At 67.4% G+C, this 42,312-nt stretch carries 42 protein-coding genes and 1 tRNA gene; 23 read left to right on the forward strand and 20 right to left on the reverse strand.

Features of this window, described 5'->3' with window-relative positions; genetic code table 11:
* Positions 1-440: 440 nt before the first annotated feature.
* The gene (locus NM2_RS41660; protein WP_067681860.1) at positions 441-1,445 is read right to left on the reverse strand and encodes a 4-hydroxy-3-methylbut-2-enyl diphosphate reductase; all 1,005 of its coding nucleotides are present in this window, start codon (positions 1,443-1,445) and stop codon (positions 441-443) included.
* A 202-nt stretch (positions 1,446-1,647) separates the two neighbouring features.
* On the opposite strand from NM2_RS41660, the gene NM2_RS41665 reads away from it, so the two are divergent.
* The 5 genes from NM2_RS41665 to NM2_RS41680 all read left to right on the forward strand — a co-directional run bounded on the left by NM2_RS41665 (position 1,648) and on the right by NM2_RS41680 (position 4,883).
* A complete protein-coding gene (locus NM2_RS41665) occupies positions 1,648-2,283 on the forward strand; it encodes a lipid droplet-associated protein (RefSeq protein ID WP_067681864.1) in 636 nt (211 codons plus the stop codon).
* Complete coding sequence (locus tag NM2_RS52755) at positions 2,280-2,414, forward strand: hypothetical protein (protein WP_281182831.1); 135 nt, start codon at positions 2,280-2,282, stop codon at positions 2,412-2,414. Before NM2_RS41665 ends, NM2_RS52755 begins: the two co-directional genes overlap by 4 nt.
* Before the next feature lie 101 nt (positions 2,415-2,515).
* Positions 2,516-3,736 carry an exodeoxyribonuclease VII large subunit gene (xseA, locus tag NM2_RS41670; RefSeq protein WP_067681927.1) on the forward strand — a complete coding sequence of 407 codons (1,221 nt, stop codon included), beginning with the start codon at positions 2,516-2,518 and terminating at the stop codon, positions 3,734-3,736.
* Complete coding sequence (locus NM2_RS41675) at positions 3,723-3,950, forward strand: exodeoxyribonuclease VII small subunit (RefSeq protein WP_067681867.1); 228 nt, start codon at positions 3,723-3,725, stop codon at positions 3,948-3,950. Before xseA ends, NM2_RS41675 begins: the two co-directional genes overlap by 14 nt.
* A 159-nt stretch (positions 3,951-4,109) precedes the next feature.
* Positions 4,110-4,883 carry a PaaI family thioesterase gene (locus tag NM2_RS41680; protein ID WP_067681869.1) on the forward strand — a complete coding sequence of 258 codons (774 nt, stop codon included), beginning with the start codon at positions 4,110-4,112 and terminating at the stop codon, positions 4,881-4,883.
* Between the two features lie 9 nt (positions 4,884-4,892).
* Here the strand turns inward: NM2_RS41680 and NM2_RS41685 are convergent, their stop codons facing one another.
* Both NM2_RS41685 and NM2_RS41690 read right to left on the reverse strand, forming a co-directional pair.
* Entirely contained in the window at positions 4,893-5,771 is an 879-nt protein-coding gene (locus NM2_RS41685; RefSeq protein ID WP_067681872.1) for an aminoglycoside phosphotransferase family protein, read from the reverse strand.
* A 96-nt stretch (positions 5,772-5,867) separates the two neighbouring features.
* Positions 5,868-6,434 (reverse strand): DUF4245 domain-containing protein, encoded by a 567-nt coding sequence (locus NM2_RS41690; RefSeq protein WP_084532091.1) that lies wholly within the window; start codon positions 6,432-6,434, stop codon positions 5,868-5,870.
* A gap of 229 nt (positions 6,435-6,663) precedes the next feature.
* On the opposite strand from NM2_RS41690, the gene glpX reads away from it, so the two are divergent.
* Together glpX and NM2_RS41700 are read left to right on the forward strand one after the other, a co-directional pair.
* Positions 6,664-7,707, forward strand: coding sequence for a class II fructose-bisphosphatase (glpX, locus tag NM2_RS41695; protein WP_067681875.1), 1,044 nt, complete (start codon positions 6,664-6,666; stop codon positions 7,705-7,707).
* A 265-nt stretch (positions 7,708-7,972) separates the two neighbouring features.
* Positions 7,973-9,376, forward strand: a complete 1,404-nt coding sequence (locus tag NM2_RS41700; RefSeq protein ID WP_067681878.1) for a class II fumarate hydratase — start codon at positions 7,973-7,975, stop codon at positions 9,374-9,376.
* A gap of 14 nt (positions 9,377-9,390) precedes the next feature.
* Here the strand turns inward: NM2_RS41700 and NM2_RS41705 are convergent, their stop codons facing one another.
* On the reverse strand, positions 9,391-10,581 hold the full coding sequence (locus tag NM2_RS41705) for an FAD-dependent monooxygenase (RefSeq protein ID WP_067681881.1): 1,191 nt from the start codon (positions 10,579-10,581) through the stop codon (positions 9,391-9,393).
* Between the two features lie 98 nt (positions 10,582-10,679).
* Between NM2_RS41705 and NM2_RS41710 the strand changes: the two genes are divergently transcribed.
* Complete coding sequence (locus tag NM2_RS41710) at positions 10,680-11,441, forward strand: TetR/AcrR family transcriptional regulator (RefSeq protein WP_067681883.1); 762 nt, start codon at positions 10,680-10,682, stop codon at positions 11,439-11,441.
* Between the two features lie 147 nt (positions 11,442-11,588).
* Positions 11,589-12,029 (forward strand): limonene-1,2-epoxide hydrolase family protein, encoded by a 441-nt coding sequence (locus NM2_RS41715; protein ID WP_067681885.1) that lies wholly within the window; start codon positions 11,589-11,591, stop codon positions 12,027-12,029.
* Between the two features lie 30 nt (positions 12,030-12,059).
* Here the strand turns inward: NM2_RS41715 and NM2_RS41720 are convergent, their stop codons facing one another.
* From NM2_RS41720 to NM2_RS41735, 4 genes are all read right to left on the reverse strand, one after another.
* Complete coding sequence (locus tag NM2_RS41720) at positions 12,060-12,917, reverse strand: acyl-ACP desaturase (protein WP_067681887.1); 858 nt, start codon at positions 12,915-12,917, stop codon at positions 12,060-12,062.
* Between the two features lie 94 nt (positions 12,918-13,011).
* Entirely contained in the window at positions 13,012-13,605 is a 594-nt protein-coding gene (locus NM2_RS41725) for an LGFP repeat-containing protein (RefSeq protein WP_067681932.1), read from the reverse strand.
* Between the two features lie 184 nt (positions 13,606-13,789).
* A complete protein-coding gene (gene phoH2, locus NM2_RS41730) occupies positions 13,790-15,082 on the reverse strand; it encodes an RNA 5'-3' helicase PhoH2 (protein ID WP_067681935.1) in 1,293 nt (430 codons plus the stop codon).
* A gap of 511 nt (positions 15,083-15,593) precedes the next feature.
* A complete protein-coding gene (locus tag NM2_RS41735; protein ID WP_067681891.1) occupies positions 15,594-15,974 on the reverse strand; it encodes a DUF488 domain-containing protein in 381 nt (126 codons plus the stop codon).
* A gap of 68 nt (positions 15,975-16,042) precedes the next feature.
* Here NM2_RS41735 and NM2_RS41740 point away from each other — a divergent pair, with 68 nt between their 5' ends.
* The gene (locus NM2_RS41740) at positions 16,043-16,315 is read left to right on the forward strand and encodes a hypothetical protein (protein WP_067681893.1); all 273 of its coding nucleotides are present in this window, start codon (positions 16,043-16,045) and stop codon (positions 16,313-16,315) included.
* A gap of 93 nt (positions 16,316-16,408) precedes the next feature.
* On the forward strand, positions 16,409-17,407 hold the full coding sequence (locus NM2_RS41745; RefSeq protein WP_067681895.1) for an LLM class F420-dependent oxidoreductase: 999 nt from the start codon (positions 16,409-16,411) through the stop codon (positions 17,405-17,407).
* Positions 17,408-17,535: 128 nt separating this feature from the next.
* On the opposite strand, the gene NM2_RS41750 is transcribed toward NM2_RS41745, so the two are convergent.
* Positions 17,536-18,468, reverse strand: a complete 933-nt coding sequence (locus NM2_RS41750) for a fatty acid desaturase family protein (protein ID WP_067681897.1) — start codon at positions 18,466-18,468, stop codon at positions 17,536-17,538.
* Between the two features lie 361 nt (positions 18,469-18,829).
* On the opposite strand from NM2_RS41750, the gene NM2_RS41755 reads away from it, so the two are divergent.
* Positions 18,830-19,138: a glutaredoxin family protein gene (locus tag NM2_RS41755; RefSeq protein WP_067681898.1), complete on the forward strand. Its 309-nt coding sequence runs from the start codon at positions 18,830-18,832 to the stop codon at positions 19,136-19,138.
* Between the two features lie 3 nt (positions 19,139-19,141).
* On the opposite strand, the gene glyA is transcribed toward NM2_RS41755, so the two are convergent.
* Positions 19,142-20,440, reverse strand: coding sequence for a serine hydroxymethyltransferase (glyA, locus tag NM2_RS41760; protein WP_067681939.1), 1,299 nt, complete (start codon positions 20,438-20,440; stop codon positions 19,142-19,144).
* Positions 20,441-20,784: 344 nt separating this feature from the next.
* On the reverse strand, positions 20,785-21,981 hold the full coding sequence (locus NM2_RS41765; RefSeq protein WP_067681941.1) for a DUF885 domain-containing protein: 1,197 nt from the start codon (positions 21,979-21,981) through the stop codon (positions 20,785-20,787).
* 258 nt (positions 21,982-22,239) lie between these two features.
* Here NM2_RS41765 and coaA point away from each other — a divergent pair, with 258 nt between their 5' ends.
* Positions 22,240-23,172 carry a type I pantothenate kinase gene (gene coaA / locus NM2_RS41770; protein ID WP_067681899.1) on the forward strand — a complete coding sequence of 311 codons (933 nt, stop codon included), beginning with the start codon at positions 22,240-22,242 and terminating at the stop codon, positions 23,170-23,172.
* A 490-nt stretch (positions 23,173-23,662) separates the two neighbouring features.
* Here coaA and NM2_RS41775 read toward each other — a convergent pair whose 3' ends face one another.
* Positions 23,663-24,262 carry a hypothetical protein gene (locus tag NM2_RS41775; protein ID WP_067681901.1) on the reverse strand — a complete coding sequence of 200 codons (600 nt, stop codon included), beginning with the start codon at positions 24,260-24,262 and terminating at the stop codon, positions 23,663-23,665.
* Positions 24,263-24,361: 99 nt separating this feature from the next.
* Complete coding sequence (locus tag NM2_RS41780) at positions 24,362-25,141, reverse strand: isoprenyl transferase (protein WP_067681904.1); 780 nt, start codon at positions 25,139-25,141, stop codon at positions 24,362-24,364.
* A 167-nt stretch (positions 25,142-25,308) separates the two neighbouring features.
* On the opposite strand from NM2_RS41780, the gene trhA reads away from it, so the two are divergent.
* Together trhA and NM2_RS41790 are read left to right on the forward strand one after the other, a co-directional pair.
* Complete coding sequence (gene trhA, locus NM2_RS41785) at positions 25,309-25,977, forward strand: PAQR family membrane homeostasis protein TrhA (RefSeq protein WP_157121764.1); 669 nt, start codon at positions 25,309-25,311, stop codon at positions 25,975-25,977.
* A 156-nt stretch (positions 25,978-26,133) separates the two neighbouring features.
* Complete coding sequence (locus tag NM2_RS41790; RefSeq protein WP_245718498.1) at positions 26,134-27,732, forward strand: adenylate/guanylate cyclase domain-containing protein; 1,599 nt, start codon at positions 26,134-26,136, stop codon at positions 27,730-27,732.
* Positions 27,733-27,884: 152 nt separating this feature from the next.
* Here the strand turns inward: NM2_RS41790 and NM2_RS41795 are convergent, their stop codons facing one another.
* Complete coding sequence (locus NM2_RS41795; RefSeq protein WP_067681910.1) at positions 27,885-28,433, reverse strand: LGFP repeat-containing protein; 549 nt, start codon at positions 28,431-28,433, stop codon at positions 27,885-27,887.
* 391 nt (positions 28,434-28,824) lie between these two features.
* A complete protein-coding gene (locus tag NM2_RS41800) occupies positions 28,825-30,930 on the reverse strand; it encodes a thioredoxin domain-containing protein (RefSeq protein ID WP_067681911.1) in 2,106 nt (701 codons plus the stop codon).
* A 151-nt stretch (positions 30,931-31,081) separates the two neighbouring features.
* Between NM2_RS41800 and NM2_RS41805 the strand changes: the two genes are divergently transcribed.
* From NM2_RS41805 to NM2_RS41815, 5 genes are all read left to right on the forward strand, one after another.
* A complete protein-coding gene (locus NM2_RS41805) occupies positions 31,082-31,729 on the forward strand; it encodes a SanA/YdcF family protein (RefSeq protein ID WP_084532089.1) in 648 nt (215 codons plus the stop codon).
* Between the two features lie 243 nt (positions 31,730-31,972).
* A complete protein-coding gene (locus NM2_RS41810; protein WP_084532090.1) occupies positions 31,973-33,256 on the forward strand; it encodes a PepSY-associated TM helix domain-containing protein in 1,284 nt (427 codons plus the stop codon).
* 62 nt (positions 33,257-33,318) lie between these two features.
* Positions 33,319-33,477 carry a hypothetical protein gene (locus NM2_RS49845; protein WP_157121756.1) on the forward strand — a complete coding sequence of 53 codons (159 nt, stop codon included), beginning with the start codon at positions 33,319-33,321 and terminating at the stop codon, positions 33,475-33,477.
* A 178-nt stretch (positions 33,478-33,655) separates the two neighbouring features.
* Positions 33,656-33,726 (forward strand) — tRNA-OTHER (locus tag NM2_RS49850).
* 507 nt (positions 33,727-34,233) lie between these two features.
* On the forward strand, positions 34,234-35,790 hold the full coding sequence (locus NM2_RS41815) for a TROVE domain-containing protein (RefSeq protein ID WP_174575747.1): 1,557 nt from the start codon (positions 34,234-34,236) through the stop codon (positions 35,788-35,790).
* A gap of 78 nt (positions 35,791-35,868) precedes the next feature.
* Here the strand turns inward: NM2_RS41815 and NM2_RS41820 are convergent, their stop codons facing one another.
* Positions 35,869-36,177, reverse strand: a complete 309-nt coding sequence (locus NM2_RS41820) for a hypothetical protein (protein ID WP_067681918.1) — start codon at positions 36,175-36,177, stop codon at positions 35,869-35,871.
* Positions 36,174-37,055, reverse strand: coding sequence for a mycothiol conjugate amidase Mca (gene mca / locus NM2_RS41825; protein WP_067681944.1), 882 nt, complete (start codon positions 37,053-37,055; stop codon positions 36,174-36,176). The genes NM2_RS41820 and mca overlap by 4 nt, the downstream gene beginning before the upstream one ends.
* A gap of 205 nt (positions 37,056-37,260) precedes the next feature.
* Here mca and NM2_RS49855 point away from each other — a divergent pair, with 205 nt between their 5' ends.
* Together NM2_RS49855 and greA are read left to right on the forward strand one after the other, a co-directional pair.
* Positions 37,261-37,941, forward strand: coding sequence for a DUF4307 domain-containing protein (locus NM2_RS49855; protein WP_157121758.1), 681 nt, complete (start codon positions 37,261-37,263; stop codon positions 37,939-37,941).
* 313 nt (positions 37,942-38,254) lie between these two features.
* Positions 38,255-38,749, forward strand: coding sequence for a transcription elongation factor GreA (gene greA, locus NM2_RS41835; RefSeq protein ID WP_040827691.1), 495 nt, complete (start codon positions 38,255-38,257; stop codon positions 38,747-38,749).
* Positions 38,750-39,044: 295 nt separating this feature from the next.
* On the opposite strand, the gene NM2_RS41840 is transcribed toward greA, so the two are convergent.
* Positions 39,045-40,190, reverse strand: a complete 1,146-nt coding sequence (locus tag NM2_RS41840) for a cystathionine gamma-synthase (protein WP_067681920.1) — start codon at positions 40,188-40,190, stop codon at positions 39,045-39,047.
* Positions 40,191-40,278: 88 nt separating this feature from the next.
* Here NM2_RS41840 and NM2_RS41845 point away from each other — a divergent pair, with 88 nt between their 5' ends.
* Positions 40,279-41,442 (forward strand): acyl-CoA dehydrogenase family protein, encoded by a 1,164-nt coding sequence (locus tag NM2_RS41845; protein WP_067681922.1) that lies wholly within the window; start codon positions 40,279-40,281, stop codon positions 41,440-41,442.
* On the opposite strand, the gene NM2_RS41850 is transcribed toward NM2_RS41845, so the two are convergent.
* Both NM2_RS41850 and NM2_RS41855 read right to left on the reverse strand, forming a co-directional pair.
* On the reverse strand, positions 41,398-41,787 hold the full coding sequence (locus NM2_RS41850) for a hypothetical protein (protein WP_157121760.1): 390 nt from the start codon (positions 41,785-41,787) through the stop codon (positions 41,398-41,400). The genes NM2_RS41845 and NM2_RS41850 overlap by 45 nt on opposite strands.
* 156 nt (positions 41,788-41,943) lie before the next feature.
* A partial coding sequence (locus NM2_RS41855; RefSeq protein WP_157121762.1) for a transglycosylase SLT domain-containing protein occupies positions 41,944-42,312 on the reverse strand: 369 nt, incomplete at its 5' end.

The following is a 42,312-nucleotide window of genomic DNA, read 5'->3' on the forward strand; positions in this document are numbered from 1 at the left end:
CGACGCGCGCAGGAACCGCCGCGCCAACGTTCCGCGGAACCCCAGCCGCAGCGCCGCGCCCGAGGAACCGAGCACGGCGACGTCCCGCCGCACCCGCGCCCGAACGTCCGCTACCGCGAACGCGATTCGGGCCGAATCGAACACTGAGTCGTCAATCCTGACCGCTCGATTTCGGCGACCACCGCCCAGTTCGATTTCCGGCCACGAGCCAACTTCCCCGGCTGCGAGTCTTTCGGACGCGCACCACCCTCGACCGATGGCCGTGCCGTGTCCGGCGACTGCTACCGCGCCGTGCTCGGCCACGCATTCACCTCGCCGACCGCAGCCCTTCGCGACCGACGGCTCTCGCCAGGGCACGATGCGTACAGCCCGCGGTCGTCCGGCGGGCAAACCTTCGCAGAAACCTCGCCAACACGCCGATCGTGCGCGGCGGAAACCGCCTACTGACGCGCGGCGCGCAACTCGCGGGGCAGGGAGAACACCAGGGTCTCGTTCGCGGTGGTGACCGGCTGGACGTCGGCGTAGCCGTATTCGGCCAGCAGATCGAGCACGCCGCGCACCAGGATCTCCGGGACCGAGGCTCCCGAGGTAACGCCGACCGTGCGCACGCCCTCGAACCAGGCCGGGTCCACCTCGCGCGCGAAATCGACCAGATGGGACGCGCGCGCACCCGCATTGAGGGCGACCTCGACCAGACGCTTGGAATTGGAGGAGTTGCGCGAGCCGACCACGATCACCAGATCGCATTCGGGCGCCATCGCCTTCACCGCGATCTGCCGGTTCTGGGTCGCGTAGCAGATGTCGTCGCTGGGCGGATCCTGCAGCTTCGGGAAACGCTGGCGCAGCCGCTGGACGGTCTCCATGGTCTCGTCGACCGACAGGGTGGTCTGGGAGAGCCAGATCACCTTCTCCTCGTCGCGCACGTGCACGCCGTCGACCGCGTCGGGACCGTCGACGAGCTGGACGTGATCGGGCGCCTCGCCCGCGGTGCCCTCGACCTCCTCGTGCCCCTCGTGGCCGATCAGCAGGATGTCGAAATCGTCGCGGGCGAACCGCTTGGCCTCCTGGTGCACCTTGGTGACCAGCGGGCAGGTGGCGTCGATGGTGTGCAGGCTGCGAGCGGCGGCGGCCTCGTGCACCATCGGCGACACGCCGTGCGCGGAGAAGACCACCACCGCGCCCTCGGGCACCTCGGCGGTCTCGTCGACGAAGACCACACCGCGCTCGCGCAGTGTCTCCACCACGTGCCTGTTGTGCACGATCTCCTTGCGCACGTAGATCGGCGCACCGTGCTTGTCGAGGGCGCGCTCGACGGTCTCCACCGCACGATCCACACCGGCGCAGTAGCCGCGTGGCTCGGCGAGCAGGACACGCTTGGCGGCACCGGCCGCGCTCGAACCCGCGGACCGGGCGATTCCGACATTCAAGGGGATTGCCGAGGACATGCTCCCCACCTTACGTGCGCGCACAGGGCGACACGCGCGCGGTCACACCCGGTATCGTGGGATGACGGGCGTGGCGAATTGTGAGTCCCCTCACCCGCTCCCCGCCGCGGCCCGACGACATGACGACGAACCACTGCGACGAGAAATGGCGCGCATGGATCCCCTCCTTTGCTTCACACGGCGAATCGGGCAGGCTAGGACTATGTTTCGACCGCCGTTCTTCGCCCGTGTCGCCGCCGGGGCCGCCGTCTACGCCCTGGAGGAAGCCCGCCGGCTGCCGACGACCGCGATGCATCTGCCGATCACCGCGATCAGCCAGTTGTTGCAGACCACCATGCACGCCCAGCAGTTCGTGACCAGTCTCGCGCTCAAGGGTGACGCTGTGTTCGATCAGCTGACCAATCGTCCGGAGGAGCAGCCCGCCTGGGCCACCTTCGACGAGGACGACGACGATCCCGCCCCGGCCTTCACCGGCGTTCGCGAGGCCGCGCTGAGCCGCTTCGACCTGTATGCCGCGCCCGAGTCCGCCGCGGAGCCCGCGCCCGTCGTGCCCGCCCCGGCCGAGGAGGCCGCCGCGACGGACCCAACGCAGGCCGAAACACCCACCGCGACAACGTCTTCCAGCAACAGGCAGGCCTCCTCCGACGAGGTCGTCGAGCCGGAGGTCGCGAGTCGCTACGACTACCTGAACATGACGCTGGCCCAGTTGCGCGCCCGCCTGCGGATGCTCAGCGTCGAGGAGCTGTCCGCGCTGCTCGAGTACGAGCGCCTGACCCGCGACCGCGCGGCCTTCGTGACGATGCTCACCAACCGGATCGCCACCGTGCAGGCGAAGTGACCGAACTCACCCGCGACACCCACGCACACACGACCGCCGGCCACCGCCGAGCCGAGCATCGGCACGCGGCGATGATCGAGCGCGGGCCCGACGGCGGTCGAGCCCCGAATATCGGTGAGGCGCAACGGTGACCGATCCCGGTACACACACCCCCGCCGATGCGGCGGCCTCCGGCGGGCAGGGTGCTTCGGGTTCGGCCCGGCCCTCGAACTCGGCCGAGAACCCTTGGCCGGTGCGCAGTATCGCGCTGAAGGTCGCACAGTGGATCGACCGGCTCGGCAGCGTCTGGGTGGAGGGTCAGATCACCCAGATGAACCTTCGCCCGGGGACCCGCACGGCCTTTCTGGTGCTGCGCGATCCGGCCGCGGACATGTCCCTGTCGGTGACGTGTGATCCCGCGCTGCTGCGCAATTCGGCAATTCCGCTACAGGAGGGCAGCCGCGTCGTCGTCTACGGCAAGCTGTCCTATTTCACCGGCCGCGGCACATTGTCGTTGCGTATCACCGAGATCCGGCCCGTCGGCATCGGCGAACTGCTGGCCCGCATCGAGCGGCTCAAGGCACTGCTGTCCGCCGAGGGCTTGTTCGACCCACGACTCAAACGGCCGATTCCGTTCCTGCCCGGGACGATCGGCCTGATCACCGGACGCGCCAGCGCCGCCGAACACGACGTGCTGACCGTTGCCCGGAATCGCTGGCCCGCAGTACGTTTCGAGATCCGCAATACCGCGGTCCAGGGACCGACGGCGGTCCCGCAGATCCTGGACGCCTTGGCCGAGCTGGATCGCGATCCGGACGTCGCTGTGATCGTGCTCGCCCGGGGCGGCGGCAGCGTCGAGGATCTGCTGCCCTTCTCCGATGAAACCCTGTGCCGCGCAATCGTTTCCGCGACGACGCCGATCGTCAGCGCGATCGGGCACGAGCCGGACAATCCGCTCTCGGACTACGTCGCGGATCTGCGCGCGGCCACACCCACCGACGCCGCCAAACGCATCGTCCCCGACGCCGCCGCGGAACTGGCGATGATCCGGGAGTGGCGGGAGCGCTCGGCCGCGGCCCTGCGCGGCTGGGTGCAGCGCGAACTGCGCGCCCTGGACCAGCTGCGCTCGCGTCCGGTACTGGCCGATCCGCTGCGTCAGCTCGACCAGCGCTACGAGGAGGCCGAGCGGTTGCGCACCGCGGCCCGCCGCGCGGTCGAGCACACCCTCACCGCCGAGTCCACCGCGACCCGGCATCTGCGCGACAAACTCACGGCCGTCGGCCCGGCCGCCACCCTCGCCCGCGGATATGCTGTGGTGCAACGCGTTTCAGGTAAGGAACGGCACGTCATCCACGAGGTGGCCGATTCGCCGCCGGGCACCCAGTTGCGCATCCGGGTCGCCGACGGCGCGATCAGCGCGGCGGCACTGGCCAGTCAGACCATCACGAAGGAGCCCCGTCATGACCGAGAGTGACCTCGCCGAGATCGCGGGTTTCGGCTACGAGCGCGCCCGCGACGAACTGGTCAACGTGGTGAAGATGCTCGAGCAGGGCGGTATGGACCTGGACGATTCGCTGGCCCTGTGGGAGCGCGGCGAGGCCCTCGCCACGCGCTGTGAGGAGCATCTGGCCGGTGCCCGCAAACGGGTCGAGGACGCGCTGTCCCGCCGCGAGCCCGAGACGGAATAGGGCCTTCCGGACGGAACGCTCGGCGCGGATACGAACACCTCCGAGTGCAGAACGTCACTCTCGAATTCGAAAATGCCACTTGCACAACGTGCTCGAAGTGGGGTTCTCTGAAAGGATGCCGAGCGGCGCCACCCGCTCCGCCGAGCAGGAGGAGATGCCGTGACCACCGTCGACAGCCAGTTGGACAGACGTCGGCACATCCTGCTCGAGCTGGGTTTCGCCACCCGGCGCGTCGGCGACGAGTTGCACGGCTCGGCGACGATCACCCCGCAGATGCACGTCCCGGGCACCACCCACCTGCGCACCTCCGTCCTGGCCATCTGGCTGGACACCATGGGCGGGCTGCTGGCCTCGCTGGTCCTGCACCCGCGCGTGCCGGTGACGCTGGAACTGGACGTCAACCTGTTCCGGCCCCCGCCGGGCACCGGTGAGGTGCGCGCGGTCGGCCGGACCGTCAAGGCGGGCCGCTCGGTCTTCGTCGCGGAGATCGAGTTCACCGTCGACGACGTGCCGATCGGCTTCGGCGCGACTTCCTTCATGGCCTCGCCGAATCCGGACGTCCAACTGCCGCGCAGGCTCAGCATCGACATGCCTCCCAGCGGCACGCGACTCGCCGTCCCGTTGGCCGAGCGGGCCCGCTGCGAACGCCGCGGTCCGGGCGTCGCGGTACTCCCCCGCACCGAGGACGGGCTCAATGCCGCGGGCACCGTCAACGGCGGGCTGATCGCCCTTGCCGCGGAGGAGGCGGCATTGTCCCTCGGTCCTTCGAACGGGCTGAGTTTCCTCGGCCTGCGCTATCTGCAGGCCGCGCGGGTCGGCCCGGTGGTGGCCACCGCGACCGCGCAGCACGGGCTGGGCCGGGTGGAACTGCGCGACTCCGGCAACGACAACCGGATCACCACCCTCGCCACCATCAGGACGTTCGACCGCTAGCCCACCGGCTCACCTCAGCAGCCCGACGAGCCGGTCGTGCACGATCCGCCACAGGCCCGGCGCGAGATCCGCGTCGGCGAGCATCTCCATCGTGCAGATCACCTGCAACGACCGAATACGTTCCGCCAGAGCCGGTTCGGCGGGATCGATGCCCGCGCCGCGGAGGAATTCGGGCCAGGATCGGGCCAGCGCCGCACGGCCCGCGAAGCCGACCGACCAGGCCCAGCGCGCCGGGTCGTACAGCGGATCCGCGACGCGTACCGATTCGAAATCCAGCAGCCCGGTGATCGCCCCGTCCTCGACGAGGATGTTCACCGGCGCGTAGTCGCCGTGCGCCAGAACCGCTGGGCGGCCGTCGAACAGCGCGGGCAGATCCACCAGCACCTGCTCCAGCGCGGCGCTCTGCGCCCCCGACAGCGCGGGAGCCAGGCATTCGGCCCAGGCGTCGGCGCGGGCGGCCAGATATCGGGGCCGGGCCCACATATCGTCGAGTTCCACATCCACACAGGGCAATTCGGAGAAATCGGCGAGCATCGCGCCCATGGCCCGGGCCAGCGCCGGGAAATGCGGTCCGTCCATTGCGGTTTCGGCGCTCGGCGCACCGGGCAACATATCGAACGCGATCCAGGGCGGTTGTGCGGCGATATCGGCCGCGCGAATGCCCGGAATGGCAATTCCCTTGGCGGCGGCGGGATCTCGCAACGCGTTCATGATCCGCATCCGGCGGTCGGCCTCACCGCCTCGCCGATATCGCTGCACGACGACGCCGGAGCCGTCGGCGACGGTCACCAGACTGGTGTTGTCACCGACTCCCCATTCGGCATGCGTCGCCTCCATGATCGGCCGATCCAGTACCCGCTCGAGCCAAGCCAAGTCCGCGCGATCCACCCGGCCAACGTTAGCCGAAAAACAGCGAGAGTCGTTGACGGTTACCCGGATCCGCTCTCACCGAATCCGATCAAGATCACAAATGCGCAGGTCGAATCAGGAACGCAGCGGCTGCGCGGCATCAATCGCACCGGCCAGAGTCATATATGCCGACTGGTTGCCCGCACCCTTGATCAGCACCCGGTCGGCGCCGAAATCGGTGATCCACGCGGGTTCGTTGCCCTGGACGTGGAAGACCGTCCAGGTCCGCTCGCCCACCTTCTGCGTGCCCGAAGGACTGCGCGTCTGCAGAATGTGGTCGGCCAGTGCGGATTCGGACGCGTTGGACTGGGTCAGTTGCATATACGTGCCCTCCGGCGTGATGTAGCCGACGGTGCTGAGCGTCCCGCCGCCTTCGCCGGTGACGGTGTCGCGGCTGCCGGAGTTGGCGGTCCACCGGTCCGGCAGGCTCGGCTGCCGGATCGGGAACGGCAGCGTGTGCGCGTCGTCCCGCAGGGCCGAGGTGACGTCGAAGTGCGGAATATTGCCGGTCGCCGGTTTGCCGGGCGAGAAACTGCACTGCTGGGCGAGGGCCGCGAAAACCACGCAGATCAGCAGCAACGGAATCAACGACCAGAGCAGGTCGCGATAGTCGTTGAGGATCCGGGGTTTCTGATTCGCCACGTCCCCCAGTATGCCGCGCCGCATTTTCCGCACTTCGTTCCGGAGGGCCTCGCCGACCTGGGCGGCTCGTCCCCGCACCCGGCGAACGGACGGAAACGAGGCCGACATCACAGCGCGCGGACCAGCATCGAACTCGCGATTACGGAAGTGGAACGGGTGTACCCGATCGGATGTTCGGACCGTTCTGCGACAATTCAAGCAGCAGTAAACCAACGAGGAGGCACCGCAGATGACGGCACCCACACCCGCAACCAGCCGCCATGAGGCCCCGGACCGCAACCTCGCGCTCGAGTTGGTCCGGGTGACCGAGGCCGGTGCGATGGCCGCGGGCCGCTGGGTCGGCCGCGGCGACAAGGAGGGCGGCGACGGTGCCGCGGTGGACGCGATGCGCCAGCTCGTGGCCACGGTGTCGATGAGCGGAATCGTCGTGATCGGCGAGGGCGAGAAGGACGAAGCGCCCATGCTGTACAACGGCGAGGCGGTCGGTGACGGCACCGGCCCCGAGGTCGATTTCGCGGTCGACCCGATCGACGGCACCACCCTGATGTCGAAGGGCTCGCCGGGTGCGATCGCGGTCCTCGCGGTGGCCGAGCGCGGCGCGATGTTTGACCCGTCGGCCGTGTTCTACATGGAGAAGATCGCCGTCGGTCCGGATGCGGCCGATGTGATCGATCTGTCCGCGCCGATCGCGGAGAACCTGCGGCGGGTCGCCAAGACCAAGAAGTCCTCGGTCTCGGACCTGACCGTGTGCATCCTGGATCGGCCCCGGCACGCGCAGCAGATCCAGGAGGTGCGCGACGCGGGTGCGCGGATCCGGCTGATCTCCGACGGTGACGTCGCCGGGGCGATCGCGACCGCGCGTCCCGATTCCGGAACCGACATGCTGATCGGCGTCGGCGGCACCCCCGAGGGCATCATCGCGGCGGCCGCCCTGCGCTGCATGGGCGGTGCGCTACAGGGCAGGCTCGCCCCGAAGGACGACGAGGAGCGCCAGAAGGCACTCGATGCCGGGCACGACCTGGATCGGATCCTGTCCACCGAGGATCTGGTCTCCGGCGAGAACGTGTTCTTCTGCGCCACCGGCGTCACCGACGGCGACCTGCTGCGCGGCGTGCGCTACTTCTCCGGCGGTGCGTCGACGCAGTCCATCGTGATGCGTTCGAAGTCGGGGACGGTGCGAATGATCGACGCCTACCACCGGCTGACGAAGCTGCGGGAGTATTCGTCGGTGAACTTCGTGGGCGACGAACACGCTGTCCCCCCTATGCCGTAGTTTCGGTCTCCGAGCCGCGCCGGAAACTTCGGGGTTGGCGTTACCGGCCTGACTGTTCCAGCGCACAGCGACCCTTCGCCGCTGAGCACGTTCCGGATCCGGGCTCTGATGCCGGGTCGTTTTCCGGCGCGGCGTGATTGTTGGTCCGGTCCGTGGTGGGCCGCGCCGGACACGTAGGTTAGGCGGGGTATTCCCCTGCTGACGTGTGCGAAAGACCTCAGGCGTGGCGGACCACTATGAGTTTGCGCGGGCCTAGGCTCGGATTATGACTGAGCAGACGGAGTATCGCGTCGAGCACGACACGATGGGTGAGGTTCGGGTTCCGATCGACGCGCTGTGGCGGGCGCAGACGCAGCGGGCCGTGGAGAACTTCCCGATCAGTGGGCGGGGACTCGAGCGGGCGCAGATTCGGGCGTTGGGGCTGCTCAAGGCGGCCTGTGCGGCGGTGAATCGGGATCTGGGGTTGCTGGAGTCCGGTAAGGCCGAGGCGATCATCGCGGCGGCGAACGAGATCGCCGACGGCGCGCACGACGACCAGTTCCCGATCGACGTGTTCCAGACCGGCTCGGGCACCAGCTCCAATATGAACGCCAACGAGGTGATCGCCAGCCTGGCCGCGGTGCGCGGAGTGACCGTGCACCCCAACGACGACGTCAACATGTCGCAGTCCTCGAACGACACGTTCCCGACCGCCACACATCTGGCCGCGACCGAGGCCGTGGTGCGCGATCTGGTGCCGGCTTTGGATCACCTGCGAATTCGCTTGCTGGACAAGGCGAACGAGTGGCGCACGGTGGTGAAGTCCGGCCGCACCCATCTGATGGATGCGGTGCCGGTAACCCTCGGACAGGAGTTCAGCGGGTACACCCGGCAGGTCGAGTCCGGTATCGATCGACTGACCGCGACGCTGGTCCGACTGGGTGAGCTGCCCATCGGCGGCACCGCGGTCGGCACCGGACTCAACGCGCCCGACGGCTTCGGGACGAAAGTCGTTGCCGAACTTCGCCGTTCGACCGGACTGGACCAATTGTCGGAGGCCGTCAATCATTTCGAGGCCCAAGCCGCCCGTGACGGACTGGTGGAGGTCTCCGGCGCGCTGCGCACCGTGGCGATCTCGTTGACCAAGATCGCCAACGACATCCGCTGGATGGGTTCGGGCCCGCTGACCGGCCTGGCCGAGATCCGGCTGCCGGACCTGCAGCCCGGGTCCTCCATCATGCCGGGAAAGGTGAATCCCGTTCTGCCGGAGGCTGTTACGCAGGTTGCGGCGCAGGTGATCGGTAACGACGCCGCGATCGCCTGGGGTGGCGGTAACGGCGCGTTCGAGCTGAACGTCTACATCCCGATGATGGCGCGCAACGTCCTGGAATCGATTCGCCTGCTGGCCAACGTATCCCGCCTGTTCGCGGACAAGTGCATCGACGGGCTGGTCGCCGATACCGAGCACCTGCGCCGACTGGCCGAATCCTCCCCGTCGATCGTCACCCCGCTGAATTCGGTGATCGGTTACGAGGAGGCGGCCGCGGTGGCGAAACAGGCGCTGAAGGAACAGAAAACCATCCGCCAGACGGTCATCGACCGCGGATTGATCGGCGACGATCTCTCTCTCGAGGAGCTCGACCGGCGTCTGGACGTGCTGTCCATGGCGAAGGTGCAGGATCCCGAATAACTGTGGTGCCCGATTCACCCGGCCACACCGACCATGGCCGGGTAATCCACCAGATCGATGTCCTTGGCGGCGTTGTCGCCGAATCTCGTCATGAGCCCGAAGGTGCGCGAGCCGACGAACCAGTTGCGCATCGCGATACCGCGCGCGGTCCGCGGCGCGAGGAACCGCCCGGCGTTGGAGCTGCCCGCGATCTTGGCGTAGCGACGCATGATCTCGTCGTAGCGGGCGAACGCGCTCGCGTATTCGCCTCCGGCGGTGGCCAATTCACCGGCCAGGACATAGGCCCCGACGACCGCGAGCCCGGTTCCGAAGCCGCCCAACGTATTTCCGTAGGCCGAATCGCCGATCAGCGCGACCCGCCCCTTGGTGTAGCGACCCTTCAGCCGGACCTGGCTGATCGAGTCCAGGTAGAACGCGTCGAGCCCGGGCAGTTCGGCCAGCATCGAGGGAACGGGCCCGCCGAGTCCGGCGAACTGCTCCGCGACGAGCCGCTGCTGTGCGGCCACGTCGTCGCGGGCGATATCGAGCACCGGCGAGGCGAAGATGTAGTGGTGCGCCGCCTTCGCACCGCCGCGCACGGCCAGCCTGCCCGGCGCGCTGTAGGCCGACGCACGCCCGCGCACGCGCGGGCCCTCCGCCTCCTGCCCCCATCCGGGCGCACCGGCGATGCAGTAGTAATAGCCCAGGTGGTGGACGTAATCGGACTCCGGCCCGAAGGCCAGGCGGCGCACCCGCGAGTGAATTCCGTCCGCGCCGAAGACCAGGTCGAAGGTGCGCGCGGGCGCGTGCTCGAATTCGACGCGGACGCCCTCGGCGGTGTCGGTGAGCGCGCTGATCGAATCGCCGAAGACGTATTCGCACGTGTCGGCGGTCTGCTCGTACAGGATGCGGGCCAGGTCGCCGCGCAGGAGCTCCACATCGCCACCGGTGAAATCGCCTGATATCACGGCCAATTCGCGACCGGCGTCGTCGGCGAAGACCATATCGGTCTTACCGGTCTGCTGCCGGACGATCTCCTCCCACACGCCCATGCGCTCGAGCACCGCGCGATGCGTGGGCCCCTTGAAGTCGATGGCCTGCCCGCCGGGGCGCGGTTCCGGGGCGCGCTCGACCACGGTGACCTCGAAGCCGTAGCGGTGCAGCCAGTAGGCCAGGGCGGGCCCGGCGATGCTGGCGCCGGAGATGAGAACGGTCTGATTACGCATGGTGAACTCCAGTTTTCCTCAACTGTGTCTGTCGGACGCAGATTAGCGTACGGTGGACACAGTTTCCGAGTCAAGACCCGATCGGTAAGGATGGTGGGATGACCGCACCGACCGCTATCGAACTGCTGTGGGGCACCCGGCAGCGGCCCAAGCGCGGGCCCAAGCCCTCGCTCTCGCTGGACCGGATCGTCACCGAGGCGATCGCGCTCGCGGATTCCGAAGGGCCGGTGAACCTTTCGATGCAGCGCCTGGCCGAACGACTCGGCTGCGCGAAGATGGCGCTGTACCGCTACGTTCCGGGCAAGGCCGAGCTGACCGCGCTGATGCTGGACGCCGCGATGGGAGACCTACCGGATCCCGTTGCGGCGACGAAGGATTCGACCGAGGAGCCGTGGCGTGCGCAGCTGCGCGCCTGGTGCGTGACGAGCTACGAGCGATTCTGCGAACACACCTGGATGCTCGGCATGCTGGTCGCCCCGAGGCCGTTGGGCCCCAACGAGATCGACTGGTTCGAGGCCGGTCTCGCACCGCTGGCCGACAGCGGCTTGACCGGCCCCGAGCGCCTGGACACCCTCGTACTGCTCTCCGGACAGGCACAGACTCTCGCCCACACTGCCCTGAGCGGTCAAACCGGCGACCTGGAGGGCAAGATGGCCGATCAGCTGACCCGCACCCTCGCCGATCGGGCCGACCGCTACCCGCACACCATCGCGGCCTTCAGCGACCCCGGCCCGCCCGAGGCCCGCGACAACGCCCTGCACTTCGGTATCGACCGCATCCTCGATGGCCTGGCGGCTCTCATCGAGACCCGCCGGACGAGCCCGTCCCCCACCGAATCCACCGGGAAAGCCGCGCCCTGACGCCAGGCCGCGCGCCGAGCACGCGCCTGGATACTCACATCGTTCGTCACACGCCCGAGGGCAAAAGGTACGGAAACGACGAACACGGCGGGCCGAACGGACCCCGATTCCGTGGATTCGGACCCCGGTGCGGCATACAGTCGGAGCATGTCCGACAAACCCGAGCTACGGCAGGATGCGATCACCACGGTTCGCGAATTCTTCGCGGCGTTGGAGATGAGCGCGGTGGACGAGGCGCTCGAGCTGCTCGACCCCGATATCGTCTGGAAGAACACCTCACTGCCCGATGTGCGCGGCATCAGCCGCGTCGGCGGTCTGCTGCGCGGCCTGTCGCGCGATTCCTTCGGCTTCCGCGTCGATATGAACCACATCGCCATGGAAGCCGACGGCCGCCCGGTCTCCGAGGGCGATACGGTCCTCACCGAACGCACCGACTATCTGCGCGCGGGCCGGGTGGAGATCGGCTTCTGGGTGTGCGGCACCTTCGAACTCGTGGACGGCCGCATCACCCTCTGGCACGACCACTTCAGCTGGGAGGACTTCCTGCGCGGCACGGTCTCCGGCCTCTGGAAAGCAGTGCGGGGCTGACCGCCTCCGCGCGCGCCCAGACGCGGGTGGTCACGGATGCAGGTGAGCCAGGGCGCTGCGGGCCTTCTCCCCCTCTTCGCCGAGATCGGTGCGGGTGAAGACCGCCCAGCGGGTCAGTAGCGGGGTGAAGACCAGTTCGGGCGCACGGGCCGGGTCGTAGATTCCGGCCTCGGCCAGGACCGCGGTGCTGGAGCGGCCGTCGGCGAGGGCAACCTCGGGGACGGCGAAGGCGGCGACCTGGTCGGCGATCGCGCGCACGGTCTGATCCGGGGCCACGTTCAGCGCGGCGGCGACGAGCTGGGCGAAGAATTCGGACTGGAGTTCGTCGTCGGCCGCGATGCGGTCGGACATCGCGGTGATGATCGGATTCTCTCCCAGCGCCGCGGTGTTGCGATGCCGGATCGCGGCGGCGCGCTCCTCGAATGCGCAGGCGGCCAGCATATCCGGCAGATGCAGGGCGGGACGACGGAATCCCGTGGTCATATGCGACATCCGCATCCGCTCGAGTTCGACCGGATCCACCGCACGGGTGACCACCAGGTAGTTCCGGAGCATGATCCCGTGCCGATTCTCCTCGGCGGTCCACCGGCCGACCCAGCGCCACCACGGGCCGGTGCGCAGATACTTACCGACCTCGCGATGGTACGAGGGGAGGTTGTCGGCGATCAGCACGCCGACGGTCAGCGCCACCTTCGCGACCTCGCCCAGTTCGGATTGACCGGGCTCCCAGTCGGTTCCGCCGAGAAACGCGAAATTGCGGCCCTCGTCCCAGGGCACGTAGTCCTGCGGCTGCCAGTCGTCGGCGGCGGCAAGGTGTCGCCGCAGGTTTTCCTCCACCTCCGGCGCGAGCGATTCCAGCAGCTCACGATCGGTCAAGAAAGTTTGCACGCGGTCAACCTACCTATTCGAGGACCGAAACGGGCATTTACCGTACAACAGCCCGGGAACCTCGTCCCCGGGCTGTTACACAGCACGATGCGAACTACTTCATCGTCACCGAGGTCTGGTTGTTCACCCAGGTGATGCTGCCGCCGGTGAAGTCGCTCTGCTTACCGTTGGCGATGTCCTTCTCATCGCTGGTCGGATAGCCGAGCTTGCCGTTGAGGCCGCCGTTGCTGTCCCACGCCTTGCGGATCTCACCCCAGACCACGTGCGCGTCGGTCTGTTCGCTCCAGCAGATCGCGCCACCGGTGAACTCCTGGCAGGAACCGCCGTTCGGGCCGTTCACCGAGTTGCCGGTCGGCGCGCCGAGTGTGCCCGCGGGACCGCCCATCTCGTTGTACTTGGCCAGCAGGTGCCCGGAGACGGCGATCTCGCCAGCGGGCGTTTGAATCTTGGTCTCCTCCGCGGCCCCGTTCGCGCCGGACTTGTTCGCACCGGATTCGTTGGCACCGGACTTGTTCGCGCCGGATTCGTTCGCGCCGGATTCGTTCGCGCCGTTGGCAGCCGAGGCGTTGGCGGTGGTGGTGCTGCTGGAGCTGTTGTTGTCATTGCTGCTGCAGGCGGCGGTGAACAGCAGCGCCGCCGCGGCAAGTGTCATGGTCGTCGCGGCCGAACGTCGAGCGAAGTGGTGCATATCCATCCTCTCGAGAGAGGTTGCCGACGGCCCGCGCAGAACGGACCACCGGCAACCCGAAGCCGGTGTCCTGCTACGAATCAGCGAACCACTAATGTTTCAACTGAGTCGCGCCGAACAGGTATCTTGGCGCAATATACCTGCCGACCCCTCGAGATTTCCGGATACTGCAAATCCTCCGCAATCAGGCGTGCGGGCCGTACTCCTCCAACATCTCCGTGACCAGCGCGGCGATCGGCGACCGCTCGCTGCGCGTGAGCGTGACATGCGCGAACAGCGGATGCCCCTTGAGTTTCTCGATCACCGCCGCGACGCCGTCGTGCCGGCCGACCCGCAGATTGTCGCGCTGGGCGACATCGTGCGTGAGCACCACCCGCGACCCGCTGCCCAACCGGCTCAGCACCGTCAGCAGCACATTGCGCTCGAGCGACTGCGCCTCGTCGACGATCACGAACGAATCGTGCAGGGACCGGCCGCGAATATGCGTCAGCGGCAACACCTCCAGCATGCCGCGGGCCAGCACCTCCTCCATCACCTCGGGGCTGGCCAGCCCGTCGAGGGTGTCGAACACCGCCTGCGCCCAGGGGCCCATCTTCTCGCTCTCGGATCCGGGCAGATAACCCAGTTCCTGGCCGCCGACCGCGTAGAGCGGGCGGAAGACCACCACCTTGCGCTGAGATCGCCGTTCCAGCACCGCTTCCAGACCGGCGGTCAGCGCCAGCGCGGATTTACCCGTGCCCGCCTTGCCACCCAGCGAGATGATGCCGACGCTCTCGTCCAACAGCAGATCCAGCGCAACCCGCTGTTCCGCCGAGCGCCCGTGCAGCCCGAACGCCTCCCGGTCGCCGCGCACCAATTGCACCCGTTTGTCCGGCGTCACCCGTGCCAGCGCACTGCCGTTCGTACCCAGCAGACGAATTCCGGTGTGGCAGGGCAGATCCCGGGCCTCGTCCAGATCGATCGAGGAATCGGCGTAGAGCCGGTCCACGACGTCGGCGGCGACCTCGAGTTCGGTCATCCCGGTCCAGCCGGAGGTGATGACGTCCTGCGCGTGGTATTCGTCGGCCTGCAGACCCACCGCACCGGCCTTGACCCGCAACGGAATATCCTTCGACACCAGCACCACCGTGCGGCCCTCGGCGGCGAGATTGAGCGCGCAGGCCAGGATGCGGGAATCGTTGGTGTCGGTGCGGAATCCGACCGGTAACACCTCCGGATCGGTGTGATTGAGCTCCACGTGCAGCGTGCCGCCCAGGGACCCGATCGGAACCGGCTCGTCGAGCCGTCCGTATTCGATTCGCAGATCGTCCAGCAGCCGAAGCGCTTCCCGCGCGAACCAGCCGAGTTCGTGGTGGTGGCGTTTGGCTTCGAGTTCGCTGATCACCACCAGCGGCAGGACGACCTGGTGCTCGCCGAAGCGGGACACGGCCCAGGGGTCCGACAGCAGTACGGAGGTGTCGATCACGAAGGTTTTCAGTCCGGATTTTTCACCGGACCCGGAGGTGTGGGCTCCCTTTCCGGAGCCTCCGCTCACATCGGAGCGGGCATTCGAGGAAGCGATGACGGAGCGTGCATCAGTCACGGTGGGCTCCTTTGTTGCCCGGGCTACACCCGCCCGGACCTATCTCGCTGGACCGGTCCGCCCCGGGGTCATGCGACCCGAGGGCCGGGTGCCGGCCCCTTCGCACTGAGCTGCTCAGCCACGATCAGGACCTCCCGTACGAACCACACCTACGCGGTCCGCACATCCGACGTTACTGCGGTTTCGCCGATCCGGCTTGCCGGTTCGGCAAGCGTGTTGGTGAAGTTCCCGTTAACGTGCGGCTGGACCGGGGATGCAAGCGCGATGCCCCGGTGTGATATGTATCTCAGCGAGTCATTCGCGCATTCGGCTGCCGGATCACGAAAGATCCGCTGCTCGAGCGGTTTCGGACGTTGCACAGGCGGCTCGGCAGCCCTCGGACTCGAGAATCCGGCATCCCGGACGATCATGCAGATTCCTCGCCGAATTGTTCCAGCAGAACCGGAATGTGGCTGTGCGCAGGGTCTTTCACCGCGGTCACCAGAGTGACCGGACCGGACGCCCGCAGCTCGCGCAGATGCTCGATCGCCTGCCGATGTTCCTCGTCGTGCAGTTCGTCCCGATATCTGCTGGCGAACTCCGCCGCGCGATGCTGCGGGTCGGCGTGGAACCAGCGACGTAGATCGTTCGTCGGAGTGATCGCCTTCAACCACTCATCGATGTGTGCCTGCTGTTTGCTGATGCCGCGTGGCCAGAGTCGGTCGACGAGTACGCGGCGGCCATCGTACGGGTCGGGTGCGTCGTAGACACGTTTCACGGCGAAGCTCGCCGACGGTTGCTGTGCCATACCTCCATCGCAGCACGAATTACCGCGACGCGCGAGACCCGCACGGTCCGAGCCGATAGAGTCGTCGTATGGCCGATGCTGCGGAACTGGAGAAGCTCTCGTCGAAGGAGCTGCACGATCGTGCCGTCAAGTACGCCGTGCGCCACGGTGACGTGCGTTTCCTGTGGCGGCTGCTCGAACAGATCCCCGCGGCCGAGGCCGCCACGGGCAATGTCGACGAGAGCGCCGCCGACATCAAATACATCCTGCCGATGCTGGATGATTACGCGCACGCCGGAGACGGGGAGATCGCGGAGATCCTGCGGCCGTTGTACCTGGAGTACCTCAGCAAACACGGCTGAGAAGGACGGCTACGGGAAGCGTGATTCGCCGACAGCGAAACAGGCTCCGGTGACGTTGACTTGGAGTGCACTCCAAGTCATAGCGTTTCACCCATGACGAACGCACAGACGCAGGGTTCCGGGCCGAACGGTAAGCGGCGGATTCGGCTCGGGTTTCAGATGCCGCACTTCTCTCATGCGGCGTCGGCGCGGGAGCTGTTCCCCTCGGTGATCGAGCAAGCTCGGGCAGCGGAGGCGGCGGGGTTCGACGCCGCGTTCGTGATGGACCACTTCTATCAGCTGCCGAATCTCGGGGCGCCCGAGGAGCCGATGCTCGAGGCGTACACCGCGCTGGGCGCACTGGCCACCGCTACCGAGCGAATTCAGTTGTCCACCTTGGTAACCGGGAACACCTACCGGAATCCGGCGATGCTGGCCAAGACCGTCACCACGCTGGACGTGGTCAGCGGCGGGCGCGCGGTGCTCGGCATCGGCGCGGGATGGTACGAGTTCGAGCACATCGGGCTGGGGTACGAATTCGGCACCTTCACCGAGCGTTTCGAGCGTCTGGAGGAGGCGCTGCAGATCATCACGCCGATGCTGCGCGGGGAACATCCCACCTTCGAGGGCAAGTGGTACCACACCCGCGAGGCGCTGAACGAGCCTCGCATTCGCGATGACCTGCCGATCATGCTCGGCGGCAGCGGAGAGAAGAAGACCTTCGGCATGGCGGCCCGCTACGCGGATCACCTCAACATCATCTGCGACCCAACCGAATTGCCGCGCAAGATCGAGGCGCTGCATGCCCGCTGCGAGGAGAACGGCCGCGATCCGAAGACCCTGGAGACCAGCTTCCTGGCCACCGCGGTCATCGACGAGGACGGCGATCGCGCCCGCAAGCTCCAGGACTCGCTTCCGGCCAACCAGTCCGGCGCGGCCATGCGCGACCGCCAGTTCGCCGGTACCCCGGACGACGTCGCCGAGCAGATTCAGCGTCGGGTGCTGGATCACGGCGTGGACGGAATCATCGTCAACATGATCGCCAACGGCCACGAGCCCGGCGTGCTCGAGCTCGCCGGTAAGGCGCTGAGCCCGCTGGTGCACAAGGACTAGCCGATCCCCGCGGATCCCGCCGCCGACGAGCAAGCGCGGCGGCGGGACTCCTGTTCCAGGCTAGAGCGTCGATCAGCCGGTACCGGACGAGGTCGCTCCGATAGCGCGCGACTCACCCGAATCCGGATTCACCCCAGTTCGATGGGCCCGCGGAACTGCCGTGCGGCCGCCGCGGCCCAGCCGAGGTCGTACTCGCCGCCCTCGTCGAGGAACTCCGCCCGCAGTTCGTACCAGCGCAGCCCCGGATGACGGTGGTGCACCCCGTGCAGGTTGAAGCTCAGCGCGGCCTGTTCCAGGACCCGGGGCAGCCGCAGATTCAACGCCTCCAGCGGTGCGTCCAGGTCGGTGCCGTAGTGGTAGGCGTTGTCCGACAGGGAGATGACGAACGCCCGCCCGCCCAGCGCCGCGAGCAGCATCCAGCCGTATCCGCCGTAGGCGAGGAACGCCGCGGCGTACAGCACCACGATCGCGGCCGCGTCGGCACGGAACTGCCGCACCACCTTGGCCTGCGCGATCCGTTCGAAGAGCGGTCCCGCGACCGAATCCGGCGCGTCCACCCGCCGGCCGAGTCCGCGTATCGCCGAGGCCGGGAGCGCGGCCAGCGGCAATGCCGCGACCTCGAGCAGGTAGAGCCCGCCGCACAGCCGCACGTAGTAGCCGGGCGCGGTCCTGGCCCAACTGGACGTCGCGGGGTCGTAGATCTCGGTGCGTTCCCGGGTCCGGCTGTACCGGTGATGCAGCAGATGACCGCTCTTGAGCATCGCGAACGGCGAACCGTACAGCACAGCCAACGCCCGCCCGCACAGATCGTTGACCTCGCGTCTGCGGATCAGGGTGCCGTGTACGGCCTCATGGATCAGCGACCAGAACGGCGTGGTCAGCAGCACCGGAACCAGCAGCGACCAACCCCACGTCGCGTCGCGAGGCAGCAGGATCAACGGCAGCAGGAACATCTGAAACGCCGCGGCCACGACCGCCGCGCCGATCAACCACGAATTGATCGCGCGCACCGGCCGCTCAAGAGACTCGCGGCTCCTACGACCGGTCCCCACATCGGTCATGCCACTGTCCCTGTTCCTGTCGAGCCTGTCCTACCGCCCTAATCGTGCCACTCCCCGCGAGGATCGGACCGGGTGGAACAGCCTGCCTACCAAGAACTCTCGATATCGTCATCCGCTGGTCGGGCGGGATTCACCTCGGCGAACGGCCGGGTCGCCGGGCAATCCCTTCGACCGATCCGGGCCCGGCATCGCGGATCTCGCCGGTGTGGCTTCGGACCGCCACGCGGCACTTCGCTCTCGACGGGCAGGTCCGACCGCGCTGCTCCACGGTGGGCCGTGACTACCGAAACTGGCCCTGGTTCTGATCGAACCGTTCCGCTGCCATCGAATGCCGGCGCGACGACGAATAAACTCACGTCGTATGTCCGACGACATCACCCCGGAACTGGTCATCTATCGCCGCCCCGGCTGCCCCTACTGCGCCCGGCTACGACGAGTGCTCAACCGCCACGGGATCATTCACCGTGAGGTCGACATCTGGGGCGACCCGGAGGCCGCGGCATTCGTACGCTCGGTGGCCGATGGCAACGAGACCGTACCCACGGTGGTGCTGAAAGAAGGCGCATCACAACGGCATTGGGTGAATCCCACGCCGAGAAAACTGGTCGCGACCGTGACCGCCGACGCGCCTGAGCTCACCGGCGGCACACGTCGCTTCGTGCTCTGGTAACGCTCAGCCGAGCAGGCCCCAGTCTTCCAGCCCTTGGTACAGCGGACGGTCCTGAGCCAGCTTGGTGACCCGGGCGCGCAGTGCGTCCAGATCCGCGCCACCGGCGAGGGCGGTGGCGATGATGTCGGAGACCTCGGTGAATTCGGCGTCGCCGAAACCACGGGTGGCCAGGGCGGCGGTGCCGATGCGCAGACCGGAGGTGACCATCGGCGGGCGCGGGTCGAACGGAACGGCGTTGCGGTTCACCGTGATTCCGATCTCGTGCAGCAGATCCTCACCCTGCTGACCGTCCAGCACCGAATTGCGCAGGTCCACCAGCACCAGGTGCACATCGGTGCCGCCGGTCAGCACCGTGATGCCCTTGTCCTTCACATCGGCCGCGGTCAGGCGCTCGGCGAGGATCTTGGCGCCCGAGAGCGTGCGCTCCTGACGCTGCTTGAACTCCTCGGTCCCGGCGATCTTGAACGCGGCGGCCTTGGCGGCGATCACGTGCATCAGCGGGCCGCCCTGCTGACCGGGGAACACCGCGCTGTTCAGCTTCTTGGCGAAGTCCTGCTTGGCCAGGATCACACCCGAACGCGGACCGCCGAGGGTCTTGTGCACAGTGGAGGACACCACGTCGGCGTGCGGCACCGGGGAGGGGTGCAGTCCAGCGGCGACCAGCCCGGCGAAATGCGCCATATCGACCCACAGGTACGCGCCGACCTCGTCGGCGATCTCCCGGAACGCCGCGAAGTCCAGATGCCGCGGATACGCCGACCAGCCCGCCACGATCACCTTCGGCTTCACCGACAGGGCCTGCTCACGCAGCGCCTCCATGTCGACGCGGTGATCCTCCTTGTTCACTCCGTAGGCATGCACCTCGTAGAGCTTGCCGGAGAAGTTCAGCCGCATCCCGTGGGTGAGGTGACCGCCGTGGGCCAGATCCAGACCGAGCAGCTTCTCGCCCGGATTCATCAGCGCCATCAGCACCGCGGCGTTGGCCTGCGCACCCGAATGCGGTTGCACATTGGCGAAATCCGCGCCGAACAGCTCCTTGACCCGCTCGCGCGCCAGGTTCTCCACCACGTCGACGTGCTCGCACCCGCCGTAGTACCGCCGACCGGGATAACCCTCCGCGTACTTGTTGGTCAGCACACTGCCCTGGGCCTGCAGCACCGCGCGCGGCACGAAGTTCTCCGAGGCGATCATCTCGAGGGTGTCGCGCTCCCGGGCGAGTTCGCCCGCCATCGCGGCGGCGAGTTCGGGATCGAGTTCGGCGAGCGACTGGGAATTCACAGATGCGGCGGTCGTCTGGGTCACCAGCACAGTCTAAGTGGCCCGCATAGCACAAAGCGCGTGGGCTCCCCACCTGATTCGACGGAATCAGAGCCTCACTGTGCCATCGATTCCTACGGCACCCGAACCGGGGTGTTCCGAACAGGGATGCGCGAGCCGAGACTGGGACGCGGATAACTCGATCACGGGAAAGGCGCACCCACGATGCAACCGATCTTCGCACCCCTGAGCCCCATCGAAGCCCTGCTGCAGCAGATCTCACTGCTGGTATGCACGCTTTCCGGCGGGCATTGTTCCGTGCCGATGTATTGAGCACAGGCGGATTCGATGATCATCGAATCCTGTGTCTCGTCCGGGTGCCCCCGGCGTCACATGCGGCGGACCGCTCCGGGGGTCAGCGGTTCGTCGAGCAGGCGGCGGAAACGATCGGCGCGGTCGTCCTCGTCGGGGGCGCGGTCGAGCCAGCCGCCGAGCAGGCGGTAGCCCTCGACATAGGTGCTGATGTAGGCCCGCCACAGCGGTGAGGACAGGAAGCGCAGCGACTGCCTGGCGCGATCGGGGGTGGCCAGACTCCAGCGCTCCAGGAAACCGGCGACCTCGTCGGCATCGCGGCCTCGGTCGTGCAGGAGCAGCGCGGCGTCCTGCCGCACGCCCAGCAGTTTCGCCGACGCGTTCGAAAGTCGTTCCGCGCGTTCACCATCGAAGCGCAACCCGAGATCCGCGTAGATCTCCTGAGCCCATCGCCCCCAGCCGGGTCCGACGATCGAACGCAATGCCAGATCGGCCAGCCCCTCGGCCATCAGGCACTGCGGGGTGTTGACCACGAACAGCGTCTGCTCGTCCTGCCCGGCGCCGACCAGTCCGGCCTCCTTGCGGCAGTGCTCGGTGTGATGCCCCGGATACGCCTCGTGCGCGATGAGTGCCGGGAGATGCGCCATATGTTGTTTGAGGTCGGAGTTGATCGCGACCCTGGACCGGTAGTTGCCCAGGTAGTAATTGAATCCGGACCACGGCTTGTCGCCGACGACCTCGTATTCCACCTGCTCGTGATCGGGCAGCGGATAACGCGCCCGGACCAGTTCGCGCAGCGCGCCGGAGAACGCCGCGACGCATTCGCTCAACCGCTCGGGCGGAATCTCGTCGGCCTTGCGATGCGCCCTCACCCGCTCGAACAACGCCCCGTCACCGGCCAGAACCTCGTCCATCTGCCGATGCGCGTCGCGGTAGTCCTGCTCGTCGCCGGGCTCGATATCCACGTCGAAATAGGCGCGCACCTCGTCGATGAAGGAGATCTGCTCACCGGCGAACTTGCGCGCGGAACATTCCAGCGCGCGCAGATGAACGTCGAGGAATTCGGTGCGTCCGGCGGGCAGGCCCGCCTCGGGCAGTTCTTTGCGCAATGCCGCAGCCTGCGTCGCCAACTCGCCCGGCAGCGGTGCGGGCCCCTCCTGCACCTCGCGCCGCAGCGCGGGATCGCCGGTGTAGGCGTCGACGAACCCAGGCTCGAGGCGGTCGAACGCCAGCCCCAGCCGCAGATATTCAGTCACGAGCGGATGCGCATCCATGACAGCCGACCATACCGCGACCGGGCGTTCACGCAGTCCGGGCCGCACGCGGGCATCCGAAACCCCGGGTCCGGGAGACAAATGTCACGCATAGTTACCGACGGGTAACAATACCCCGTGTGCGGGGCGTCCTTGCTCCCGAGGAGAATTCGGCTATGCCAGGGCTGCCCACCGGATCCCGTCACGCCGGGTGCGAGATCCACCGATGCGGCGTCCGGACCGTATGCGGCATGTGCACCGAACCGAGAGCGTGGGTAAATGGCACGGATGAGTGAGCCGAGTCCCTATGTGGAATTCGACCGGAAACAATGGCGCACCCTGCGAAAGTCGACTCCCCTGGTCCTGACCGAAGAGGAACTGTTCGGCCTGCGCGGACTCGGTGAGCAGATCGATCTGGAAGAGGTCGCCGAGGTTTATCTGCCACTGGCCCGATTGATCCACCTGCAGGTCGCCGCCCGCCAGCGATTGTTCGCCGCCACCGCGACCTTTCTCGGCGAGACCCATCCGGATCACCAGGTTCCCTTCGTCATCGGCATCGCCGGTAGCGTCGCGGTCGGCAAATCCACCACCGCGCGCGTGCTGCAGGCGCTGCTGGCCCGCTGGGATCACCACCCCCGGGTCGATCTGGTCACCACCGACGGATTCCTCTATCCGACAGCCGAACTCACGCGTCGGGGAATCATGCACCGCAAGGGTTTTCCGGAAAGTTACGATCGGCGCAAACTGCTGCGTTTCGTCACCGAGGTCAAATCCGGTGCGTCCGAGGTCTGCGCGCCGATCTATTCGCACATCGCCTACGACATCCTGCCCGATCAGTTCCACTGCGTGCGCCAGCCAGACATCCTGATCATGGAGGGGCTCAACGTCCTGCAGACCGGGCCGCGCCTGATGGTCTCGGACCTGTTCGATTTCTCGGTCTACGTCGACGCGCGGATCGAGGATATCGAGAAGTGGTATGTGAATCGCTTTCTGTCCCTGCGCAAGACGGCCTTCGCGGATCCGAATTCACACTTCCACCACTACGCCGGATTCAACGATTCCGAGGCCACGATCGCGGCCCAGGAGATCTGGAACGCGACCAACCGCCCCAATCTCGTGGAGAACATCCTGCCCACCCGCCCCCGCGCGACCCTGGTGCTGCGCAAGGACTCCGACCACAGCATCAACCGAATCCGGTTGCGCAAGTTGTAATTCCGGCCTCGGATGGCGGCTGCACCCAGTTTTCCGGACGGGAACCTGGGACACCTCCATCCGAGGCCGTGCGTCAGCGGCTCGGGTCAGATACCGGTGCGCGGAATTGCGCCGCCCGGACACCATACGCCCGGGTCGGGACTGTGTGAACCAGTCGCAAGACAGTCCTGAAGCAATTGCATTGTCGGACCCAATGGATCGTCGTCCTGCCGAAAATGGGGACGCGGAGCCCCGGGCTTGCAGAACCCATGATCATCACAACCGGGATGGGGGCCGACCATATCCGTTCCCGCCGAGGCCGACGAAGCACCCGTGGCGACGCCCGCAACAATGCCGATACCGATAACTCCGAGACGAACAGCCTTACGCATACGCACCTTTCACGAAACGATAAATCGATAACACGATACGATATTCCCAGCCATGAAAACCTCGCCCCTCGGTAATATCGCTGGCCGCGCAGGGCTTTTCGGCTCGACCGCGGAAGTCGTCAGACTTTCCAGGCGGCGTCGAGTCTGGTGGCTACGTCGATTTCGCGGACTGCGGCGATATGCGGTTTGCGGATCTCGCGGGCGACGTAACGGGCGACGAAGCGGCGGATCTCATGATCGACGCTGGCCAGCAGGCGCAGCAGTTGGCCGCGACGGGTCGCGGTCGCGACGTTGACGCGGACGTCGCTGGGGCGCGGTTCGGCGATATCGATGATCACCCGCAGCGGTTCGGCGGTGCGGACGGTCAGATGGACGTGGACCGCGCCGTCGACGGCGAAACGATGGCGATCCACGGTCAGATCCAGCAGCAGATCGACGTTCAGCGGGATCGCCAGCTCGAAGGTGATCTCTTCGCCAAGGTTCCGCACCAGAGCCGGCTCGCCGAGCTGTACCTGGGCGCTCACCTTGGCCAAACGGCCGGGGCCAACCCCGATCGGACCGAAATCGAAAGCGGCGCCGGTCAATTGCGAGAACGCACCCGTGATTCTCGCCTCCGAGGCGGCGTATTCCAGGAATCGCCGACCGAACTCCTCGTAGCTGATGTACGGCGTCGAAGCCGTCGCCACCTCCACCGCGCCGCGCTGCCCGGACTCACTCATGTACTGGACGGTACGCGAGCACGGCCACGACCACCCCGATGATCATGCAATGCAACAGATTCTGGGCCGAACCGTTGTTCACCGGCCCGAACCCGGTGATCAGACCCCGTAGCGCCGATGTCGCGCGGCGTAGTCACGCAACGCGCGCAGAAAGTCGACCTGCCGGAATTCGGGCCAGTACGCCTCGGTGAACCAGATCTCCGAATAGGCGCTCTGCCACAGCAGGAATCCGGACATGCGCTGCTCACCCGAGGTGCGGATGACCAGATCCGGATCGGGCTGTCCGGAGGTGTACAGATGCTGGCCGATGGCGTTGACGGTGATCGACTGAACCAGATCCTCCCCCGTCTCCCCCGCCGTCATCTCCTGCCGGACCAGCGACCGCACCGCATCGGCGATCTCCTGGCGGCCGCCGTAGCCGATCGCGACGTTGACGTGCACGCCGGTGCGGCCGTGGCTCTCGTCGGCGGCCTTGCGCATCCGGCGCGCGACCTCCTCCGGCAGCCCACCGAGCGAGCCGACGATCTTCACGCTCCAGTTCTGCTCCGGCGCGGAGAGCTCCTCGACGACGTCGGTGATCACCTCGAACAGGATCTCCAGCTCGTCCGGATCGCGGTTGAGGTTCTCGGTGGACAGCAGATAGACCGTCACCATCTCGATGCCAACGGCCTCGCACCAGCCGACGAGTTCGGCGATCTTCAGCGCCCCGGCGCGATGCCCGTGGCTGACGTCGGTGAAGCCGTTCTCCCGCGCCCAGCGGCGATTTCCGTCACACACCACGGCCACGTGACGTGGATGTTGTTTGCCTGCGAGCTGTTTGGACAGCCGCGCCTGATAGATGCGATACGGCAGCCCACGCACCTGACTTGCAAGCCTCACGGAGAGCCACCCTACGCCCCGGGGTTGTCGGCACGCTGCGTACATCGGCGAGAACCTGGCCGCTGACGTGTCATCTGCTTCGCGGTGGCGGGATGGCTAACTTACGGTACCGTAGGTTACTCAGGAGGTAAGCCTTGTCCGATTCGGTGACGCCCGCGCCCGCTGCCCTGGGAACGTTCGGGCTCGCGGCACACATCCCGGTCAAACCGCGAATGCGGGGCTGGATCCACACCTGGGCCGTCGGTATCGCCGCCGTCGCGGTCATCGTGCTGGTCACGGCGTCCGCGACCGTCTCGGCGACCGCGGGCCTGTCCACGCTGATCTACGGACTCACGGTGTGCGGCGTCTTCGGGGTCAGCGCGACCTACCACCGGGTGACCTGGTCGAGTGTGCGGGCCCGCACCCATATGAAGCGGGCCGACCATTCGATGATCTTCCTGTTCATCGCGGGCAGTTACACCCCGTTCGCGCTCCTGGGACTGCCCGGTCGCACCGGGACCACGCTGCTGATCGTGGTCTGGACGGGCGCGCTGGCCGGGGTCGCGCTCAAACTGCTGTGGCCGGGTGCGCCCCGCTGGGTCGGCGTACCGCTGTATCTGGTGCTGGGCTGGGCGATCGTGCCGGTCGCGGCGCCCATGACGCACAACGTCGGCGTGGCCCCGATGATCCTGCTGCTGGTGGGCGGCCTGGCCTACAGCATCGGCGCGATCCTCTACGCCGCGAAATGGCCCAACCCTTGGCCGACGGTCTTCGGACATCACGAATTCTTCCATGCCGCAACGGTTCTCGCGGCCCTGTGCCATTACGTCGCGGTCTGGCTGGTCGTGCGCGGATGACCGCCGGTGCGCCGGGACCGCGCGGCGCACCTGTGACGTACCGGACACGATCCGGTCGAAACCGACGACGCCACACGCGCGGGTTCTATGCTCCTCGTTCGTGCTCTACGAATCGATACCGCGTCTGCCGCATGTCAGCGCCAACCCCTGCGCGCCATGATGAATCGGCTGATCCTGTGGGCGCTGCGGATGCGCTGGGGTCTGTCGACCGTGGTGCTGGCCTGCCACGTCGGCGGGCTCGCGGTGATCCTCATCGAACTGTGGCTGAGCGGATTGCTCGGACGGCTCGGACCGGATTGGATGAGCGCCCTGGCGCAGACCGCGATCTATCCGATCCTGGGCGCGCTGGTCGGCGGCGTGATCGCCGTGCGCGATCGCAACCACTACTTCGGCTGGCTGGACACCGGCCGCAAGCCGACCGAGGTCGAGGCGCGGCGGCTTTTGAATCTGCCGATGGCGACCACGTTGCGGGCGCTGGCCATCTGGCTGCCCGGCGTCGTCATCGTCACGTTACTGTTCGCGCAGGTCGTGCCGTCGCGGGCGATCGTCGTGGTCGGCGCGATGTTCGCATTCGGCGCCTTCGAGTCGGCCGGCTTCACCCTGCTGATCGTCGATCGGCTGATTCGGCCCGCGATCCCGCTGGTCGCGACGGTGCTCGGCGGGACGATGCACTGGAGTTCCACGGTGCTCAACCGGGTCGTGCTGTCCTGGACGGTATCCGGGGCGATGCCGCTGCTGATGCTGATCACCGTGCTCGCCGATCCGGTCGCCGCACCGAGCGACCGCATCCACACCGCGCTGTACATGTCCTCGGTGGGTCTACTGGTCGGCGCGATCGCCACCGCGACGCTGGCTCGCGCGGTCGCCGCACCGCTGCGGATGCTGCGCCGCGCCCTGGACCGCATCGCGCACGGCGATCTCGAGGTGCGGGTGCCGGTGGGCAGCGCCAGCGAGATCGGCCGACTCGAGCATTCGGTGAACGAACTGGCCGAGAATCTGTCCGAACGCGAACGGCTGCGGGATGTGTTCGGCCGTCACGTGGGCGCCGAGGTCGCCGAACGCGCGCTGGCCGGTGGCATGAACCTCACCGGCGACGTGCGCGTGGTGACCGCGCTGTTCGTCGACGTCGTGGGATCGGTCGAACTGTCCACCGAACTCGCGCCGCGCGAATTCGTGGCCAAACTGAACCGGCTGCTCTCGATCGTCGTCGAGGCCACCGAGGACAACGGCGGACTGGTGAACAAATTCGAGGGCGATGCCGCGCTGTGCATCTTCGGCGCGCCGATCGCCTTGCGCGACAACGCGACTCCGGCCCTGCGCGCCGCCCGCCGGATCCGCGACGAGGTGGCCGCCGGGGGTGAGCTCGACATCGGCATAGGCGTCGCCCGCGGATCGGTCTTCGCCGGAGACGTCGGCGCCGACACCCGCCTGGAATTCACCGTCATCGGCGACGCGGTGAACGAGGCGTCCCGGCTGACCACCGAGGCCAAACACGTACCGCGGCGAATCCTGGTGAGCCAGAACGTCATCGAGGCGGCCTCGGGCAACGAGAGCGCGTCCTGGGAACTACACGACACCATCCACCTGCGCGGCCGCAAACAACCGACCGACTGCTGGACCGACATCGCCGCGCCCGCGACAGGCGTCGACCCGGACAAGACCGCCGCCCCGGGCAACAACGGAGCCGGACCCGCCTCGGACGGCGCGGTGGCTCCCGCATCCGACCCAGCGCTCGAAGCAGTTCGCCCCGAATAAGCACCGCTGATCGCCACAAGTCCGGCCCGCGTGACTACGGCCTGCTTCGAGCATGGACCACACCTCAGGCGGGGAAGAACTCACCGAGCAGCGAACCTGCTCGCGAACGGCTGATCAACGGGGCGGACCCGCAGATCAACTCCGGCTCGCGATCACGGGTGCCAGGTGATCCGGCCGCCCTGGAAGTCCTGCGCCTTGCCGTCGCGGTAGTCGTATTCGTCGCTGGTCGGGTAGCCGTAGCGGCCCTTCTCCGAGCCGTTGCCCTGCCACACTCCGGCGATGGAACCCCAGACGACGTGCGCGCCGGTCTCCTCGGACCAGTAGATGACTCCGCCGGGGAACATGTTGTAGCGTCCGGCGCCATCGTTCCCGGCCTTGGACTCATCGGAGAGCGGGAAGCCCAGCGGGCTCTTCTCCCAGCCCAGCGACGCGTATTTGGCGCGGATGAGACCGCAGATGTCGTGCGCGTCGGTGCCGACGGACCAGTAGATCGAGCAGCCGCGCTCGAACACCTGGAACTTGCCGCCCTGCGCGGCCGATTCGGGTGTGGTCGGATTACCGAAGAAGCTCGCGCCGCCCGCGTTGTCGTATGCCTTCTCGATCGCGCCACCGACGTCGAAGGCCCCGATATGCCGCGCCGCCGCCGTGCCCGCGCCCGCCGTTACAGTGGCAAATACCACCGCGGCGACCCCCGCGGTCAACGCTATCGCCCCACGTCGAGTCGGGCGGTGCGAACGGTTCCTCCGAGGTTGTATGGTCACGTGAACTCCCTGTTCGAGCGGTCGATCCGGACCCCGACGACCACTTCCTCCCCGCCATCCTGCAAGGACTCGCCGCGCTGGGCAAGCACCCCCGGCCGAATAGGTGAGAGTTCATAGCCACACGCTATGCATATGCCGCTATCAGGCTTTTCTCGAGAATGGGAAGTAGCGGCGGACTCACCCGACCGCTACCAGGTCACCTGCTCCCCGGCAACGCAGAGATCGCCGGCCCGATCCACGGACGTTTGTCATCGGCCGGGACGACCGTCGGTCCACGCCACTGATTCACCGGCCTGCATCGCGAACATCCGGAAAATTCAGTCGACAGAAGTCACTGCCCTGCCGATGTGCCGATCATGAGGGACGAGCGCAGGGCTCGAGGATCGGTTACCGGGAGATCGCAGACCGAGCCGCGGCAGACGTAGGCAGCCGGGGCAGTGCCAGCCGGGGGGCGGCTGTCCAGGAGCGGGGCTGAATCCTGTTGTCCGGCAAGGACTACCGATCCGCCGGGAGCAGCCCAGCGTGCGGCGGTGAGCAATTCGGCCGCGGCGGGATCGGTGCCGTCGGGCAGGGCGACAGCGATCTGCAACGGGCCCTGGACCGCTGCCTCGGCGACCGCGAGCCAGTGGCCGCCGGATCGGGGGGCGCGAGCGAGGACGACCGCGCTGCGGGACAGGGTCGCCTCGGCCAGTTCGCGATAGCGGGCGGCGCGATCGGGTTCGCTCAGCGCGGAGGCCGTCAGCAGCGCCTCGGCGAATGACGAAGCGCCCGAGGGTGTTGCGCCGTCGAGCGGGTCACGCGGACGGGAGATGAGCGTTTCGGCGTCGTCGGCGGTGTCGAACCACGCTCCCGCGGCGGCGGGGTCGGCGAAATGAGCGATGGCAGTGTCCAGCAGTTCCTTTGCCCGGGCGAGCCAGCCGGATTCGCCGGTGGCCTGATACAGGGCCAGCAGCCCGCTGGCCAGCCAGGCGTAATCCTCCAGGATCCCGGGGGCCGCGCCGGTCACACCGCCGAGCGAGGCGCGCCGCAGACGACCGTCGACCACGTGTTCCGACAACAACATTCGCGCACATCGGGCCGCGGCCTCGACCCAGTCGGGCCGGGCGTGGGCGGCCCCGGCCTCGGCCAGGGCGGTGATCGCCATCCCGTTCCACGCGGTGACCACCTTGTCGTCACGCGCGGGTTGCGGACGCTCGTCTCGGGCCTGCCGCAACAGATTCCGGACGCGATCGAACCGCTCGAGATCGACCGGACCGGAGACGCCGGTTCGGCCTTTCGGCACCGGCAGCGTGAGCACCGACGTGCCGTGTTCGAAACTTCCTTCCGGGGTGACACCGAAAACCGTTGCCGCCCAAGTGCCATCGTCCGGGCCGAGGATCTCGCTCAGTTGCGTCGGAGTCCACACGTAGGTCGCGCCTTCGACTCCCGGACCGTCCGGGTCGACATGGGTGTCCGCGTCCAGCCCGGAGGCGAATCCGCCCTGATCGGTGCCCAGATCGTCGAGAATGAACGCCGCCGTCTCCGCCGTCACCCGCCGCGGCAGATCACCGCGCGAAAGTTCTTCCGCGGCAGGCTCTTGCGCACCGGACCGCGCCAGATGTGCGTAGACGCGTAGCAATTGAGCGTTGTCGTAGAGCATCTTCTCGAAATGCGGTACCACCCAGGCGGCATCGACCGCATACCGCGCGAATCCGCCCCGCAGCTGATCGTAGATACCGCCGCGAGCCATCGCGACGGCCGTCTCCAGCACAGCGCCCCGCGCCGCCTCGTCACCGGTGCGCTCGACGTGCCGCAGCAGCCCCTCCAACAGCGCGGACGGCGGAAACTTCGGCGCCCCACCGAATCCGGCGTACCGCGGATCGACATCCCGCAGCACCGCGGCCACCGCGTGATCCAGCAACTCCGGCCCGACCGCGAAATCACCGACCGGCAGCCCGCCGGCCTGCGCCCGCAACGCGTCCGCCACCTGCCCCGCGGCCTCGTTCACCTCCGCCCGCCGAGTCCGCCAGGTATCCGCGACCGCGGTCAGCACCTGCGTGAACGACGGCATCCCGCCGCGCGGCGTCTTCGGGTAGTACGTCCCGCAGTAGAACGGCTCCCCCTCCGGCGTCAGAAAACACGTCATCGGCCATCCGCCCTGACCGGTCATCGCCACCGTCGCCGACATGTAGATCGCGTCGATATCGGGCCGCTCCTCCCGATCCACCTTCACGCACACGAAGTTCGCATTCATCACCCCCGCCGTCCCCACATCCTCGAACGACTCGTGCGCCATCACGTGACACCAGTGACAACTGGCATACCCCACCGACAACAGAACCGGCACGTCCCGCGCGGCCGCCTCCGCCAACGCCTCGGCCCCCCACTCCCGCCAATCCACCGGATTGTCGGCGTGCTGACGCAGATACGGCGACGTCGCGTTACCCAATCGGTTCACCCTGCCAGCGTCTCACATACGCCGATCCCACGCCGTAGCTCTCACCCCGACAGCCCTGCTGACCAGGACATTCATCGTCGGGCGAGGACGGCGAGCGGTGAGCAAGTCCGTCATCCGCAGGGCCGGGATACCGTCTGGAAAGGTAGTGGCGATGAAGCGATGGCGGCGGTGCGGCAGATGGTGGATGCGGGGGCTGCTCGGGGCGGGTGCGGCGTCGGCGCTGGTCGTGATCGCGGCCAACGGCCGGTTGCGGATGCTGTCGGCCGGGCACCGGTTCACCGTGCCGACCGTGCCGCGGGCGCCGGTGGTGATCGTGCCGGGCGCGAAGATCGGGCCGGACGGGCAGCCGATGACGTATCTGCGCGGGCGGCTCGATGTCGCCGTGGAACTGCTCACGGCACGCAAGGTCGACGAGGTCCTGATCTCCGGCGACGCGGAAGGTGAGTCCGGCGACGAAATCGCTTCGATGCGAAGCTATCTGCTCGATCACGGCGTCGAGCCCGGCCTGATACGCGCGGACGGCGAAGGGTTGTCCACCCGCGCGACCTGCGAACGGGCCCGCGACCTGTTCGGCATAGACCGCGCGATCATCGTCACCCAGCACCAGCACGTGCCGCGCGCGATCGCCCTGGGCCGCGGCGCCGGCATCGATGCCGACGGCGTGGACGCCTACCGTGAGTGCACGCGGAAAACTCTGGTGCGCAACACTATTCGTGAATGGCTCGCCGCCCCTAAAGCTGTTGCAGCGTTGACTGTTTCGGCTCAACGACCCATGCGGTCAGCACCGGCGAGCCCCTGAGCAGGTGCGGACAGCCGGACGAGGATTCAACCAATCCCCGTCCCACATCACGAGTTACCGAGCGAGTGGGTGGACGGCCGAAGGCAGGCGTCGGCGAGGCCACGTGGGCATACCACACGAGACCCCACAGACTGGTTAGGTTAGGCTACCTTGTCAACAGGGCGGGCGGGTGATGCGCCGGACGTCGACGGCCGGGCATTCCGCCGGAGCCACACGCGCCGAGCAGAGTCGAAGGGGATACCGATGTCGACCACGGAGGAGTCCGACACCAGGATTCGGAGACCTCGCGACGCGCGCGGAGCCGACACCACGACGGCCCGGACCCCGCCTCGGGCCGCACCGCGTCGACGAAAAGTGCCGGTACTCAAGCGATTCCGCACACTGCGCACGATGGTCCGGTGGTCGGCGGCGGTACATCGCTGGGTCACGGCGGTCCTCGGCATCGCACTGCTGATCCAGGTGAGCTGTGGTTGCGTACTGCTGTTCCGGCCCGAGCTGTACCGGATGAATCATCCGGAGCTGTTCGCGGCGACCGATACTCGTCCGGCGATCACGGCGGCCGAGGCCATCCGGATCACCAGGCAGACCCGACCGCTGCCCCAGGCTCAAGCGCGTCTGATCGACGGCGTATTCCAGGTGCGTTCGGGATATTCCGGCCCGGCCACCTACATCGATGCGGGCAGCGGACGGGTCCTGGGCACGGCCGACCCGAACGGCGGATTTCTCGGACTACTCACCAACCTGCACGCCTGCGCACTGTCCTGCGAGAAATTTCCCGGATATCAACCGTGGCTGGCCCGGACGTGGCTGACCATTCCGCTGGGCTACTGGCTGATCGCGCTGCTCGGTGCGGCCCTGACCTGGTGGTGCGTGAGCGGACTGCTCATCTGGTGGCCCGGGATCAGGAACCTCGGCGCGCGTCTGGCGATCCATCTGCGCCGCGGCGTCTATCGCGCGTTTCGCGATCTGCACGACGTCCTCGGCGCGGCCACGATGGTATTCCTGCTGTTCTGGGCCGTAACCGGCGCCGGATTCCTGATCCCGGCGATCGCCTCGGCGTGGTACGCGCTCACCGGAACCCATTCGCTCGCCCGCACGGCGTACTCGGTTCCCGGCACCGGCCCCGATGTGAGTACCGATTCCGCGGTCGCGGCCGCGCGGGTCCTGGTCCCGACCGGGCGCGTGGTGGGCGTGCTGGAACCCGGCCCGAACCCCACCGCCACCTACGGCATCGACTTCGAACAGGGTGCGACGGTCGGTCGCGGCATCGTCTCCCTCCCGGCCACCTCGGTTGCCGTCGACCGTCACACCGCCACCGCGACCATTACCCGCGGCGGCAGCGTCCCCCTCGGAAACACCCTCTGGGACAAGTGGAGCTACGCACTGCACTTCGGCTCGATAGCCCCCTGGCCCCTCCGATCACTCTGGCTGGCAGCAGGTTTCACTCCGATACTGCTGACCTTCACCGGCCTCTACACCTGGCTCCACCGCCGACGGCGCATCTCGCGTCGCGAGGTCCGCACGTGAAGTCACCGCCCATGTGCCGAAACCGTGACTCCCACGGGCCTCGGGATGGGTATTCCCAAGGAATGAGTAACACCGCAACAGCCGGTTCGGCGGAACGTCGGCCCTGGTACGCCGATCTCGAGGACGCCGAACGTCGCGGCGCGCGTGGGAGCGCCGGAATCGGCTATTTCGACTGTGATTGCGATATCTGCCATCACCGCCACTACGAGAGGCCGTACTGAGCACGTACCGACAGCGTGCCCATGCGCCCGGGACCAGGATCGCCACGTCATCCGAGTCCGGGACGTCGATCTGCCCGCCCCCGCGAACCGGCCCGTCGACCCGCGCACCCCGCACCCCGTGACCAGCGGCGAAAAATACCTGGCAGCACCGGAATTCGGCACGTATATTTCTTCCCGTGCCCGGTGCGCAGGCAACGGATACTTCGACTACGGATCGGCAGGTTGTGGGTTCGAATCCCACCCGGGCCATTTCGGCCCGGTAGCTCAATGGATAGAGCAGCTCAGGTGCCGTCGCCGACTCGATCTCGGGCACTGGTCGACGACCGCATTCGATTCGGATGCGGCCAATCGGATGCGGCCGTTCGATTCCCCTTGTGCCACAGTGCCGTCAGCCACGCACCCGAGCACGGAGGCCTCGGAAAATAGGATGCGACGCACCGGTCGCGACCACTACCCTGTTGATCACGCCCGATGCGCGGGAAACGATTGGTTCCCAGTGGGAGCACAGGCACGATCGGCCTCCGGAACGTCGACATCCGACGCGGCCGATGGCGCCGATCCGTCGCCGAATTGTTCTCGGGCGCAATGTTTCGCACCTCCCGGTGCGACGCCCACGGCCACTCTCCAGCAGTTCGGAGAATCCGCGGGTCACGATGACCTCGGGAGACCCGCACACGCGTCGACCGCCCCGGCGGCGATCCGGTCTCCCGCGTACGACACGGGGGGCATACCGTGAGCAAGTTCGACACTTCACACATGCGAACCGGCGCGACGTCGGCGGTGCGGACCGCGCGGACGGCGTCGGGACGCACCTACGCGGGCGCGCCGGGGTACGAGCGCACCCCGAAGAGTGCGCTGTTCCTGCTCGCGGTGTCGAATATGGTGGGCGAGAACACCTTCTACGAATCCGGCCACGCGCGCGACAGCCGCTACGCCGCCCTGATCCGGGAGAACACCCTCGCCGATCCGGAATGGACCGCGCGTTTCCTGCGTTGGCTGCGCACATCGGCGAACCTGCGCAGCGCCGCGCTCGTGGGCGCGGCGGAGTTCGCTCGGGCGCGACTGGCCGCCGGTGAGCCCGGAATGTCCCGTCAGGCAATCGATTCCGTGCTACAGCGGGCGGACGAGCCGGGCGAGCTGCTGGCATACTGGCTCAGCTCGTACGGGCGGGCACTACCCAAGCCGGTCAAGCGCGGTGTCGCCGACGCGGTGCGCCGCCTCTACGACGAACGCGCACTCCTGAAGTGGGACTCGGCCGCGAACGCCGTGCGTTTCGGCGACGTCCTGGATCTGGCGCATCCCGCGCCCGCGGACGACAAGCCTTGGCAGAGTGAGCTTTTCGCGCACGCCCTGGACCGCCGCCACAGCCGGAACGCCGCGATCCCGGACGGGCTGCGCATCATTCGCGCCCGCGCGGAACTGCTCGCGCTGCCGTCCGGCCCGCGACGTCGTGCGCTGTTCGACGATGCCGAGACCGCCCGCACGACGTTGCGTGCGGCGGGCATGACCTGGGAATCGGTGGCCGGTTGGCTACAGGGTCCACTCGACGCCCGGGTATGGGAAGCGCTGATCCCGTCGATGGGTTACGCCGCGCTGCTACGCAACCTGCGCAATTTCGATCAGGCCGAGGTGTCCGACGAGGTCGCCGCGCAGGTGGCCGCCCGACTCGCCGATCCCGAGCAGGTGTCCCGATCCCGGCAGCTGCCGATGCGATTCCTGTCCGCGTACCGGGCCGCACCATCGCTGCGCTGGGGCCGGGCACTCGAGCCGGCGCTGGGACGCTCGCTGTCCTCGGTTCCGGCCCTGCGTGGTCGCACCCTGGTCCTGGTGGACACGTCCGCCTCGATGAATTCCGTGTTCTCCCGAGACGGCCGGCTGCGTCGCTGGGACGCGGCCGTGGTCTTCGGGATCGCGCTGGCGAGCCGATGCGAGCACGCCGATCTGGTGTCGTTCTCGATATCCAGCCTGGTCTTCGACCTGCGGCCCGGCGAGGCCCTGCTGCGGGCGGCCGAACGGTGGCAGGCCGACGGCTATTTCATCGGCGCGGGTACGGACACCGCACGGGCGGTGCGCACCCACTTCGACGGGCACGATCGTGTGGTGATTCTCACCGACGAGCAGGCCGAGGGGCAGGACGTCGACCGGGCGCTGCCCGCCGCGGTTCCGCTGTACACCTGGAATCTCGCGGGTTATCGCCTGGGTCATGCGCCCAGCGGTTCGCACCATCGCCACACCTTCGGCGGCCTGAGCGACGCGGCATTCACCGCGATCGGTCTGTTGGAGGAAGGCAACCGGGCGAACTGGCCGTTCTGACCAGCGCCGCAATCGAATTCGCCCCCGCTCCGGATTTCCGGGGCGAGGGCGAATCATCTGCGTCGCGCGTCGGGGCGCTCAGGACTCTCGAGGTGGCTTCGACTCCGAAGCCCCCGATTCGGCGCCGTCGGACTCCTGATCCTCGGCCTTGTCCTCGACCTCGGTCGCACCCGGATCCGTGCCGTCGTCGGCGGCCTGATCGGGTTCGGGATGCTCGGGCGAGAAGTCCGCGGGCAGACCCTTGATGTGCTTGTTCATCGAACGGATCAACAGCACGGTCCCGGCCAGCAGGATCAGGACGATGACCAGACCCAGCGGAGACGCCTTGCCGAACTCCGGTCCGGTCGGATTGGTGGTGGTGTTCTGAGCCAGGACAGTGAGAATCATCGGTCCGCGACCTCGATCTGCGGATCTTCGATACCGGCGAACAGATCGGTCTCCGGGATCTCCGTGCGCACCCGGGTCCTGGCGAGTTCGAATTCCTCGGTGGGCCACAGCCGCTGCTGCATCTCCATCGGAATCGCGAAGAACGCGCCGTTCGGATCGATCTGGGTGGCGTGCGCGCGCAACGCCTCATCACGCTGCGGGAAATATTTGGAGCATTCGATCTGCGTGGTCACCCGGCCCATGATGTCGCCGCGTTCCTCGGCCCGCTTGCGGAATCCGTCCAGCCACTCCTGCATCGGGAACGGCTCGCCGATGCGCTCGAACTCCTGCGCGAAGATCTCCATCCGCGAAATGCTGAATCCGTGGTCGTAGTAGAGCTTGAGCGGCGTCCACGGCTCGCCCGCGTCGGGGAATTTCTCCGGATCGCCCGCGGTTTCGTATGCGGCCATGGACACCTTGTGGCACATGATGTGATCCGGGTGCGGATAGCCGCCGTTCTCGTCGTACGTGGTGATCACGTGCGGTTTGAATTCGCGCACCACGCGCACCAGCGCCTCGGTGGACTCCTCCAGCGGGACCAGCGCGAAGGACCCCTCCGGCAGCGGCGGCAGCGGATCACCCTCGGGCAATCCGGAATCGACGAATCCGAGCCACTGCTGGCGGACGCCGAGCGCCTTGGCGGCCTCGGCCATCTCCTCGCGCCGCACCTCCTCGATGCGATCCAGGACGCCCGCGGTGTCCATCGCCGGATTGAGGATCGACCCGCGCTCGCCGCCGGTGAGGGTGACAACCAGAACGTCGTTGCCCTCGGCGGCGTACTTCGCGGTCGTCGCCGCGCCCTTGCTGGACTCGTCGTCGGGATGAGCGTGCACCGCCATGAGACGCAGACCGGTCACGACTCCACCATCTCGCTCACGCCGGGCTCACCTCGTTGCTCACCGTCTCCACCTCATCGCTCTCCGCCGCCATCCGGGCAGGGGGGTGTCGGATCTGTCTCCCTATAGTTCCATCCGACCCTCTTTTGTTCCGAGCTACCCCCTGCAAAGGTGAGGTACGCCGATTACCTGCGGGAGCGAGCAAATCATGAGCGAGCGCGGTGAGCGCCCGACGAGCGCGGACGAGCCGGAGCCGAACGCCGCCCAGGCCGGGACCGAGGAGACCGTGCGCCCCGAATCCGGGGCCGACGACCGATCGAGTACCGCCGAACAGGCCGGGGCCGCCGCGGAGAACGGCACCGCCGAACGCCCGGTCCCGGCCGAAACATCCGGTCCCACTGAACAATCGGGCACGGTCGAAGCACCCGAACAGTCGGGTGTCGCCGACCGTTCCGGCGCGACCGGACGGCCCGGGTCGGGGTCGGTCGGCGATCGTTACGGCAGAGCGCCGAGAAGCAGCCGACGCTGGGTGCTTCCGGTACTGAGCGTCGGGGTGGTCGTCCTGGGCCTGATCATCGCGTACATCGGCTACAAGCAGTTCGGGCCGAAAGATATCGATCCGGAACAGCTCGGGTATACGGTTATCAACGATTCGACCATCGAGGCGCATTTCAAGGTGACCCGGACTCATCCCGAACAGGCCACGGTGTGCTTCGTGCGGGCGATGGACTCCAACGGCAGCGAGGTCGGGCGGCGCGAGGTGCTGATCACGCCCTCGAGCAGCGGCACGGTCGAATTGAAGACCATCGTGCGGAGCGTGGCACGACCGGCCGCAACCGATATTTACGGCTGCGGCGGAAAAGTTCCCGCCTATCTGCGCGCCGGATGAGGCTATGACCGGGCGATCCAGGCGAAACGCCTCGCGATCATCGCTCCGACCTGCATCTTTGTAAATCGTGCTAAAATGATGCGATACACGGTTCCGAACGCTCGGAGCCGTGTTTGCTGCATTGGCGGCCAGCGCTATCGGTTCCTCGGCACACAATGCCACACGGGAACGGGGCCTGTCGGGGTTCGACGATATCCCCCCAGGGATCGCTCTAGCCGTCGTCTGTTGCTGTGCGCGCCCACGTGGGGTGCGCGTGGTTGCGGGTATTTGGGAATCCCGGTTCGCCGGGAACAACTACTAGGGAGTGATCGAGATGACTGAGACGCAAGTGACCTGGCTCACACCGGAGTCGCATGAGAGGCTCAAGGGCGAACTCGACGCGCTCATTGCCAATCGTCCGGTCATCGCGGCCGAAATCAACGAGCGACGCGAGGAGGGCGACCTCAAGGAGAACGGCGGTTACCACGCGGCGCGCGAGGAGCAGGGCCAGCAGGAGGCCCGCATCCGCCAGCTGCAGGAGCTGCTGAACAACGCCAAGGTCGGCGTCGCCCCCACCAAGTCGGGCGTCGCGCTGCCGGGTTCGGTCGTCAAGGTCTACTACGACGGCGACGAGACCGATACCGAAACCTTCCTGATCGCGACCCGCGAGGAGGGCCTGGGCGGGTCGAACCTCGAGACCTACTCGCCGAACTCACCGCTGGGCGGCGCGCTCATCAACGCCAAGGTCGGCGAGACCCGCGAGTACACGCTGCCCAACGGCAACATCATGAAGGTGACCCTGGTCAGCGCGGAGCCGTACCACAGCTGAGCCCCGGTCGGCTCGCAGCAGGCCGACCGATCCGCTGATCGGACCGAAATACGACACAGTGGCCGCACCTACTCCGGGTGCGGCCACTGTGTTTTCTGCCGTTGTCTTACCGCCTCACTGTCAGATCGAAGACACACCCTCACCTCGTTCCACCAACCCCGGACAACGCCGACCTGTTCGCGGTCCGTCCCGTCGCTCGGACGCGTGGCGGGTGCGAGGAACGAGTGCCCGACACGGGGCCGAGCGACGGCACTCAGGGGGCCGCGAACCGCCGGAGCGAAGCGGAGGCAGAAAATTACAGCAGCGCGTTTTCTATGTCGGCTAGTAGGTCGCTGATGTCTTCGATGCCCACCGACAGTCGGACCAGGTCCTCGGGCACCTCGAGCGCCGAGCCCGCGGTGGAGGCGTGCGTCATCGCGCCCGGATGCTCGATCAGCGATTCCACTCCGCCCAGCGATTCGGCGAGGGTGAACAGCTTCGTGCTCGAGCAGAACTTCAGCGCCGCGTCGCGACCGCCCCGCAACCGCACCGAGATCATCCCGCCGAAACGACGCATCTGCTTCTGCGCCACCGCGTTTCCGGGATGCTGCGGCAGACCCGGGTAAATCACCTCGGCGACGGCCGGATGCCCGGACAGGAATTCGGCGATCGTCTCAGCGTTGTCGCAGTGCCGATCCATGCGCACCGCAAGGGTTTTGATGCCGCGCAGGGTCAGGAACGCATCGGTCGGGCCGGGCACCGCGCCCGCGCCGTTCTGCAGGAAGGCGAAGGCGGCGTCGAGTTCGGGATCGTCGGTGATCAGCGCCCCGCCGACCACATCGGAGTGTCCGCCAAGGTATTTCGTGGTCGAGTGGATCACGATGTCCGCGCCCAGCAGCAGCGGCTGCTGCAGGTAGGGCGAGGCGAAGGTGTTGTCCACCACCAGTTTCGCGCCACCGGCGTGCGCGACGTCGGCCAGCGCCGGAATATCGCCGACGTTCAGCAGCGGATTGGTCGGCGTCTCCACCCACACCAGTTTGGTGTTGGAGCGCAACGCGTTACGCACCGCGTCGGGATCGGAGACCGGCGCGACCGAGTACTCGATACCCCACTGGGTGAACACCTTGTCGATCAACCGGAACGTGCCGCCGTACGCGTCGTCGGGGATCACCAGATGATCGCCGGGCCGCAGTGTGGCCCGCAGCGCACAGTCGGTGGCCGCCATCCCGGAGGAGAAGGCCCGGCCGTGCCGCCCCGACTCGAGCGCGGCCAGATTGGCTTCCAGCGCGGTGCGAGTGGGATTGCCGGTGCGGGCGTACTCGAAGCCCCCACGCAGTCCGCCGACGCCGTCCTGGGCGAAGGTGGAACTGGCGTAGATCGGCACGTTCACCGCGCCGGTCTGCGGATCGGGATCGAATCCGGCGTGCACGGCGCGTGTGGAGAACCCCAGCTGATCGGTCATGTCGACCAGCCTAAATCCGTGCGCAACCTCTCCTCACCACGGGCTGGGTGTCATTGTTACCAACGTCTCTCCGCCATAGGGTGAGCGCATGGTCACCGTCGACGAATTGTTCGCCATCGATTCCCTGCTCACCGACACCGAACGGCAGATCCGCGACACCGTGCGCAGGTTCGGTGAGCAGCGGCTGCGACCGCATGTGGCCGACTGGTTCGAGCAGGGCACGTTCCCGGCTCGCGAGCTCGCACCCGAACTGGGTGCGCTCGGTCTGCTGGGCATGCATCTGGACGGATACGGCTGCGCGGGCACCTCGGCGACCGAATACGGGCTGGCCTGCATGGAACTCGAGGCGGTGGATTCGGGTGTGCGCAGCATGGTCTCGGTGCAGGGTTCGCTGGCCATGACCGCCATCCACAAGTACGGGTCCGAAGAGCAGAAACAACAGTGGCTCCCGCAGATGGCGGCCGGGCGGGCGCTGGGCTGCTTCGGGCTCACCGAACCCGATTTCGGCTCCAACCCGGGCGGTATGCGCACCCGCGCGGTTCGCGACGGCTCGGACTGGGTGCTGAACGGTTCGAAGATGTGGATCACCAACGGGTCGGTGGCCGACGTCGCGGTGGTGTGGGCACGCACCGAGGAGGGAGTGCGCGGATTCCTCGTTCCCGCGGACACGCCCGGATTCACCGCCCGTGAGATGCATCGCAAACTCTCGCTGCGAGCCTCGGTCACCGCCGAACTCGATCTGGACGGGGTGCGGCTGCCGGGTGATGCCCTGCTGCCCGAGGGCAAAGGGCTCTCCGCGCCGCTGGGCTGCCTGTCCGAAGCGCGGTTCGGCATCGTATTCGGCGCACTGGGCGCGGCGGCGGACTGTCTGGCCGCCGCCATCGATTACGCGCGCACCCGCGAGGTGTTCGACAAACCGCTGGCCGCCTATCAGCTGACACAGGCCAAACTCGCGGACATGGCCGTCGAGCTGGGCAAGGGCCAGTTGCTGGCGCTACATCTGGGCCGGTTGAAGGACCGCGGGGAGCTTCGCCCGGAACAGGTCAGCGCCGGAAAGCTCAACAGCACCCGCGAGGCGATCGCGATCGCGCGGCAGTGCCGGACCATTCTGGGCGCGAACGGCATCACGCTGGATTATCCGGTGCTGCGGCATGCGAACAATCTGGAGTCGGTACTCACCTACGAGGGCACCGCCGAGGTCCATCAACTAGTCCTCGGAGAGGCCCTCACCGGCTCCAAAGCGTTTCGCTGACAACGCATTTCGCTTCATCGCCGGCAGAGGGCGTTTTCGCGGGCGCGCCGAGACGAGCAGGATCAGCACCGCACCGACGATCACCACGACCGTGCCCAGGATGGGCAGGGTGATCGAGGCGGGCACACCGATCGGCCCCAGCGCGGCGGCCGCACCGGAACCCCAGATCAGCACGGCCGCGAATCGGCCGACCAGGCGCCCGCGGGCCGGATCACCGAAACGCCTCGCGACCGGATCCATCACGATGCGACCGAGTACGGCCGCGATACCGGCGATGGCGAGGGCGCCCGCGACATTCGGCAGGCCCGACACGATCTGCATCCGCATCGAGTCCACCGCGTGCACGAAACACCCCCTCGCACCGCGCGTTCCGGCCGGGTACCGAAACACTCCGTCACCGGTATACCCCGGGTGGTCGTCCCCACTCACAGTTTGCGCTGTGCTGATTCGATACAACGCACGGATGTGGCGGGTTCGACAGTCGTACAAGAACGAGACCGGTCAGTAAGCCGAATCGACGTTGTCCATCGAGCCGTACCGCTGGGCGGCGTAGTTGCACGCTGCGGCGATATTGGCGACCGGATCCCAGACGTTCCACGAGGTGCCCTCGACGTGATACGCCTGGAAGGTGGGATCGATCACCTGCAACAGCCCCTTGGACGGGATGCCCGCCGCGGCATTGGAGTCGTAGAGGTTGATCGCCTGGGGGTTGCCACTGGACTCGCGCAGGATGTTGCGGTAGATGCCGTTGTAGCTGCCCGGGATGCCGTGCACGGCCATGATGTCCATCGCCTGGTGGATCCAGCCGTCCAGGTTGTCCGGGTAGCTGGGCGCGGGCGGCGGCGGGGGCGGCAGGACCTGCGCGGGCGG

It is taken from the genome of Nocardia miyunensis NBRC 108239 (assembly GCF_001613065.1).
Classification (GTDB): domain Bacteria; phylum Actinomycetota; class Actinomycetes; order Mycobacteriales; family Mycobacteriaceae; genus Nocardia; species Nocardia miyunensis.

Bases quoted from the DNA above. Each gene is read 5' to 3' on its own strand.
- NM2_RS41660 (WP_067681860.1), bottom strand. From the start codon at position 1,445: ATGTCCTCGGCAATCCCCTTGAATGTCGGAATCGCCCGGTCCGCGGGT.
- NM2_RS41665 (WP_067681864.1), top strand. From the start codon at position 1,648: ATGTTTCGACCGCCGTTCTTCGCCCGTGTCGCCGCCGGGGCCGCCGTC.
- NM2_RS41675 (WP_067681867.1), top strand. From the start codon at position 3,723: ATGACCGAGAGTGACCTCGCCGAGATCGCGGGTTTCGGCTACGAGCGC.
- glpX (WP_067681875.1), top strand. From the start codon at position 6,664: ATGACGGCACCCACACCCGCAACCAGCCGCCATGAGGCCCCGGACCGC.
- NM2_RS41700 (WP_067681878.1), top strand. From the start codon at position 7,973: ATGACTGAGCAGACGGAGTATCGCGTCGAGCACGACACGATGGGTGAG.
- NM2_RS41705 (WP_067681881.1), bottom strand. From the start codon at position 10,581: ATGCGTAATCAGACCGTTCTCATCTCCGGCGCCAGCATCGCCGGGCCC.
- NM2_RS41710 (WP_067681883.1), top strand. From the start codon at position 10,680: ATGACCGCACCGACCGCTATCGAACTGCTGTGGGGCACCCGGCAGCGG.
- NM2_RS41715 (WP_067681885.1), top strand. From the start codon at position 11,589: ATGTCCGACAAACCCGAGCTACGGCAGGATGCGATCACCACGGTTCGC.
- NM2_RS41725 (WP_067681932.1), bottom strand. From the start codon at position 13,605: ATGCACCACTTCGCTCGACGTTCGGCCGCGACGACCATGACACTTGCC.
- NM2_RS41735 (WP_067681891.1), bottom strand. From the start codon at position 15,974: ATGGCACAGCAACCGTCGGCGAGCTTCGCCGTGAAACGTGTCTACGAC.
- NM2_RS41740 (WP_067681893.1), top strand. From the start codon at position 16,043: ATGGCCGATGCTGCGGAACTGGAGAAGCTCTCGTCGAAGGAGCTGCAC.
- NM2_RS41745 (WP_067681895.1), top strand. From the start codon at position 16,409: ATGACGAACGCACAGACGCAGGGTTCCGGGCCGAACGGTAAGCGGCGG.
- NM2_RS41750 (WP_067681897.1), bottom strand. From the start codon at position 18,468: ATGACCGATGTGGGGACCGGTCGTAGGAGCCGCGAGTCTCTTGAGCGG.
- NM2_RS41755 (WP_067681898.1), top strand. From the start codon at position 18,830: ATGTCCGACGACATCACCCCGGAACTGGTCATCTATCGCCGCCCCGGC.
- NM2_RS41765 (WP_067681941.1), bottom strand. From the start codon at position 21,981: ATGGATGCGCATCCGCTCGTGACTGAATATCTGCGGCTGGGGCTGGCG.
- coaA (WP_067681899.1), top strand. From the start codon at position 22,240: ATGGCACGGATGAGTGAGCCGAGTCCCTATGTGGAATTCGACCGGAAA.
- NM2_RS41775 (WP_067681901.1), bottom strand. From the start codon at position 24,262: ATGAGTGAGTCCGGGCAGCGCGGCGCGGTGGAGGTGGCGACGGCTTCG.
- NM2_RS41790 (WP_245718498.1), top strand. From the start codon at position 26,134: ATGATGAATCGGCTGATCCTGTGGGCGCTGCGGATGCGCTGGGGTCTG.
- NM2_RS41805 (WP_084532089.1), top strand. From the start codon at position 31,082: ATGAAGCGATGGCGGCGGTGCGGCAGATGGTGGATGCGGGGGCTGCTC.
- NM2_RS41810 (WP_084532090.1), top strand. From the start codon at position 31,973: ATGTCGACCACGGAGGAGTCCGACACCAGGATTCGGAGACCTCGCGAC.
- NM2_RS49845 (WP_157121756.1), top strand. From the start codon at position 33,319: ATGAGTAACACCGCAACAGCCGGTTCGGCGGAACGTCGGCCCTGGTAC.
- NM2_RS41815 (WP_174575747.1), top strand. From the start codon at position 34,234: ATGCGAACCGGCGCGACGTCGGCGGTGCGGACCGCGCGGACGGCGTCG.
- NM2_RS41820 (WP_067681918.1), bottom strand. From the start codon at position 36,177: ATGATTCTCACTGTCCTGGCTCAGAACACCACCACCAATCCGACCGGA.
- mca (WP_067681944.1), bottom strand. From the start codon at position 37,055: ATGGCGGTGCACGCTCATCCCGACGACGAGTCCAGCAAGGGCGCGGCG.
- NM2_RS49855 (WP_157121758.1), top strand. From the start codon at position 37,261: ATGAGCGAGCGCGGTGAGCGCCCGACGAGCGCGGACGAGCCGGAGCCG.
- greA (WP_040827691.1), top strand. From the start codon at position 38,255: ATGACTGAGACGCAAGTGACCTGGCTCACACCGGAGTCGCATGAGAGG.
- NM2_RS41840 (WP_067681920.1), bottom strand. From the start codon at position 40,190: ATGACCGATCAGCTGGGGTTCTCCACACGCGCCGTGCACGCCGGATTC.
- NM2_RS41845 (WP_067681922.1), top strand. From the start codon at position 40,279: ATGGTCACCGTCGACGAATTGTTCGCCATCGATTCCCTGCTCACCGAC.